This is a genomic window from Burkholderia sp. RF7-non_BP4 (assembly GCF_001521935.1).
GTDB lineage: Bacteria > Pseudomonadota > Gammaproteobacteria > Burkholderiales > Burkholderiaceae > Burkholderia > Burkholderia diffusa.
Genome location: NZ_LOTA01000025.1, coordinates 1 through 55612, shown reverse-complemented (window position 1 = coordinate 55612; position 55612 = coordinate 1). Strand labels below are relative to the sequence as shown.

Below are 55612 nucleotides of genomic sequence, written 5' to 3'. Positions count from 1 at the left end.
GATGGCAATAAACGTGGCGCTTCGTGCCATCCAAACGGACTAGCCGCGGGGACGCGGCGCGGTGGGGGAGAAGCGAATGGGCGAGTCTGCGCGTTGTCGCGCGTTCGGCGCCTTGACCGTTAGCCCGCAGTTTTCGGGCGAGGCGCTCACGAATCTGCTGCCCGTATTCGGAGAGACCGGGCTGTTGTGGATCGGCGGCTCGGGCTTCCTGCTCGGCTTCGTGATGATGCTGCGCCATGGGCGCGCGGCCGCGCTGTCGTAGACGGCTGCGCGCAGGTTGGCCCGATCCTGTCGGACGTTGTCCTGCGGGCCGCTGTCGCGCGGGGCCGCACGGCACGACACTGGCGCCTCGCGGTCACGGCAGGCCAGCCCACGCACGGTGGCGACCTGCCGCAAGGCTGCGTGCGGTGGCGCGGGCCTTGCCGGGCCGCCGTTTCGTTCGATGTGCCAACCTTGAGTAGAGAGCGACCCATGCAACATCCGACCATCCGTACCCTGGCCGGCGCGAGCGCGCCGACGTCGATCGATGCCGCCCGCACCGCGCTGCTGGTGATCGATTTCCAGAACGAATATTTCAGCGGCCGCCTGCCGATTCCGGAAGGGCCGCGCGCGCTGGGCAATGCGCGACGCGTGATCGCGTTCGCCGATCGCGCCGGCATCCCGGTATTCCACGTCCAGCACGTCGGCGCGGCCGGCGGCCCGCTCTTCGCCGACGGCAGCGACGGCTTCCGCTTTCATGCGGACCTGCAGCCGGCGCCGCATCACGCGGTCGTGAAGAAGACGTCGGTGAGCGTGTTTCCGACGACGGACCTCGACGCGCGCCTGAAGGCGGCCAGCATCGACACGCTGATCGTCACCGGGCTGATGACGCATGCGTGCGTTGCCGGTGCGGCCCGCGATGCCGTGCCGCTCGGCTACGCGGTGATCGTCGTCGACGACGCGTGCGCGACGCGCGACCTCGATGTCGCGGACGGCGGCACGGTGCCGCACCGCGACCTTCATCGCGCCACGCTGGCCGCGCTGTCGGACACGTTCGGCGACGTGCTGACGACAGGGCAGGTGCTCGCGCTCGACGTCGCCTGATGCGCGCGGGCGGGCTCGAGCCGTGCGCAGACGGACGACGGCCCTGGCGCGGTCGGGCGGGCGTGGCGGCGGAGTCCGATGTAGGGGCGTTCGTGCGTGCCGGGCAGCGCCGTGTCGCGAAGTCGGCCGCGCATCGGTGCACGGCCCGCCCGATCAGAACATCGTGTTCGCGTTCGCGGCCTTTTCGGGCACCGACTGGATCACGTCCCAGTGCTCGACGATCCTGCCGTCCTTCACGCGGAAGATGTCGACCACCGCGTCGCCGCGATCGCCCGGCCGCTCGGTCGCATGCACATGCAGATAGACGAGGTCGCCATCGGTCGAGCTGCGGACGATCTGCGCGCGTGATTCGGGGTTCTTCTGGAACGCGCCGACGAAGTACGACACGAACGGCTTCTTGCCGTCGGGCACGTGCGGGTTGTGCTGCTTGTAGTCGTCGGCGACGACGGCGGCAGCCTCGACCGCTTCGTGCTTGTTGAAGAAGCGGTCGTAGAACGTCAGCACGAGCTGGCGGTTGGCTTCCTCGGCGGCCAGGTCGCGCGTGACATGACCGGCGGCCGGCGCGGCGGTCGATGCGGCAAGCAGGACGAACGCGGCAACGGCGCGGACGGGGGAGCGGAGCGGTGACATGTGGCGGGTTCCTTGTCTGGGGATTCGTGGGTGGGCGCACGATGCGCGATCGCGGATGACGCCGATCGTCATCATCGGCGGGCGAAGGAGTGACTGTGCGCATCCGCATGCTTCGCAGAACTTGAAGATCCGTGCGGCCATCGAGTCGATCGAATGGTACAGTTGCCGCCAACCCGTCACAAGAAGTCACCGCGGTGTGAGCAGGTCACGCCGCGGTGACCGTGCATCGCCCGTGAAAGAGAATCCCGTCATGCCGTTTACGTCCGCCGACGAATCCGTCGAACTCGATCAGCCGTGCCCGATCCGCGATGTGCTTGATCGCATCGGCGACCAATGGAGCCTGCTCGTGCTCGAGGCGCTGTCCGGCGGCACGATGCGTTTCAATGAACTCGCCCGCGCGATCGGCGACGTATCGAAGCAGATGCTGTCGCGCACGCTCAAGCGGCTCGAGCAGGACGGCTTCGTCAGCCGCACGCTGTATGCCGAGGTGCCGCCGCGCGTCGAATATGCGCTGACGGACCTCGGGCGTTCGTTCCTGACGCCGATGGACGCGATGATCCGCTGGGCCGACGAACATCATCGTGCGATATGCGCCGCACGTCGTCGTGCGTGCGAGCTGGAGAGCAACGGGCGTTGAGCGGAGCGCGTCGTGCGGGCGTGTGGCGACCCGCGACTGTATGCGTGTGTTGCGGCATCATCGGATGATTTCGTTATCCGAATGTCTTGAGCGAATTGCTTGCGCATGCGTTGTGGCGGGGCGATCCGCCTCCGCTCGGTCGGTCGATTCGTTCGACAAGGCCGTGGAAGCAGCGGCACCGCGCCGGCCGATGGCCGGCGCGGGCGACTTATCGCCAGGTACCGTCGACGTAGACCCACACTCGCCCCTGGCGACGCCAGTATCCAGGCACCCACCTGCGCCCGGGGCGGCGAGCGACCCAGCGTCCGGGCACCCATATATAGCGGCCGCGCTGCCAGCGCCAGTAGCCGTCGGTCCAGATATAGCCATGCGGCCGCGGCGGCGGTGGCCGGCGATCATGTCGCAGTGCGGGCGGCGCGAAGCCCGGGCGATCGGAATAAGGCGGCCTGCCGGGGCCTGGAGGCGGTCCGGGAGGCCGATACCCGGGCGGTGCGGGTTGGGCCGAGGCGGTGCGCAGCCAACCGCCGGTGGCGGCGACGGCCGCGGTCAGTCCGATGGCGCGCAACAGCGAGCGTCGATTCATGGCGAGTCCTCTATCTAATATGTAATCGGGCTGCCTTACGTTAGCTGGCCGGTCGCGGGGCCGGGTTACGCGGGGCGTTAAGGCTGTTACCGCATGTCACGACACCTCCGGGCAGCCGGGGGCGCCCGCCACCGATCCCACTCTGCAGGCGCTGATGGTCCAACAGGGGCGGCAACGGCTGCACCGCCGTGTGTTTACAGTTTGGTCGCAGCGTTTTAGGCGGGCAGGCCCAATATTTGAGACTGATTCGGGTAAAAGTTACCGATTTTGCGTGGTTCCATCGATTCCGCTTGTTGTTTCTATGCAACCGTCAAGACGATGACACGAAAGAATGGTGCGATGAAAGCCTCCAAAAAGCATCCGTCAATAAGTCAAAAAAAGACGTTAAAACAAATACTTATAAGGTGCGCCCACTTTCATTATTTCTAGTTCTGGAAAAGCTTATTTCTTTATTTGCAGATCGCGGCCCTAGGGTACACCCCTAAACTCACGGTTCCCAAACGGGCAACTATCCGGGCGCGGCCAGAAGGACCGATGGCGTTCCCGGGCGGTTGCAGACCGTTTATGAACAAGGTCGCGAGACCTGCCTCTTTTTAGAAGGGAGCTCCACGAATGAACAAGACTCTGATCGTTGCAGCAGCTGCAGCATCGTTCGCTACCGTCGCTCACGCGCAAAGCAGCGTCACGCTGTACGGCGTGCTGGACGCAGGCATCACCTACCAAAGCAACGTCAACGGCAAGTCGCTGTGGTCGATGGGCTCGGGCATCGACCAGAGCCGTTTCGGCCTGCGTGGCTCGGAAGACCTCGGTGGCGGCCTGAAGGCAATCTTCACGTTGGAAAGCGGCTTCGGCATCGGTAACGGCAAGCTGGGCAACAACGGCGGCATGTTCAACCGCCAAGCATTCGTTGGCCTGTCGAGCCAGTACGGCACGGTCACGCTGGGCAAGCAGTACGACGCAACGCAAGACTACCTGGCGCCGCTGACGGCAACGGGCACGTGGGGCGGCACGTACTTCGCGCACCCGGGCAACAACGACCGCCTGAGCACGAACGGCGACGTCGCACTGAACAACTCGGTCAAGTTCACGAGCGCTAACTACGCTGGCCTGCAGTTCGGCGGCACGTACTCGTTCTCGAACAACCAGAACTTCGGCAACAACCGTGCTTACAGCGGCGGTCTGTCGTACCAGTTCCAAGGCCTGAAGCTGGGTGCAGCGTACTCGCAAGCCAACCTCGGTGACGGTACCAACGCCAACGGCGCGACGAACATCGCTTCGCAAGGCCGTATCCGTACGTACGGTGCTGGTGCTGGCTACGCATTCGGCCCGGCACAAGTCGGTGCTGCATGGACGCAATCGCGTATCGATAACGTCCCGGGCCTGACCGGCGCGTTCCGCACGGACAACTACGAAGTCAACGCAAAGTACAACCTGACGCCGGCTCTCGGCCTGGGCGCAGCTTACACGTACACGAACACGAAGGTCGACGGTGGCAGCTCGCACTGGAACCAGTTCGGCGTGCAAGCTGACTACTCGCTGTCGAAGCGCACGGACGTGTACGCACAAGCTGTGTACCAGCGTGGCGCGAAGGGCAACGCGATCGGCACGTCGATCTACAACGGCGACAACACGACGCCGGCAAGCTCGTCGATCAACCAAACCGCAGCAACGGTTGGTCTGCGTCACCGCTTCTAAGCGTGACGGCTGGGTAACCAGCTACGCAGCATCGAAAAAGGCGCCTTCGGGCGCCTTTTTTTCGTCTGTGGAGCGAGGTGTCGGCGATTCGCATCCTCCGGATGCAAAAAAGCGAGGCGTGTGCCTCGCTTTTCTCGTTGTGCGCAGTTGCGGGGCGATACCCGCCGCAGATGGCTCAGCGCGTGTATTCGCCGTTGGCTTCCGGCTGGAACACGATCGCTGCGACCTTCATCAGCTTTTCAGCGCCGCTCGGCTGCAGCACCTTCACCAGCTGACCGCGTTGCGTGCCCAGCAGCGCCATGCCGACCGGCGAGAACACGTTCAGGCGCCCGAGTTCGAGATTGGCGGCATCCGGATAAACAATCGTCCAGGTGGCTTGTTCCTGGGACGCTTCGTCGAGCAGTGTGATCTGCGAGTTCATCGTGACGACGTTCGACTTGATGGCGTCGGGCTGCACGATGTCCGCGCGCTCGAGCAGCGTGTCGAGCATCGTCTGGAAGCGCGGGTTGTGTTCGGCGTGCTTCTCGAGACGAGCGACGTCGAGTTCGGTCAACTGATAAAGGCGTTGTTTCATGGCAGTTCTCCAAATGATCGGCATGGGGCAGGCATGGCGTGCCTATGGGGATCGCCCGGAGCCTGTCTGACCTGGCTCCGGGAGGAGGCCGTGCTGTCAGATCAGGCGCCGGGCAGGGGCGAGCGGTGCCTGGGCCGTGCGTCGAAGGCAGGGGTGCGCCGGGTGGCCGGCGCGCGCGCGCACGCCGGACGGGCCGGACAGCGAAAGCGAAAGAGGCGTGGGCGCGTGCATGGTGAATGGGGTATCGACAGGCGAATAAAACCTTTCGATTCTACAACACAACCTTCCAGGTCGGTGATCAAGCTGTCGGCTTTTCGTCAGGCATTGTTGTGGAAATGATTGAAGTAATCGCGATCTTGCGCGACGACAGCCGTCTATTTTTTCCGAAAATGCAACGCTGTATGTTCAAACCAAGGGTTTCCCCTTGGTATCGCGAGCACTACACTTGATCCATCGCTTCAGACAGTCCCGCCGGAAGCGACGCCAAAAGAGAACATATTTCGGAGGTCCATCATGAAGTCGATCATCTACGCAGCGATCGCTGCATCCGTCCTTGCCGCCCCGATCGCATCGTTCGCGCAGTCCGAGCAGGGCTTGACCCGCGATCAGGTCCGGGCCGAACTCGTGCAACTCGAACAGAACGGCTACAAGCCGCTCGCGAGCGATGCGCAATATCCGCAGAACATCCAGGCCGCAGAACAACGGAGCCAGCCGAATCAGCCGATGCTCGCCCAAGCCGACACGAGCGGCTATGGTGCGGTGGCGACGGGCGCAGGCCAGTCGGGCCGCCGCATGACGCGTGAAGCCCCGAATCCCGTGAACTCCGTCTACTTCGGCAACTGAACATCCCCGGGTCTGCCCGCGCACAGCATGTGACCGACGGGACGCGCGCCACTCGCGCGCGTCCGCGTCAGCAGAGCAGAACCTCCGTCGCCGCATTCCGGCGGCTTTTCCGCCCAGACGCTCGCGCGTTTGGGCCTTTTTTGCTGGGATGGGTCAGGCGGACGTGACCGTCGGGGTGCCGTGGATGTAGTGTTCGAGCTGGCTGATCGTGAATTGCTGGTCGGCAATCACACTCTTCACGAGGTCGCCGATCGAGATCAGGCCGATGAGCTTGCCGTCCTGCAGGACGGGCAGGTGGCGCATCCGGTGTTCGGTCATCAGCGCCATGCACTCGTCGGTGGATTGCGACGGCTCGACGTAGCGCACCTTGGCCGTCATGATTTCCTCGACGCGGGTGGCCTTCGACGAACGGTCCTGCAGCACGACCTTGCGCGCGTAATCGCGCTCGGTGACGATGCCCGCGATGTCGTCGCCGTCCATGACCAGCAATGCGCCGATTCCCTTTTCCGCCATCAGCTTGATGGCGTCATAGACGAAATCGGCTTTCGTGACGGTGTAGATCGTGCGGCCGGAATCCGGCTTGGCTTTGAGAATTTGCGCGACAGTCGTGCTCATTTGCTTTCTCCGTGTGCGGGACGATGCAGGGAAGGCAGGGCGTGATGCGCGGCACCCGACGGGCCCAGTATAGCCGGGCCCGTTGCGGCAGTCGCGTGACGTTTCCAGATTAGCGGTAAACTCCGGTCACGCACCATCCACACAATTCCTACATTCCTGATCGTTTCGATTGAATTCATGATGTCTTCGCGTCCCCAATCGCCCACGCAGGGCAATGGCCAGGCCGACGAGTGCGTGACGCTCGTCGCCACGGCGTCGCTGCCCACGCGCTACGGTACGTTCACGTCGTACGCCTTCCGCGTATCGGGCAGCGATGCCGAACATCTCGCGCTCGTGATGGGTGACGTCACCGGCGAGCAGTCCGTGCTGGCGCGGCTTCATTCCGAATGCCTGACCGGCGACGTGTTCGGCTCCTACCGCTGCGATTGCGGCGAGCAACTCGACCTCGCGCTGCGTTACATCGCGGCGGAAGACCGCGGCGTGCTGCTGTATCTGCGCGGCCACGAAGGGCGCGGCATCGGCCTGAGCAACAAGATCCGTGCATACGCGTTGCAGGAGCAGGGGCGCGACACCGTCGAGGCGAATCTCGACCTCGGCTTGCCCGACGACGCCCGCGAATACGACTCGGCCGCAGCGATCCTCCGGATCCTCGGCGTGACGTCGGTGCGACTGATGAGCAACAACCCGAAGAAATTCGATACGCTCGTGAAGCACGGCATTCCCGTCTGCGAACGCGTGGCGCTCGCGGTACCCGTGCGTGAGGAAAACGAGCGTTACATCCGGACCAAGCAGGCGAAGTTTGGGCATTACTTCGAGGAAAACGAGTAATCGCATTCGACGCGCTGGCGCCTGAGCGCGGGCGTCGTGCGCTCATTCGGCGAACGACGGGCGGGACGACGCGTTGCGCTGCATTCAATTCCTGTCGCCGGTTCTTGCGGCCGTCGACGTTCCTTGCCGGCGCATCCCGTGCCTTCTGCATGTCCCGATCACGGTTGAACCCGCCAGTGAAGATTGAAACCGAACGTTTGACATTGCGTCGCTGGCGACCGGACGATGCCGGTGCGCTGGCTGCGATGCATGCGGATCCCGATGTGACCGCGTGGCTCGCGCGTGGCCCGATGTCCGTCGATGAGGCGGAGGCCACCATCGTGCGCTTCGAAGCGCATTTCGATGCGCACGGTTTCGGTGTGTGGGCGATCGAGCGTCGTGCGGATGGCGCGTTGATCGGGCTTTGCGGTTTGTCGCGCGAAGTTCGCGACGAGCACCCGATGGCGCCGTGTGTCGAGATCATATGGCGCCAGGCCCGCTCATCGTGGGGGCATGGCCATGTCGGCGAAGCGGCCGCCGCGGTATTGGCCGACGGATTCGGCCGGCTCGGGCTCGGCGAAATCTTCGCGTGGACGGCCGCCGCCAACCTGCGATCGCGGCACGTGGCGCAGCGGCTCGGGATGGCGCGACAGCCCTTGCGCGATTTCGATCATCCTGCGTTGCCGCGGGGACATGCCTTGCGGCGGCATGTGGTGTTCGTCAAGCACGCAACGTCCGTTCGTCTCGACGGCCACGTCAGCACGTAACGGCCCGGGCATCCGTGCCCGTCAACGCCATCCTGCGTTCAGCAGCACGGTCCGGTAGCCGTCCGCATCCTGGAACGTCTGTCCGGATGCATCCCAATACAGATTGAATGACGACACTCGCATGAAGCCGTGCGCGGCGGCGCGTGCGCATGCATCCAAGCATCTCGAACGCGTCGCGATACTTGCGTTTGATACTGGCGAAGTCGGCAACGGGACGGGCAATACACAGGTGGGCGTGCGTGACGACATCGGCTGTGTGTAAGCCGTTCGCCGATGGTAAGCCGCCGGGGCAGGCCCGCGCGTGCTGCGCGCGGATGGTAGGGCGCTTTGATGCGGCCCTCATAAATCGCGCAGGCAAGAAAAAGCCCGCTACTGGAGCGGGCTGAATCCATGTTTGGAGACATGGAGGAGACGGATGCAACTTTAAGGGAAAACCCGAGGGCTGGCAAGCCCTAGTTGTAATTGTGCAACGCAGCGCTGCCGGGCCTTCCCGACAAGGGTGGAGCGGCGCGCCATCCAGTCCTTGCGGGTGTCCCGCCGTGTCCTGCCGAAAAAACGGCGTCCCCCGGTGCGGCGGCCTTCGCGTAACCGCGAAGCCGCCGGCGCATTCACATTCCGCCCGCCCGCGCGTGCGCGGTAAACGCGCCGAACCGCTCCTGCGCGACCGGCACCGCGTACTTGTCGCGCATTTCCGTCTCGATCCACGCGCAGGCCTCTCGCGCGCAGTCGGTCAGCGCGTGCCGCGTCGCGTGTCCGTCGATGTCGTAGACGAAGCGCACGCCCACCTCATCGTCGGTGACTTGCCGCTGCAGCTGCTTGAGCTGCAATTGCGGCCCGTGCCGTTGCGACAGCGCGCGCAGCTCGTCGAAGTGATATTCGAGCCAGTCGGCGAAGAACAGCGCATCGCTGTGGCAGCGCAGACGGAACGCCGCACTGCGCGACGGATGCTGCGCGGCGCCGCCGACGGCCTGCGGCTCGCCGTTCGGCGCCAAGGCCGCATCGACGGGCGCAAGCGGCTGCCCGATCTGCCGGTATGGTTCGCGGTCGCGCAGCGCGTGCCACAGCAGTTCGTCGCCGGCGGCCCCGGACGGCTGCATCGTCAGGTCGTGCCGACCGTCGCCGACAGCGACGACGTCGCGGATCACGAGGCGCAGCGAGCAGAGCGGCTCGTCCGCAACCAGCAGCGTCGCCGCGCGCGGCAACCCGCACACGAGCGGTGCGACGCCGGCCGCCCGGAACACGAGCCCGTGGCGATCGAGCCGCACGAGCGGCAGCGGCCGCGGAAATGACGGGTAGGTGACTGCGATGCGGGCGCCGCCGGCACCCGTCAACCCGGGCATCATCGCGCGAAAGACCTGAGACTGGTCCACGGTGGTTCTCCTTCGTTACGATGCCGCCCGGCCGGACTACGCGCGTTCCGGCTCAGGCGGCGATGGCCTGCCGGGTGGCCCGTCCCGGCTCGATTCCAAGTGCGGCAAACGTTTGCGGATCGATATCGATCCAGCACGCGACAACCAGACGACCGTCCACCGGTTTCGGGGGGCCTGCCCGGTGCGCGTGCACGCCGATCCGGCGGAACAGCCTTTCCATGCTCGCGAACGTCACGCCGATCAGCTGCCGCGCGCCCAGTTGCGCCGCGCATTCGACGACCGCGGCGAGCATCGGGCGGACGGCCCACTCGGCATTGCCCGGACCGCCTTCGTCGCCGGTCGCCGCGAACCGCGACAGCTCCCAGACGGCTGCCGATTGCGGCAGCGCGACGTCGTCGGCGATCAGGTCGGCGAACAGCGACTTCAGCAGATACGGGCGCGTGGTCGGCAACAGGCGCGCACATCCGCACACTTCGCCGCCGGCGTTTCTCGCGAACACGTAGACGGTATCGTCGCGATCGAACTGGTCGCGCTCGAAACTTTCGTTCGCCGACGGGAGCGCCCACCCGAGCTGCTCGACGAACACACGGCGCCGATAGCGCCCGAGATCCGCTGCAAGTTCGTGTGGCAACCGCCCTTCCTCGTGAACGAAGGTCCGCATGGTGTCCTCGGATCTGTACTTTGGTATGCACGCATTACATCGCGCGTCCCGAGGGGGCGGTAACTGGTAACTCTTACAGGGTGAGGGGAGGCCGATACCATTCGACCGGTGGTATCGGTTTCTTGATCGGCGGGATTGAAATACGGGCGGCTTTTGCTTATAAAGAGCGCCAGTCTTGCGGAAATGTCAGAGGAAAGCGCGGCCGGTTGTCACTGGAGCGTGGGACCGGCATGATAGGCGTCGTTGCGACCGAGCAGCGACGACGCGACCGCGGCCGGCCAGTCGACGTGTACGAGCCGCGCGGCAAGCACGGCGGCGGTGCGGAACATGCCGAGGTCGGCGCCGGTGGCATCGACGGCCATGATGTTGCTGCGAACGTCGCCGCCCGCGATCACGAACGCGCCCGTCGCGCGCTCGAGATACCAGTCCCAGCCGACCGTCAGGTATGCGACGCCGGCACTGGCCGGGCGATGCCATTCGGTATAGCCGGCCAGGCGCGCGTCGATGGCGCTGTCGCGCAGTTCCGCGAGCAGCGATGCATCGAGGCCGCTTGCGACGTGGTCGAGTACGAGCGCGGCCAGTGCGCTTTCGGACAGGCGCACGTAGCCGTCCGGAGACGGGCCGCGGACCGGATGCAACAAAGGTGAAGTCATGCGCGGAATGTATCAGCCCCGAACCGGTGCTGGCACCTGACAGGTATGACAGCGTAACGTTGTCGGAGAAAGAATGGAACTGCGCTGGCAGGATGCCTACCAACAATTCAGCGCCGCGGAAGACGAGCAGCAGCTCTTCCAGCGGATCGCCGCTTATTCTAAACGCCTCGGATTCGAATATTGCTGTTACGGCATTCGCGTGCCGCTGCCGGTGTCGAAGCCGGCCGTCGCGATCTTCAATACTTATCCGGACGGCTGGATGGCGCACTATCAGGCGCAGAACTACATCGAGATCGATTCGACGGTTCGCGACGGCGCGCTCAGCACCAACATGATCGTGTGGCCGGACGTCGACCGGATCGATCCGTGCCCGCTGTGGCAGGATGCGCGCGATTACGGGCTGTCGGTGGGCGTCGCGCAGTCGAGCTGGGCGGCGCGCGGCGCGTTCGGGCTGTTGAGCATCGCGCGTCATGCGGACCGGCTCACGCCGGCCGAGATCAACATGCTGACGCTGCAGACCAACTGGCTCGCGAACCTGTCGCATTCGCTGATGAGCCGCTTCATGGTGCCGAAGCTGTCGCCCGAGTCGAGCGTCACGCTGACCGCGCGCGAGCGCGAGGTGCTGTGCTGGACGGCCGAAGGGAAGACCGCGTGCGAGATCGGCCAGATCCTCTGCATCTCGGAGCGCACGGTCAACTTCCACGTGAACAACATCCTCGAGAAACTCGGCGCGACCAACAAGGTCCAGGCGGTCGTCAAGGCGATCGCGGCCGGACTCATCGATACACCCTGACCCCGCGCTGGCGGCGGAGCGGTCGTACCGCGCGGCGGCCACCGCTCACTCCATCATCGGCTCCGCTTCCTTCGCGGTCCAGCTCACGCTGGAAATGCTCTTCTCCATGCTCATCCGGCTCGCGATCTGCTCGAGCTTCTGCTGATCCTTCGGGTGCAGCTTCAGCGTCGCGGTCACCTTCAGGCGGTCCGGCTGCTCGGGCACGTCCTCGCTCGTCAGGCTCTGGAACGACAGCGGCTTCGCATACATCGCGTTCGACAGCAGCGTGCGGATGTGCACTTCGTCGTCGGCCAGGCAGATCACGGTGATCTGGTATTCGCGCACGAGGTCGGCGTTCGACACGGGGGTTGCGTTGATCGCCTGGCTGACGCCGCGCAGCACCGTGTTGGTGAGCAGCACGACGCCCGTGCCGGCCAGCGCCGGCACGAAGTGACCGGAGCCGGCCAGCACGCCGACGGCGGCCGAGCACCACAGCGTCGCGGCCGTGTTGATGCCCTGGATCGAGCCCTTGTCGCGCATGATCACGCCGCCGCCGAGAAAGCCGACGCCCGACACGACGTAAGCGGCGATCTGCGTGACGCCGGCCACGCCGTTGCCGGTCAGCACGCCGAGCGTGACGAACAGGCAGGCGCCGCTCGCGACGAGCGTGATCGTGCGCAGGCCCGCCGTGCGTTGCCGCATCTGGCGTTCGAGGCCGATCGCGACGCCGCAGGCGAACGCAGTGAAAAGACGGAGTGCGAAATCGAGAGTCATGTTTGTCCTGCCGTGCCAAGTGCGCATGCCGGCCCGCGTCGCGGCGGCGCGAGGCCGAACGCGGCACGAAGGCCGTCATCGCGCGGTACTGTACCGCGCGAATGCGTCATTCAGTGTGAAACGGGGGGCGTGCGGGCTCGCGGAACGCGAGCCGCGGCAGGAGAACTGCGTCGGACAGGCGTTCAGGCGGCAAGCGGCGCACGCAACGGAGTGCTGCAACTGTCCACGATGGTTCCTGAAGGAAGAATGGGCGGCATTCTAGTGGGCCGCCCGCGCAGGCGTCAACCCGTCCGGCGGCCGGACGCGAACGGCCGGTGCGTCACGGCAACGGTCATTGCGACGCGCCGATCGTCCCCGTCGCGAGCGCGAGCGCGGCGGCAGCCGACAGCGCGCCGGCATAGCTGTCGACCTCCGCGTTGCGGGCCGCGAGCAGCTGGCTTTGCGCGATCGTCGCATCGGTGACCGAGCCGACGCCGTTGCGGTACGCGGTCAGCGCCGCGTCGTAGCTCGTCTGCGCGGCATCGACGAGCGCCTTGGCCGCGTCGTGCGATGCGAGGCTCGTCTGCACCGCGTTCTGCGCGGCGACGACCTGGCGGACGGCTTCCTCCTTGGTCCGCGTGAGGCGTGCGGACGCGCTTTGCGCATCGTTGCGCGCCTGCATCAGCACCGCCGAGCGCAGGCCGCCGTCGTACAGCGGGATCGTCACGCCGAGGAACACGCCGCCGCCGTAGCGGCTGCCGTTCAGGTTCACGGTCGGCGCCTGGTCGCCGATCGCGGGCAGCGCGGTGATCGCCGTGCCGCCGCTCGCATACGACGTCGACGCCGACAGGAAAATTTTCGGCATGAACGCGGCTTGCGCGGCCTTGATCTTCGCGCGGTTGGCCTGCTCGAGCGCATACGCGCCCTGCAGGTCGGGGCGGCGCGCGATCGCGTCCGACACGATCGCGTCGACCGACGAAGCGAGCGCGGGCGGCAGCGGACGCTTGGGCAGCGCGGCGATCGACGGCTTCGACAGCGGCGAGATGCCGAGCGCGGAAACCAGCGCGAGGTAGCCGTCGCTTGCCGCGCCGTTCGCCTGCACGAGCGCGAGATTCGCCTGCGCGCGATTCTGCGTCGCCTGCGCGAGTTCGACGACGGTGCCGACGCCTTGCCTGAGCCGCGCGCGCGACGCCGCGAGGATCGCGTCGGCGTTCGCCAGGCCCTGCTGCGCGCTGGCCGCGCGCGAGCGGGCGGCTTCGTAGCGGTAATACGCGACGGTCACGTCGTGAATCACCTGCTGGTGCACGGCCGTGAACGCGACGTTCGACGCGACCGACGCCTGCTCGGCCGCCTCGACGCGCGCCGCGCGCCCGCCGAAATCGAACAACAGCCATTGCAGCGACAGCGCCGAGATCGTGCCGTGCACGGTCGTGTTGCTCGACGCGTCGCCGAGGAGCGTCGACGTCGAGCCGTGGCTCGTCTGGTACGCACCCATCGCGGTCGCGGACAGGTTCGGCAGGTACGCGGCCTTCGCGATGCCGACCGCGAGCGCGGCGTTGCGCGCGTCGTTCCATGCGATGCGGGTCAGCGGGTTCGTCGATTCGGCGAGATCGATCAGCTCGGGCAGCGTGTACGGATGCGCGGTGTCGAGCGCGGCGGGCGGCGACACCGACGCGAGCGCGGGCGAGGCCGGCAGCGTGTAGTCGTGCGGCGCGCGTTGAGCGGACGCAAGCGGCGGCGCCGGCACGATGTCGCCGGCCGCCGACGTTTGCGGCTGCCACGGGCGGTCGGGCGCCTCCGGCGCCAGATCGACCGACGACGTGGCGCAACCGGTCAGCGCGATGGCCGTCGCGAGCACGGTGGCGGCGATCGGCGCGGCCGGCGGTTCAGGGACGCGCATGAGGGGCAGGCTCCTTCGGGGTGGCTGGACGCGCGGCGTCGGCGATGTGCGCGAGCCGCGTGTCGATCAGGTTGAGCAGCGCGTCGCGTGCAGGATCGGTGGAGGTGGCGGCCGGCGCGATTGCTGCGTCTGCCGTCGTCGACGGTGGCGCCGAAACGGCGTCGGCAACCGGGGCGCCGTCGCGCAGTTCGACCACGCGCGCGAGCCGCGCGCCGATCGCCGCATCGCCCGGCGTGCGTTCGGCGAGCAGGAACAGCGGGCCTTCGAGCGCGCCGAGTTCCGCAAGTGCGCGTCGCCGGGTCGCGAGCCACGCGGCGGCGGGGCGCACCCACGACGGTTCGTAATGGATCAACCCGAGCTCCTGCGCGATCGCGCCGTGGCGCGCGAAGGCTTCAGCGGCGAGCGTGCGGCGTTCGGCCGGCTGCACGACCTGCGCGATACGGCGCCACTGGTCGAGCAGCGCCGCGAACGCGACGTCGATCTGCTTGCCGATGCTGACGGGCCAGATGCGTGTGAACACGAGATACACGACGACGTTGCCGAGCAGGATGCCGATCGTGCGATCGCGCGCGAGCGTGAGGTCGAAGCCGGGGCCTGCGCCCTGGATCACGCACAGGAAGAACGCGAACGCGACCTGGAAGCCCGCGTACGCGATGCGCGGCGAACCGAAGGCGACCCACGCGGACAGCCACGCGCCGACGAACACGAGGGCCATCAGCTCGCCGATCGACGACAGCGCCGGCACGACGAACACGAGCGCCGCGGTCCCGATCAGCGCGCCGACGATGCAGCCGGCGATCCGCAGCGTGAGTTTCTCGACCGTTTCGGCCGTCGAGCCGAGCGACACCATGTAGCAGGTGATGAAGCAGGTGTGGATGCCCGGCCAGTCGAGCTGCGAATACAGCAGGTAGCAGAACATCGCCGCGACGGTCGTCTTCAGTGCGTAGCGGATGTGGTCGGGGTTGGTTCGGGCGTCCGGCAGGAAGAAGCCGCCGCGCGGCGCGGGCGGTGCGGCGGGCGCGTTCGTCGGCGAAGCGGATGCGGCGGTCGGTGCCGTGGCCGGTATCGCCGGTGCGGTCGGTTCGGCGAAATGCGTGATGGCCGCGTGCAGGTCGGTTGCGACGACGCACGCGAGCGGCGGCAGCGTATCGGCCGGCGGCAGAGCGAGCGTCACGTTGACCGGATAGCCGCCCTGTTCGAGGATGCCGGCCATTTCGTCGAGCGTCGCCGCGGCCGGTTCCGCGAATGCGGCGGGCAGCTTCGCGTCCGGTTCCCGGTCGGCGAGCGCGACCGCGACGAGCAGTGCGGTGCTCGATGCGATGGCCTGTCGTAGCGCCGGTGCATCCGCAGCTCGCGTCGAGCCTTCGAGCGTCGACAGCTTGAGCCACGTGAGCAATTGCTTGTCGCCTTCACGCAGGCTCGCGTCGAAGGCCGTGCGTGCGTCCTCGTCGCCGCGCAGCCGCCGCGCGGCGAGCCGCAGCCGTTTCGCGAGCTGCGCGAGCGCGAGCTTGCGCGGCGACGGCGCGATCAGCAGGTTGACGACGATCGCGACGCCGACCGGAATCGCGACCATCAGCCAAGCGTAGAGCAGCGCGCGCGTCGCGGCTTCGCCGACCGGCGCGAGGCCGAGCTCGTCGAGCCCGAAGCCGACGATCATCGCGAGGATCGCGCCGACGGGGCGCAGCTTGCTCGCCGACGTGAGATACAGCAGCCCGACCGACAGCACGGCCATGCACGCGACGCGCAGCACCGAGTATTCGATGCTGAAGATCGCGACGCCGATCACGAGCGCGATCACGACCGTGACGAGCAGCAGCATCGCGACCGCGAGCACGACGCTCGTCACGCGGTCGGCGCGATTCAGGAAGAACACGACGTAGGCGGAGATCGCGGCTTCCGGCGTGCCGTAGCCGCTCGTCACGAGCACGACGAGCGCGCAGATCAGCGTGACCCGCACGGCCATCGCGGCGCGCCCCGGAAACGGCGCGAGCAGTCGCAGGACTTCGCGCGGGCCGGGCGAGCGGACTTCAGCGGCAGGCTGAGCCATGCCGGACCTCGACGATCGCGCTCGCGCCGACACGCACGAGCTTGCCGTCGGGTTCGTCGAGCTTCACGCGCACCGGGAAGCGCTGCGCGACGTGCACCCAGTTCACCGAGCGCTGCACGATCGGCAGCGTGCGCGGCAGGTTGATGCGATCGCTGTCCGCGATGCCGGCGCCGATGCCGACGACCTTGCCCGTCAGCGGGCGGCTGCGGTCGATCATCGAATAGACCGTCGCGCAGTCGCCGACCGCGATGCGGTTCAACGACGTTTCGCGGAAATTGCCGACGGCGAACCATTCGCTCGCATCGATCAGCGTGAAGATCGACTGGTTCGGCGCGAGGGTTTCGCCGGCGAGCACGGTCAGGCCCGTCACGAGCCCGTCGTGCGGCGCGCGTACGACCGTATCGTCGAGCGCGTGCTGCGCGCGGGCGAGCGCGGCTTCGCGCGCATGGAGCGTGGCGATCGCGTCGGCGTCGTCGCCGATCGTCTGCGCGGACGAGCGCTGCTGTTCCTGCGCCTGCGCGAGCGACACGGCCGCGTCGCGCTGCCGGACCTTCGCCTGGTCGAACTGCTGCGCGCTGACGTAGCCCTGCGCGGCGAGCGGCGCGAGCCGGTTCACGTCGCGCGTCGCGAGATCGTGATTCTGCGTCGCGCGCTTGACCTGCTCGGCGGCCACGGCCGCGTTCGAGCGCTCGCCGATCAGCGACCGGCGGCGCGTGTCGAGCGACGCGCGCGCGAGCTCGAGATCGGCCTGCGCCTGCGCGACCGTCAGCCGGTACGGCACCGGATCGATTGCATACAGCAGGTCGCCTTTCGCGACGCGCTGGTTTTCGTGTACCGCGAGCTGCACGATGCGGCCGCCGACGGGCGACGCGACGTGCACGACGTCCGCGTCGATCGATGCGTCGTCGGTGGACGGGTAGGCCGTCGTGCGGTGATACGCGTACGCGAGCGCCGCGATGCCGAGCGCGACGATCGCCAGCGCGATCACGCGGCCTTTCGTGGACGGGCGGGCGATGCCGGCGGCCTTCATGCGAACGGCCCCGTGCCGGCGAGCCACACGATGACGGCGACCACGAGCCCGATCGCGGTGCAGACGGCGAGCTGGTAGGGCACGGTGGCGGCCCAGCCGGTCGCGACGAACACGCGGTGCGCGACGATCGCGCCGACGATGCCGACGATCGCGCTGACGAGCCAGAGCGGGAAATACGCGCCGAACAGGACGTACGACGGCGCACCGCGCGACGTGCAGCCCGCGAGCGGCAGGGCTGGCGCCAGGGCGGCGGCGCGCAGGGGCGCGCGCGGCGTTGTTTTTCTCATGGTGTGACGAGCTCGACGTTGGGGGTGAATGCCGGGCGCGGCGCAATGCGGTCCGTCGCCGCGACGACGATTCCGCGATACGGAGCCGATCATAAATCAGCGCGATGCGGTCCGCCAGCGATGCCCGGCGTACCTGCCGCACGCACGGGGCTGCCCGGTGGGCGCTTCGGTGCGATCGATGGCGGTTCGCGATTCTGCCAGCGCATGACCCGGCAGGGTTGCTGACGGACTGTAAACGATCGTCAGACGAAACCGGGCCGATGCCGTTTGTCTGCCGATGAAGCGGGAATCGGCGAGCCGAATGCGTAATTGACGCGCAGTCGCGGATGAATCCGCGTTCGGGCCGCGCGGTGCGTCCGCCGTGGCCGTGACCGGTCGTGCCGGCCGGTATCTGTGTACCATCGTGCGAAGAGCGCGACGCGTGACGTGTGACGAGGCCTGATGGCACGGTCCCGTCCGATGCGCGGCGCGGAAGCGGTACCGCAACGAGGAAGAGTGTTCCATGCGAAGTTTCTTTGTCCGGTTCATTGCGATCGGCGTGCTGTTCCACTTGTACGTCGGGCTGCGGATCATTCCCGACGCCTTCGCGTCGCCGCTCGCGCGCACGATCGCGGCGCTGGTGCTGGCGAGCTTCGTCGTGCTGATTCCGGTCGGCATGTTCTCGCGCCGCTTCGATGAAGGCTGGGCCGCGACGCTGGCCGGCTGGGCCGGTTCGATCGCGATGGGCTTCTTTTCGTCGCTGCTGGTGCTGACGTTCCTGCGCGAGCCGGTGCTGCTCGGCGTCGTCGCATGGCGGCATCTGGGGCATGACGGCGCCTGGAGCGGCGCGGCATCCGATACGGCGCTCGGCGTGCTGGCGGGCGCGGTGCTGATCAGCGCGATCGGATTCGTCGGCGCGCGCCGCACGGCCGCGGTCAAGCGCGTGTCGATTCCGGTCGACGGGCTGCCCGCTGCGCTCGACGGGCTGACGATCGTGCAACTGTCGGACATTCACGTCGGGCCGACGATCAAGCGGCCTTATATCGAGCGGATCGTGCGCGCGGTCAATGCGCTCGAGGCCGATCTCGTCGTCGTGACGGGCGACGTGGTCGACGGCTCGGTCAAGCGGCTGCGCGAGCACACGGCGCCGCTCGGCCGCATGCAGTCGCGGCACGGCAGCTTCCTCGTGACGGGCAACCACGAGTATTACGCCGGCGCGCATGCATGGATCGACGAGTTCAGGCGGATCGGTTTGACGGTGCTGCTCAACGAGCACGTGCTGATCGAGCACGACGGCGCGCGCGCGGTGCTCGCGGGCGTCACCGATTTCACGGCGGGCGGGTTCGATCCCGAACATCGCAGCGACCCCGAGCAGGCGCTCGCGGGCGCGCCGCACGACGTCGCCACGAAGATCCTGCTCGCGCACCAGCCGCGCAGCGCGGAAGCGGCGAGTCGCGCCGGGTTCACCGTGCAACTGTCCGGCCATACGCACGGCGGCCAGTTCCTGCCGTGGCCGCCGTTCGTGCGCCTGCAGCAGCCGGTGATCGGCGGGCTGAACCGGTTCGGCGCGATGTGGCTCTACACCAGCCGCGGCACCGGCTACTGGGGGCCGCCGAACCGTTTCGGTGTGCCGTCCGAAATCACGCTGATCCGGTTGGCGCGCGGCCGCTAGCGCGCGTCAGACGATGCGCGCGATATCGTCGAAATCGAAGCGCGGGCTGCGCGGGAACAGGCCCGCCGGGTCGCCGTAGCCGAGGTTCACGAGGAAGTTGGTGCGGATCGCGGTGCCCGCGAAGAATTCGGCATCGACCTTGGCGGCATCGAAGCCCGACATCGGGCCTGCGTCGAGGCCGAGCGCGCGCGCGGCGAGGATCAGGTACGCGCCCTGCAGCGACGCGTTGCGGAACGCCGTGGCTTCGATCAGCGCGTCGTTGCCGGCGAACCAGCTGCGCGCGTCGGCGTGCGGGAACAGGCGCGGCAGGTGCTCGTGGAACGCGAAGTCCATGCCGACGATCACGGTGACGGGCGCGGCCATCGTCTTCGCGAGATTGCCTTCGGACAGCGCCGGTTTCAGGCGCGCCTTCGCTTCGGCCGACTTGACGAACACGAAGCGCGCGGGGCTCGAGTTCGCCGACGTCGGGCCGAATTTCGTCAGGTCGATCAGCCGGTGCAGCAGCGCATCGTCGACGGGTTTGTCCTGCCATGCGTTGTGGGTGCGCGCGGTGCGGAACAACTGGTCGAGGGCGGAATCGGAGAGCGTCATGGCGGGTCCTGGAAGAAATCGGCCGGGTCGCGCCGGCCGGCATTGCGGAAGAACGCAGCGTCCTGGATAAGGACGCGCTGCGACACGGCGCGATGATAGCGTGGCACGCGAAAACGCACAGGCTTCGCGATCGGCGATTCGAGCGCTTGGGCGTGTGACGCGCCGGAATGACAGCGCATGGCGACGCGCGTCGCCGTTGGCTACCATGCAGGCATGGTTCGCCCGCATCGTTCACTCCTGCCTGATTCCGACATGTCGACGCCCGATCTTTTCGCCGATACGCCCGCGCCCGACGTGGACTGGTACCCGGACTGGCTCGCGCCGGCCGAGGCCGATCGCGTGCTGGCCGCGCTGATCGACGAGGTCGCGTGGCGGCAGGACACGATCCGCACGCCACGCGGACGCATTCCGCTGCCGCGGCTCACTGCGTGGCAGGGCGAGCCCGACGCCGTCTACGTGTATTCGGGAATCCGCAACGTGCCCGCGCCGTGGACGCCGGCCGTGATCGACCTGAAGCGTGCCGTCGAGGCGACCTGCGGCGCGCGTTTCAACAGCGTGCTGCTCAATCGTTATCGCAACGGGCAGGACAGCCTCGGCTGGCATGCGGACAACGAGCCGGAGCTCGGCGACGCGCCGGTGATCGCGTCGGTGAGCCTTGGCGCGATGCGCGTGTTCGACCTGCGTCATCGTGCGACCGGCGTCGTGCATGCGTACCGGCTGACGCACGGCAGCCTGCTGGTGATGCGCGGCCGCACGCAGGCCGAATGGCAGCATCGCGTGCCGAAGGCGCCGGCCGTGCTGGGCGAGCGGGTCAACCTGACGTTCCGGCGGGTGGTGACGGCCGAGGCGGGCCGGTAAGCGCGCCGATCGGATGATTTGCTACCCGGGGTCGCGACCCGTTTTTGAACTGATCTAATTGATCTGCGGTCCATGCGGCACGTTGCCGCACACGTCGCGTACGCGCGGCGGAAATAGGCCCGTGAGGCCCGTGCCATAAGGATTTCAGGTGGATTTCATCGACCGCCGGGTTCTGATAGGCAGGTGTAAGCCCTGATGGTGCGTCGCAACATTCCTTGACTAGACTGTCGAATGGCTGAAACGCGCCGCGAACCGGCGCATCTTTTCGACATGCCCGACGCGTGGCCGATGCGACGCGCAGGGCAGGAGCACAACCCTTGACCGTACTGGACTCATCCCTCGAACCCTCGCTGCACGTCTTCGAACAAGACGGCGGATGGCAATGGGCGCTGACGGTGAAGCGGGCATCCGGCGTCGGTGTGAAAGTCGTCGCATTCAGCACGGACGGCTTCCGTGGCGAAGCCGATGCCTATGCCGCCGGCCAGCTCGCGCGCGCCGAGTATGACGCAGCAGTGACGGCCTGAACGCCGTCGCGCCGACCCCGTGCACGGATCGGCGCGGTCATGCTTTGCCGGTCGCTTTTCCTCCCTTTTTCCAATTTTCCCGTTTCCCTCGCTTCGCCGGTGCACGTCACGCATCGCGTGGCGTGCCTGCGTGGCGCCCGTCGCGCAAGCCGCCGCCACGTTCGCCGGTCGCGGATGCACCCGGCGACGTTCCGATGGGCAGTCCTGTCTATCGCTGTTATTCTTTCGATCGCATCAGGCTATATGCCGCTCCGGCGGTCCGGTCGGGCGCATCGGGCCGTCGGCCGCGTGAGCCGGATCGTGTTGATCCGGTCCGGTCGAAAATCCATAATCAAGCATTGCGGGTCTTTCGTGAACGCTTCCATTCCGTCCATGTGCAGAGGGTCAATCCAACGATGAGCGGCGCATCGAAACCGCCGGCGAAGCCGGCAAGCGCGCCGCGCGCGACAGCGGGCGACGACGTCGACCACGACGCGCCGAAGCAGGGCGCGGGCGACGACGAATCGTCCGGCGGCGCGTCGTCGTATCTGGTCCCGGGCCTCGAACGCGGGCTGCGGATCCTCGCCGAATTCTCCGCGCGCGAGCCGGTGCTCGGCGCGCCCGAGCTGTCGAAGCGCATCGGCATCCCGCGCACGACCACCTTCCGCCTGCTGCAGACGCTCGAGGCGCTCGGCTTTCTCGAGCGCGTGAACGGCGACCGCTATTTCCGGCTCGGCGTCGGCGTGCTGCGGCTCGGCTTCGAATACCTGAATTCGCTGGAACTGACCGATCTCGGCACGCCCGTGCTCGAACGGCTGCGCGACGCGACAGGCCTGTCGACGCACCTGCTGATCCGCGATCAGCGCGATGTCGTGTTCGTCGCGAAGGCGCAGAGCAACACGTCGATGTTCGGTTCGGTGAAGGTGCACGTCGGCACGCGGCTGCCCGCGCACGCGACCGTGCACGGCCATGTGCTGATGGGCGACCTCACGCGCGACGCGTTGCGCCAGCTGTATCCGGAAAAACGGCTCGAACAGTTCACCGAGCGCACGCCTGGCACCGTCGACGAGTTGTACGAGCGCGTGCGTCACTACGCGCGGCTCGGCTATGCGGTCAGCGAGGCCGCGTTCGAGAGCGGCATCTCGGCCGTGACCGCGCCCGTGCGCGACCATTCGGGCGCGATCGTCGCGGCGATCACCGCGACGGTGCCGCGCTCGGAGATCGGCGAGGCCGGCGAGAAAGAGCGGCTCGTCGAAGCGGTGTGCGGTGCGGCGGTCGACCTGTCGCAGCGCCTGAACTACCGGCCGCTCGAAAGCGACCCGACGTTCGCGCATGCGCGCCACCGGGTCGCGATGTTCTGATCCGCCGTGCGGGCCGCGTCGTGCGGCCTTATCGATCCATCGCCAATGAAAAAGAGCAGCCCGCGGGCTGCTCTTTTCGTTTCCGGCCTCGGGCGCGTGCGCCCGTTGCCGCTCAGAACGAATGGTGGATGCCGGTCAGCACGATCACCTGGTTCGCGGTGCTCGACGCGCCGGCCGTGAAGAACGCGGCCTTCGCGCCGCCCGAACCGTGCTCGTACAGCACGTTCGCGTACAGCTGCGTGCGCTTGGACAGCGAATAGATGTCGCCGAGCTCGACCTGCGTCCAGCGGCGGCCGGCCAGCGTCGTGGTCGCCGCGCCGCCCGCGATCGTGTTGAACGCGCTGCTGCGGTAGTTCACACCGGCGTCGTAGCTCTGGAACGTGTCGGAAAACCCGTTCGACTGCATCTTCGTGCGCGTGTAGAGGCCGTGCACGAGGAAGTCGCCGAACTGGTAGGACGCGCCCGCGCCGATGTTCTCGACCTTGTTCGCGAGGTAGCCGTTCGCGGTGTTCTGCCCCTGGAACGACGTGATGCCCGTCTGGCCGATCAGGATCGAGCGGTCGTGCTCGTTCGAATACACGGCCGACGCCTTGAACGGCCCGTTCGCATAGTTCAGCGCGACACCGACCGACTTGCCGGTCGAGAAGTTCGTCGTGTTGCCGAGCGCCATCGTCGCCGCGGCCGAGAAGCCGGCGAAGCTCGGCGAACGGTACTTGACCGCGTTGTTGTACGGCACGTTGCCGGTCGCGGCGAGCCCGTCGATGTTGCCCGGGTGGAACGCATACCAGCTCATCGCGAGATACGCGGTGCTGAGCGGATCGAGGTAGTCGAACGACAGCGGCGTCTGCCGGCCGAGCGTCAGCGTGCCGTAGCGGTCGGAGCTGAGACCGACGAACGCCGCGCGGTTCCAGATCGTGTTCGCGGTCGCGAACTGGCCGTTGTTCGTATAGAAGCCGTTTTCCAGCTGGAAGATCGCCGACAGGCCGCCGCCGAGGTCTTCCTTGCCTTTCAGGCCCCACCGGTCGGGCTGCGTGTTGCCCTGAATCATGGCCCACTTCGCATGGCCGCCGACGTTGTTCACATAGGCGACGCCGGCATCCATGCTGCCGTACAGCACCACGCTGCTCTGTGCCCAGGCGCCCGAGACCGCGCCCATTCCGATGATTGCTGCTGCTACCGCATGCTTGACCATTTGATCTCCTGACTCTCCAAACCTGATGAGAAACGTGCCGTGGCGGCGGGCACGAGGACGGCCGGCCGTCGCGCGCTTTCTTCACCACCGGCGGGCATTTTTATGTTCCATATAAGGAACAATGTGCCTCTGATGGAATGGAGTATAGAGGTGTCACGCAAAGTATCAAAAATAAATTTATCGGGCCGGATGGGCTTGAAGACGATCCGCAACAGCAGTTCGAGAATCCTGGAAATCGAGCTTAAATCCCCGCAATAAAACAAAAAATCACAATTGGCGCGGGTGGCGGGGCAGACCGTCGACCGGGCGGTCGGTGTTTTCCCTAGGACGTGCAGCTTTTTGTTTTACTCGTGGAAAGTCGCTCCTATAATCACCATCCATAAACTGCTGTTCCGGATATGGAACAAATCCGGAGCGAACCGAGAGTCGATCAGAAGGAAGGGTGTGAGATGTCTGAACAATGGGTTTGCGCCGGGCACGCCGGCGCGCTGTCGGAAGACACGCCGATCGAGTTCAAGCGGACCGACGGCGTCGAAATCGGGATCTACCGCGTCGGCGACGAGGTGTATGCGCTCGAGAACGTGTGCCCGCATGCATACGCGCTGCTGACGCAGGGGTTCGTCGACGAAGGCACGGTCGAATGTCCGCTGCACGAGGCCGTGTTCGACATCAAGACGGGCGAATGCCTGAAGGGCCCGGGCGGGCGCGCGCTGAAGCAGTACGCGGTGCGGCTGGCCGGCGAGGAAATCCAGATCAAGGTGGAATGACATGAAAGAAGCGACCGTCAACTTCAATCCCTTCCTGAAGCCGTGGGTGGCGCCGCAGCCGAACAACGTCGCCGGCAAGGGGCAGATCGAGATCCCGGGCCAGGTCGAGAACCGCGTCTGGCAGAACCGCAAGGCCGAGCCGACCCAATATGAAAACGACCTCGGCGATGCGCTCGAACGCGTGTTCGAGAGCGGCGCGACCGAGCTGGACGATGTCGTCGCGGGCCTGAACCGCATCGGCTTCCGCGCGCCGGACGGCACGGCGTGGACGCCCGAGCGCTTCCGCGCCGAAATGGCCTCGCTGGCGGAATGAGCGCGCGCGCCGCGTGACCGCCGACCCGACGACAACCGCATCCGGAGCACACTGATGACGTCCCCCGCACAACACGAAACACAACACGACCCGGTCCGCGACTATCTCGACCGCGGCATCAAGAACTACTGGTATCCCGTCGCCCCGAGCTGGCAGGTGTCGAACGCGCCCGTCGGCCTCACGCGCCTGTCCGAGCAGATCGTGCTGTGGCGCGATCACGAGGGCAAGGTTCACGCGCTGGAAGATCGCTGCCCGCACCGCGGCGCGCGCCTGTCGCTGGGCTGGAACCTCGGCGGCAACATCGCCTGCTGGTATCACGGCATCGAAGTCGACGGCGGCGGCACCGTCAATCGCGTGCCGGCGGTCGCGAACTGTCCGCTCGAAGGCATGAAGTGCGTGAAGTCGTATCCGGTCGAGGAGAAGGCCGGGGCGATCTTCCTGTGGTTCGGCGACGAGGCGCATGGCGAGCCGGCGCCGCTGAACCTGCCGGAAGAACTGGTCGCCGACGAATACGGCCACTTCCTGTGCGTGTCGAACTGGAAGTGCAATTACCAGTACGCGATCGACAACGTGATGGACCCGATGCACGGCGCGTATCTCCACGCGACGTCGCACTCGATGGCCGAAGGCGACAAGCAGGCCGACATGCGCGTGCGCAAGACGGAAACGGGCCTGATGTTCGAGAAGATCGGCCAGCGCGACGTGAACTTCGACTGGGTCGAGCTCGGCGAAACGGGCTGCCTGTGGATGCGTCTCGCGATTCCGTACAAGCAGAAGTTCGGCCCGGGCGGCAACTTCGGGATCATCGGTTTCGCGACGCCGGTCGACGGCGACAACTGCCAGGTCTACTTCTGGCGCACCCGCAAGGTCAGCGGCTGGCAGCGCGACGTGTGGCGCTTCATGTACCGCAACCGCCTCGAGGGCCTGCACTGGGACGTGCTCGAGCAGGACCGCTACGTCCTCGAAAGCCTCGCACCGAACGCGCGCGATCACGAATACCTGTACCAGCACGACGTCGGCGTCACGCGCGTGCGCCGCATGCTGCGCCAGCGCGCGCAGGAGCACCTGTCCGCGCTCGACGCGCACCGTGCGGCGCAGGCCGCGGCGGAGCCCGCGAATGGCTGAGTTCGCACCGGTGGTGTCGCTGCCGGGGCGCCGCGTGCTCGTCACGGGCGGCGCGCGCGGTCTCGGCGCGGCGTTCGTGAAGGCGCTGGTCGCCGCGGGCGCGCGGGTCGCGTTCGGCGATGTGCTCGTCGAAGAGGGCCGTGCGCTGGCCGCGCAACTCACGCAAGCCGGCCACACCGCGCATTTCTTCGCGCTCGACCTGGCCGATCCGGCGAGCGTCGACGCATTCGTCGCGCAGGGCGCGGCGGCGCTCGGCGGCGTCGATGCGCTGATCAACAACGCGGCGATCACGAACTCGGGCGGCAAGCTGTCGACGGAACTCGACGTGTCGACCTGGGATGCCGTGATGAACGTGAACGTGCGCGGCGTGTGGCTCGTCAGCAATGCGGCGCTGCCGCACCTCGCGCAGTCGGGGCGCGGCGCGATCGTGAACCTCGCATCGGACACCGCGCTGTGGGGCGCGCCGAAGCTGCTCGCGTACGTCGCCAGCAAGGGCGCCGTGATCGCGATGACGCATGCGCAGGCACGCGAGTTCGGCGCGCACGGCGTGACGGTCAACGCGATCGCGCCGGGGCTCACCGAAGTCGAGGCGACGGCCTACGTGCCGGCCGAACGGCACGCGTTCTACATGCAGGGCCGCGCGCTGACGCGCGCGCAGGTGCCCGACGACGTGACGGGCCCCGTGCTGTTCCTGCTGTCGGACGGCGCGCGCTTCGTGACGGGTCAACTGCTGCCGGTGAACGGCGGCTTCGTAATGAATTGAATTGAAGTTTTCACTCTGAATGAAGGAGAGGACGATGGCGGACGCAGATCTCGAACGCAAGTCGTGGGACCAGCCGGACGGCGCAAGCTTCGGCGACTGGATGGAAGGGCGTGTCGCGCGCTACGCGACGCGGCGCTACGACTGGGACGCGCTGAAGTTCCAGGCCGACTACGACCCGAAGTATCGCCGTGCGCAGATGCGCTACGTCGGCACGGGCGGCACGGGCGTCGCGAAGGACGTCAACACGGTGCCGGCCGGCAACTTCACGTTTTCGACGATGGTCATTCCGGCCGGCAACATCGGCCCGAGCCACATCCACATCGACGTCGAGGAAATCTTCTTCGTGCTGCGCGGCAAGATGAAGGTGATCTGCGAGCGCGACGGCGAGACCTGGGAAGCGATCCTCGGCGAGCGCGACCTGATCTCGGTGCCGCCGGGCGTGTATCGCACGGAAATCAACATCGGCGAGGAAGACGCGCTGATGTGCGTGATGCTCGGTTCGCCGAAACCCATCACGCCGACGTATCCGCCGGATTCGCCGCTCGCGAAGATCAAGCGCTGAGACGGGGCGGAGCAAGCAATGAGTGTCATCGACAAACGTGAACGCGACCGCACCGCGGCGTTCGCCGCGCTGCTCGGGCAGTTTCCCGAACGGCGCTGCGCGGCCGGCGCGGCGGGCACGATCGGTTATCGCGAGGCCGGCGCGCAGCATGCGGGCCACGCGCTGCCCGTCGTGCTGCTGCACGGGATCGGCTCGGGCGCCGCATCGTGGGTGCGCCAGCTCGACACGCTCGGCGCGTCGCGGCGCGTGCTCGCGTGGGATGCGCCCGGCTACGGCGTGTCGACGCCCGTGCACGGCGCGTCGCCGACGGCCGCCGATTACGCGGCGTCGCTGAACGCGTGGCTCGAGGCACTCGGCATCGAACGCTGCGTGCTGGTCGGGCATTCGCTCGGCGCGATCGTCGCGGGCGGGTTGGCCCGCGAGATGCCCGCGCGGATCGCCGGCCTGCTGCTGATCTCGCCCGCGGGCGGTTACGGCAGCGCGCCCGCCGAGACGCGCGACACGCGCCGCGATGCACGCCTTGCCATGCTCGAGGAACTCGGCCCGGCCGGGCTCGCCGAGCAGCGCAGCGGCAACATGCTGTCGGGTTTCGCGAGCGAGGATGCGCGGGCGTGGGTGCGCTGGAACATGGCGCGCATCGTGCCGGCCGGCTATGCGCAGGCCACGCATCTGCTCGCGAACGCCGATCTCGCGTCCGATCTCGCCGGCTTTCGCGGCCGCGCCGCGGTGGCGGTCGGCGCGAACGACGCGATCACGCCGCCTGCCGCGTGCGAGCGCATCGCAGCGGCCGCGCACGTCGGATTGCAGGTGATTCCGCAGGCCGGTCATGCGGGTTACGTGGAAGCACCGGCGGTTTATTCGTCGCTGATCGACACGTTCTGCCGTCAATGCGATCGCCAACGGGGGCTGGAATGAGCGAACCGTTGCAACAACAGGATGCGGACGCCGCGAAGTCCGAGGCCAACTACGTGGTGCCGGGCCTCGAACGCGGTTTGCGAATCCTCGCCGAATTCTCGCCGCGCGAGCCGGTGCTCGGCGCGCCGGAGTTGTCCAAGCGGCTCGGCATTCCGCGCACGACGGTGTTCCGTCTGCTGCAGACGCTCGAATCGCTCGGCTTTCTCGAGCGCGCGGACAAGGATCGCAACTACAAGCTCGGCATCGCCGTGTTGCGGCTCGGCTTCGAATACCTGAGCTCGCTCGAGCTGACCGATCTCGGCCTGCCGGTGATCGAGAGCCTGCGCGACGCGACCGGCTTCACGACGCACATCGTGATCCGCGACGGCCGCGACGTGGTGTTCGTCGCGAAAGCGCAGAGCCAGTCGCCGGTGTTCAGCTCGATTCGCGTGAACGTCGGCACGCGGCTGCCCGCGCATGCGACGACTCACGGTCACGTGCTGATGGGCGACCTGTCGCTTCAGGCGCTGCGCGCGCTGTATCCGGAAACCACGCTGAACCGGATGACGAGCGCGACGCCGGAGACGGTCGATGCGCTGTACGAAGTGATCCGCGAGGATGCGCTGCGCGGCTACGGCGTCAGCAATTCGTCGTTCGAACGCGGCATTTCGGTGGTTACGGCGCCGGTGCGCAACGATACGCAGCGGATCGTCGCGTGCATCACGGTGACGGTGCCTCGGCCGGAGATCGACGCGACGCTGATCGCCGACGGCCTGATCGACAAGGTGCAGCGCGCGGCGGCGGAACTGTCGCGGCGGCTCAATTACCGCTCGGATGACGAGCACACGTTTATGAAGGCTTTAGGACTCCGATGATTGAGATCGATCTGACGGGGCAGGTGGCGGTGGTGACGGGCGGTTCGTCCGGCATCGGCCTCGCGACTGCCGAGCGGTTCCTGCAGGCCGGCGCGTCGGTCGCGATTTGCGGCCGTGACGGCGAACGCCTCGCGCGCGCGCAAGCGCTGCTCGGCGAGAAATATCCGGGCGCGCAACTGCTCGCCGTGCGCTGCAACGTGCTCGACGAAGCCGATGTGGCCGCGTTCGCGCAGGCCGTGTCCGACCGCTTCGGCCGCGCCGACATGCTGGTCAACAACGCGGGCCAGGGCCGCGTGTCGACCTTCGCCGACACGACCGACGACGCATGGCGCGAAGAGCTCGAACTGAAGTACTTCAGCATCATCCGCCCGACGCGCGCGTTCCTGCCGCTGCTGCGCGACGCACAGGCGCCGACGATCACCTGCGTGAATTCGCTGCTCGCGCTGCAGCCGGAGCCGCACATGGTCGCGACGTCGTCGGCGCGCGCGGGCGTGCTGAGCCTCGTGAAGTCGCTCGCGACCGAACTCGCGCCGCAGCGCATCCGCGTGAACTCGATCCTGATCGGCATCGTCGAGTCGGGTCAGTGGCGCCGCCGCTACGAAGCGCAGGCGCAGGCCGGTGAAAGCTGGGAGGACTGGACGGGCGCGCTCGCCCGCAAGAAGAACATTCCGCTGAACCGCTTCGGCAAGCCTGACGAGGCCGCCTGGGCACTTTTTTATCTCGCAACGCATCTGTCGTCCTATACGACGGGCAGCCATATCGACGTTTCTGGAGGCTTTGCACGCCATGTCTAAAAAAACCACGGTTGGCGAGCTGATTGCCGCCTTTCTCGAACAGTGCGACGTCAAGACCGCATTCGGTGTCATCTCGATCCACAACATGCCGATCCTCGACGCGATCAACTCGCGCGGCAACATCCGGTATGTCGGCGCGCGCGGTGAAGCCGGCGCGGTGAACATGGCCGACGGCCTGGCGCGCGTGTCGGGCGGCCTCGGCGTGGCGTTCACGAGCACGGGCACGGCGGCGGGCAACGCGGCCGGCGCGATGGTCGAGGCGCTGACGGCCGGCACGGCGCTGCTGCACATCACGGGGCAGATCGAGACGCCGTATCTCGATCAGGACCTGGCCTACATCCACGAAGCGCCGGACCAGCTCACGATGCTCGACGCGATCTCGAAGGCCGCGTTCCGCGTGCGCACGGTCGAGACCGTGCTGCCGACGATCCGCGAAGCGGTGCGCATCGCGCAGACCGCGCCGACGGGCCCCGTATCGGTCGAGATTCCGATCGACATCCAGGCCGCCGAAATCGAATGGCCGGAAGACCTCGCACCCGCGCACGTCGCGGTGCGCGAGCACGACGCAGCACGCGTCGCGAAACTCGCCGACGCGCTGGCGGCCAAGCGCCGTCCGCTGTTGTGGATCGGCGGCGGTGCGCGCCACGCCCGTGCGGAAGTCGAACGCCTGGTGAAGCTCGGCTTCGGCGTCGTGACGAGCGTGCAGGGCCGCGGCGTGCTGCCGGAAGATCATCCGGCGACGCTCGGCGCGTTCAACGTGCATGCGTCCGTCGAGGCGTTCTACAAGACCTGCGACGCGCTCGTCGTGGTCGGCTCGCGCCTGCGCGGCAACGAGACGCTGAAGTACAAGCTCGCGCTGCCGCAGCCGCTGTTCCGCATCGACGCCGACGCGCTCGCCGACAACCGCGGCTATCGCAACGAGCTGTTCGTCCACGGCGATTCGAAGCGCGTGCTGGCCGAGCTGGCCGATCGCCTCGAAGGCCGCCTGTCCGTCGATCCGCGGTTCGCGGCCGATCTCGCGGCGGCGCGCGAGCAGGCCGTCGCCAGCGTGTCGGAAGGCCTCGGGCCCTACAAGACGCTGGTCGATACGCTGCAGGGCGCGGTGGGCCGCGACTACAACTGGGTGCGCGACGTGACGATCTCGAACAGCACGTGGGGCAACCGCCTGCTGAAGATCTTCGAACCGCGCGCGGGCGTGCATGCGCTCGGCGGCGGCATCGGCCAGGGCATCCAGATGGGCATCGGCGCGGCGCTGGCCGGCGCGGCGGCGAAGACGGTCTGCCTGGTCGGCGACGGCGGCCTGATGGTCAACGTCGGCGAGCTCGTGACGGCCGTGCAGGAAAACGCGAACGTGATGATCGTGCTGATGAACGACCAGTGCTACGGCGTGATCCGCAACATCCAGGACGCGCACTACGGCGGCCGCCGCTGCTTCGTGCAACTGCACCAGCCGGATTTCGCGCAGTTCTGCGCAAGTTTCGGCCTCACGCACTACCGGATCTCGTCGCTCGACCAGGCTGAAGCGATCGTGCGCGAAGGAATCGCGAAGGAAGGGCCGGTGATGGTCGAGGTCGACATGCTGTCGGTCGGCTCGTTCGCATCGGCATTCGCGGGCCCGCCGGTGAAGAAGGAAGAAACGCCGTCGGAGCGGCAGTATGCGTAACGGCCACGCCCGCGGGCATGCGCCCGTCGACATCGCGATGATCGGCTTCGGCGCGATCGGTGCGGCCGTGTATCGCGCGGTCGAGCACGATGCCTCGTTGCGCGTCGCGCACGTGATCGTGCCCGAGCACCAGCGCGACGCGGTGCAGCGCGAGCTCGGCGGCGCGGTGGAGGTCGTGTCGTCGGTCGACGCACTGGCCCGCCGCCCCGAGTTCGCGCTCGAATGCGCGGGTCACAGCGCGCTCGTCGATCACGTCGTGCCGCTGCTGAAGGCCGGCACCGATTGCGCGGTGGCATCGATCGGCGCGCTGTCCGACCTCGCGCTGCTCGACGTGCTGTCGCGGGCCGCCGACGAAGGCGACGCGACGCTGACGCTGCTGTCCGGCGCGATCGGCGGAATCGACGCGCTGGCGTCGGCGAAGCAGGGCGGGCTCGACGAGGTGCTGTACGTCGGCCGCAAGCCGCCGCTCGGCTGGCTCGGCACACCCGCCGAGGCGTTGTGCGACTTGCGCGCGATGACCGAAGAGAAGGTCATCTTCGAAGGCACCGCACGCGACGCCGCGCGGCTGTATCCGAAGAACGCGAACGTCGCGGCGACGGTCGCGCTCGCGGGCCTCGGCCTCGACGCGACGCGCGTGCGCCTGATCGCCGATCCGGCCGTCGCGCGCAACGTGCACCGCATCACCGCACGCGGCGCGTTCGGCGAGATGTCGCTCGAAATGAGCGGCAAGCCGTTGCCCGACAACCCGAAGACGTCCGCGTTGACCGCGTACAGCGCGATCCGCGCGCTGCGCAACCGCGCGGCCCGCTGCGTGATCTGAGCGGGCGACGCAGCCATTCGGGCCATTGAACGGCCGCCGGCGCCACGGCGCGGGCGGCTGCGCAGAGACAGATTTGTGGGACTTGTGACATGACTCCATTCGATACGAGCCTCGTACCCAACGGCGACATCCTGATCGGCGGCGAGTGGCGGCGCGGTCGCGGCGCGCCTTACGCGAGCATTTATCCGGCCGACCAGTCGCTGAACATGGAAGTATCGACGGCGAACGCGGAAGACGCGGCCGACGCCGTCGTGGCCGCCGACGCCGCGTGGCGCCGCGCGGACTGGTCCGGCCTCAAGCCGCACCAGCGCGCGCTGGTGCTGTACCGGATCGCCGACCTGATCATGCAGCGTCACGAGGCGCTCGCGAACCTGCAGCGCCGCGACAACGGCAAGCCGATCGGCGAGACGCGCGTGCTGGTGGCGAGCGCGGCCAACACGTTCCGCTATTTCGCGGCGTGCCTGGAGACGCTCGACGAAGAACTGACGCCGTCGCGCGGCGACTACCTGACGATGAGCGTGCACGAGCCGATCGGCGTGATCGCGGCGATTACGCCGTGGAACTCGCCGATCGCATCCGACGCGCAGAAGCTCGCACCGGCGCTCGCCGGCGGCAACGCGGTGGTGCTCAAGCCGGCCGAAGTCACGCCGCTCGTGTCGCTCGCGCTGGCCCGCATCTGCGAGGAGGCCGGCGTGCCGAAGGGCGTGCTGAGCGTGCTGCCCGGCAAGGGCTCGGTGATCGGCGACGTGCTGGTGCGCCATCCGCTCGTGAAGAAGGTGTCGTTTACCGGCGGTACCGAAGTGGGTCGCGGCATCGCGCGCATCGCGGCGGAAAAGCTGATGCCCGTGTCGCTGGAGCTCGGCGGCAAGTCGCCGACGATCGTGTGCGACGACGCGGATCTCGATCACGCGGTCAACGGCGTGCTGTACGGCATCTTCAGTTCGTCGGGCGAGGCGTGCATCGCGGGTTCGCGGCTGTTCGTGCAGCGCTCGGTGTACGACGAATTCATGAAGCGGCTGGTGGCCGGCGCGCGCAAGCTGCGCGTGGGCGACCCGACGCGGCCCGACACGCAGATGGGCCCGCTGATCACCGCGAAGCATCGCGAATCGGTGGAGCGTTACGTCGCGCTCGGGCTGGAGGAAGGCGGCCGTCTGCTGTGCGGCGGCGAGCGTCCGTCGGGCGACGGGCGCGAGGACGGCTTCTTCTACCAGCCGACGATTCTCGAAGGCTTGCCGAACAGCGCGCGCATCTGCCAGGAGGAAATCTTCGGACCGGTGCTGGTCGCGATGCCGTTCGACGACGAAGCGTCGCTGATCGCGCAGGCGAACGACAGCGTGTTCGGCCTCGCCGCTGGCATCTGGACGCGCGACTACAAGCGCGCATGGCGCATCGCGCGCGCGCTCGAGACGGGCACCGTCTGGATCAACACGTACAAGCTGTTTTCGATTTCCACGCCGTTCTCGGGCTGGAAGGAGAGCGGGATGGGCCGCGAGAAGGGCCGTCTCGGCATCCGCGAGTACATGCAGCAGAAGAGCCTCTACTGGGGCTTGAACGACGCGCCGCTGCCGTGGGCGAACTGAGCGAAGGGGAATGACGCAATGAGCATCTTGGGTATCGAGCAGATCACGTACGGTGTCGACGACCTCGCGACGTGCCGGCGCTTTTTCGCCGACTGGGGGCTGAAGGAAGTCGCGCACGACGACACGCGCGCACGCTTCGAAACGCTGAACGACTGCACCGTGCTGGTCGTCAAGGCCGACGATCCGTCGCTGCCGCCCGCGTTCGAGGCGGGCCCGACGCTGCGCGAAGTCACGTGGGGCGTCGCGACGCAGCAGGAAGTCGACGCGCTGCGCGCGAAGCTGGCCGGCCAGCCCGGCTATTACGCGCAGGACGATGCGGTCGGTTGCATCGACCCGAACGGCATGGCGATCCGCATCGAGGTGACGCGCAAGCGCGCGCTCGACATCACCGGCTCGCCGTCGAACGTGTGGGGCCGGACGGCGCGGGTCGACCAGCCGAGCCCGATCTATGCGCGCGCCGAGCCGGTCGAGGTCGGCCACGTCGTGTTCTTCACGAACTGCCTCGACGCGCAGGAAAAGTTCTATCACGAGCTGCTCGGCTTCGAGACGTCGGATCGCTATCCGGGCCGCGGCGCGTTCATGCGCTGCGCGCCTCACGGTGGCCACCACGACCTGTTCCTGCTCGCGTTGCCGAACGGAAAGCGCGGCCTGAACCACGTCGCGTTCACCGTGCGCGATATCCACGAAGTGTTCGGCGGCGGCATGCACATCGACCGCTGCGGCTGGGAAACGCAACTCGGCCCGGGGCGTCATCCGGTGTCGTCCGCGTACTTCTGGTACTTCCAGAATCCGGCCGGCGCATTGATCGAGTACTACGCGGACGAGGACGTGCTGACGCCCGAATGGCAGCCGCGCGAATTCGAGCCGGGCCCGACCGTGTTCGCCGAATGGGCCGTCGACGGCGGCCTCGACGGCAATACGCGCCGGCAAAAGAACGCGAAGGCGCCGGAAGGCAAGTTCATGACGGAGCGCAAATCATGACCGAAGCGCACACGCAAGCGCCGGCCGTGCCGGGCACGGTCGTCGTGGTCGGCGGCGGCCAGGCCGCCGGCTGGGTGCTGAAGACGCTGCGCGCGGAAGGGTTCGCGGGCCGCCTCGTGATGATCGCCGACGAGCCGCACCTGCCGTACGAGCGCCCGCCGCTGTCGAAAGCCGTGCTGGCGGGCGATGCCGACATCGAAACGGTGCGCGTCGTGCGCCCGGACGAATTCGACGCGCTGAACGTCGAGGCGTGGCAGCCGGAACGCGCGGCGTCGATCGACCGTGCGCGCCGCGTGGTGAAGACCGAAAGCGGCCTCGTGATCGAATACGACCGCCTCGTGATCGCGACCGGCGGTACGTCGCGTCGCTTGCCCGACGCAATCATCAGGACGCCGAATCTGCACTACCTGCGCACGCTCGACGAAGCGGCCGCGCTCGGCGAGAAGCTGCGTGCGAGCCGGCGCGTGCTCGTGATCGGCGGCGGCTGGATCGGCCTCGAAGTCGCCGCGACCGCACGCAAGCTCGGTGTCGAAGCGGTCGTCGTCGAAGGCGCGCCGCGTCTGTGCGGGCGTTCGGTGCCGCAGATCGTGTCGGACTTCCTGCTCGACCTGCATCGCGCGAATGGTGTCGACGTGCGCCTCGGCGCGGCGCTCGCGTCGCTCGACGCGCAACCGGACGACGCGTCGAAGGTGCGCGCGACGCTCGCCGACGGCACGACGATCGATGCGGATTTCGCGGTGGCCGGCATCGGCCTCGCGCTGAACGCGACGCTGGCGAGCGACGCGGGCCTGGCGATCGACGACGGTATCGTCGTCGACGAATTCGGTGCGACCAGCGACCCGGCGATCTTCGCGTGCGGCGACGTTGCGAACCATCACAACGGCTGGCTGAAGCGGCGCGTGCGGCTCGAATCGTGGGCGAACGCGCAGAACCAGGCGATCGCGGCCGCGAAGGCCGTGCTCGGCGTGCGCGCGCCGTACGCGGAGATTCCGTGGTTCTGGTCCGATCAGTACGACGTGAACCTGCAGATCCTCGGCGATCTGCCGGCCGACGCGCAGCTCGTCGTGCGCGGCGATATCGCCGCGCGACGCGCGACGCTGTTTTTCGTAGGCGATGGGCATGTGAGAGGTGTCATCGCCATCAACAACGCACGCGAGCTCAAGCTCGCACGCAAGTGGATGAACCAGGGCCGGGCAGTGGATACGGAAGCCCTGGCGGACACGACCAAAGCGCTTGCCTGACCGGCGAACGATCCAGGAGACACCCCGCATGAGCACTTTCGACAACGTCGTGGCCGGCAGGGCCACGATGGAAGCTGCCGCCTCCACGCCCGGCGCGATCATCGCGCGGCTCGAGCGGCTTCCGGCCAACGCGATGCAGATTCGCGCGCGCGTGCTGATCGGCACCGCCACGTTCTTCGACGGCTTCGACGTGATCACGATCGCGGCGACGCTGCCGCTGCTGATTCACAAGTGGGGGCTGTCGCCGACGCAGATCGGCATGCTGATCGCGTCCGGCGCGATCGGGCAGCTGATCGGCGCGTTCCTGTTTCCCGCGCTCGCCGAGAAGCATGGCCGTGTAAAGGCGATCGCGTGGAGTTCTGCCGTGATCGGCATCACGAGCATCGCGTGCGGTTTCGCGCCGACGTTCGAGGTGTTCGTGCTGCTGCGGATTTTGCAGGGGCTCGGTCTCGGCGGCGAATTGCCGGTCGCGGCCACGTACATCAACGAAATCACGCGTGCGCACGGCCGCGGCCGCTTCGTGCTGTTGTATGAAATCGTGTTTCCGATCGGTCTGCTGGTATCGATGGCGCTGGGCGCATGGCTCGTGCCGCGGTTCGGCTGGGAGATCATGTACTTCGTCGGCGGGCTGCCGTTGATCCTCGCGCTGGTGCTCACGCATCTCGTGCCGGAATCGCCGCGCTGGCTTGCCTCGCGCGGGCGCCTCCCGGAAGCCGGGCGCGCGGTCGGCGTGTTCGAATCGTCGGTGCGCGGCGAACTGCCGCCGGTCACGCAGGTGGCCGCGTACGACGAGATGGTCCGCCAGCACCCGAAGCGCCGGATGACCGATCTGTTCAGCGCCGCGTATCGCAAGCGCACGCTCGCGGTGGCGACGCTGTGGGCGACGTGCGGGTTCATCCAGTACGGGCTGTCCACGTGGCTGCCGACGATCTACAAGAACTTCTATCACGCGCCGCTGCAGCTCGCGCTGAATCTCGCGGTGATCGGCTCGGTGATGGGCGTGCTCGGTTCGCTCGCGTCCGCGCTGCTGGTCGACAAGCTCGGCCGCAAGCCGGTGATCGTGTGGTCGTTCGTGCTGTGCGCGGCGTCGCTGGCGTTCGCGGGCTTCTATCACGCAGCGTCGGTGTATGTCGTCGCGACCTTCTGCTCGCTGTCGTTGGGGCTGATGGCATCGGGCTTCATCACCGCATACGTCTATACGCCGGAGCAGTATCCGACGAGCATTCGTGCGTCGGGCTGCGGGCTCGGCAGCGCGTGGCTGAAGATCGCGTCGTTCGCGGCGCCGATGATCGTGCCGCACGCGATCATCGGCGGCAACCTCGCGCCGGCGTTCTACCTGATCGGCATCGTGCCGCTGATCGCGGCCGTGACCGTTCATTTCGTCGGGATCGAGACGAAGGGGAAAGTGCTCGAAGCGCTGGAAGCGTAAGCGCGGCCGGTCGCAACGGCTGACGTGGGAGGCCCGGACATCGTCCGGGCCTTTCTGTTTTCCGGCGCTCGGGTTCGCGCCTGTTCGCGGACAGCTTGCGGCCGCGCTGGTTCGTCGCGGGCGGCACGGGGCTCGCGCCGGTCTTGTCGATGCTCAGGCGCATGGTCGGGTATCAGGAGAGGGGTGACGCGCGGGAAATTGCCGTCGCGGCCGGCGTGCCGGACGCGCAATTCGCGAGCGAGCGATTCACCGTGTGATGCGCGTGCCGCCCGTTGCGGTGACGCAGGTGCGGCGCGTCATCCGGCGGACGACTTGCCGAATGGTCGGGTCGAACGTACTCTTTGTCGACACATCGGCCCACCCGCAGGTTATCCACCATGCAAGCCCATCCTTTGCGTCTTTCCCCCGGCGACGATCTGCGCGCATCGATCGAGCAGGCGTTGCGTCGGCTCGACGCACACGCGGCATTCGTGATCCAGGGGATCGGCAGCCTGAATGTCGCGCAGCTTCGCTTTGCCGGTGTCGACGCGCCGACCGAACTGCGCGGCGACCTCGAAATCCTGACGCTGGCCGGTTCGGTCTCGCCGGACGGCGCGCACCTTCATATGTCGGTGTCCGACGCGAACGGCCGCGTATCGGGCGGACATGTCGCGCGCGGCTGCGTGGTGCGGACGACCGCCGAGATCCTGCTCGTGCTGTTGCCCGCACATCGTTTCTCCCGTGAACCCGATGCAGGGACCGGGTTCGACGAGCTGGTGATTCGTCCGGAGCCAGGCTGATCGTGCGCACGGTCGGGCGCATGTGACCGATGTGGCTTACCCCGGCACGAACACTCCCATTGCCGCGATCGCCATCGCGAGCGTCGCGGCCCAGCCGCCCCATGCCAGCGCGCCCGTCACGGCAAACTTGCCCATGATGCGCCGGCTGCCGGCCATCAGCATCATCACGACCATGATCGGAACGGCGGTCACGCCGTTGATGACCGCACTCCAGTAGAGCGCGCGGATCGGGTCGAAATGCATGAACGTGATGGCGACGCCGCCGACGATCGCCAACGCGATCACCGCATAGAATTCGGGCGCGACGCCGAGCCGCAGCGCGAGGCTGTTGCGCCAGCGGAAGCTGCCTGCGGCCGCATAGGCGGCCGAGCCGGCGAGCACCGGCAAGGCCAGCAGGCCGGTGCCGACGATCCCGAGCGCAAACAGCGTGTACGCGAAGTGTCCGGCAATGGGCTCGAGGGCGCGCGCGGCGTCGGCGGACGTCTTCACTTCGATGTGGTGCATGTAGAGCGTGGCCGCTGCCGTCAGCGTGATGAAGAACGCAATGACGTTCGATACGCCCATGCCGACCCAGGTATCGAAGTTGATTCGTCGCAACTGCGCGGGCGCCTGATGCGGTGCGCGCCGTAACGCATGCTGGCTCGGCTCCGCATGCAGTTCCTCGACCTCCTGCGACGCCTGCCAGAAAAACAGATACGGGCTGATCGTGGTGCCGAGCACGGCGATGACCGTGGTCAGATAGGCGGCGGTGAACTGGACATGCGGCCGCACGATCGCGCGGCCGACCTCGCCCCAGTGGACGGGCACGATGAGCGCCACCGCGACATACGCGAGCAGGACCAGCGCGATCCATTTGAGCAGACGCGCATAGCGGTCGTACGGCACGAAAATCTGCAGCACGACCGACACGCCGCCCAGGCAGACGACATAGAGTTCCTGCGGGCCATGCAGCAGAAGATTGACCGCCGCGCCCATCGCCGACAGGTCGGCCGCGATGTTGATCACGTTCGCGATCAACAGCAATGCCACGGCGCTGTAGAGCAACCATGGCGGGTAGTGCGCGCGCATGTTCGACGCGAGGCCCTTGCCCGTCACGCGGCCGATGCGCGCGCTGACCAGCTGGATCGCCGTCATCAGCGGATAGGTCAGCAGCAGCGACCAGAGCAGTTCGAGTCCGAACTGCGCGCCCGCCTGCGAGTACGTTCCGATGCCTGAGGGATCGTCGTCGGCGGCACCGGTGACGAGGCCCGGCCCGAGGCGCCGGAGCCACGTTGCCGCGCGCGGACGAGGCTGCGCGGTACCGAGGGACTCGTTGTCGTTCATGGCGGCGACCCGTGGGGAGGGGCAGTCGAGTCGCAATCGGCGTGCCCGGGCCGTGGGGCGGGCGGTGCCGGTCGGTCAATGCGTTCCGAATACCGAACGCGGCGCGGCAGAAGACCGGCTTGGCCGACGTTGGGGAAGCCGGGGGATGCGGGAGAAAACGGACTGCGCTCGTGAAAGCGTGCGGCCGGGCGGCAGCGAGAGCGACGCAGCAGGGGCGATACGCGTCGGCGTCAGCGAGCCGCCATCGCAACGTTCCGATCGGCGCGCCCGGTCACCAGGCAGCCGGACATGAACGCCTCGCGCTGGCTGTCGGCGGCCGCGTTGCCGAAGCCGCGGCTGAGCGCGTCGTATTTCACCTGCTCGGCGCCCTGCGAGCACGCCATCGGGCTGGCGTCGCGGCCTTGCGCGTGCAGCAGTGCCCGATCGCCGATCAGGTAGGCCAGCAGCGCGAAAAAGGCGATGTGCACCACTCGTCTCATGATTCGTCTCCTTGTTACGCAAGCGTAACGCGGACACGTTTCGGGAGGCACTTGGGGCTTCCCCCGGTAAACGTCTGCGGAAATGGCGGCAGGCCGGGGCGCTCGCATACCGCTTTCTGCCGCGCGAACGAGGAAAGGAGCGGTGGCCCGCCGCACCGACGCGCGATTGACGCGAGTTTGACGAATGTCAGGTTAGGGGCAGGGCGAGACGGTCGCGCCGGCAGTCAAAGCGATAGCATGAATGCATGTTTCAACGGAACGCGATGCGCGGCAAGCGATGCGCGCAGCGGCTCCAGAACGCAGCAGGTACGTGCCGAACATCGCTATCGAAATAGTGAGGAATCCAAATGCTTAACGTCTCTTCCGTCCTGATCAGTCTCGCGCCGCTGTGGGCCATTCTGCTGATTGCATCTTCCGCCGCGACCTACCTCGTGTTCTGGCGCAAGGTCATCAAGTAAGCGCCGCACCGTTCATCGCACTGCCGTCACCGGCACATTCGAGATCCGCACGAGCCGGTCCATCACGCTGCGACGGAACATCGAGAGCATCGCGTGAAACGGATCCTGCCGCGGCGCGACGACGACGATTTCGTCGCAGCCGGTCTCGGCCGCGACGGCCGCGATCGTGTCGGCCACCGGCCCGACCTTCTTCACGATGCTGTACCGGACACCGGCTTCCCGCAGCACCCGCTCCGCCATCGCCAGATCGTCGCACGCGAACTTGTCCTCGATCGACTGTAGCCGCGACAGCGGGTGAAACGCCTCGAGCCGCGTCGACTCGAGCGGCGCCTGCACGTTGATCAGCACGATTTCGGATGCACAGCGTTCGCGATACAGGAAGGTCGCGTGGCGGACCGCCTGCAGCGAGCGGGGTGAGTGTCCGACCGGAACCAGCAGTTTGAGCATGGAAAATGCTCCGTAGTCGAGATGTTCCCAGCGTAGTGCGCCGCCGGATCGCGCGACCTAAATAGATTGGGCGGGCGCGTAAAAATGTCGTCAACGTCCGTCGCCTCGTGTTGCGCCTATTAGAAATATAAGAAATTTTGGTTTATGCGCATAAACGTTTACACCAATCGGCCGGGCAGCAGCCCGACGCTGGCGGTCGAGCGGCGCACCCCCCGCCGATTTAGTCGAATCCTCAATGAATCGCGGCGGAAAATATCGGAGGTCGAGCATCCGGCGTCGCGTAGAGTAGAGCATCGACCGCGGCCCGCCTTGGCCTCTTCCCGGCGCCTTCCCGGCCGTTCGCGACGGACCGCCGCCACCATGCGGCCCGCCATTCCATACCGATTCCAGGAGACCTCGCATGCCGCACGGCGCCCCGCAGCTTCTCGCTCCCGCTTCCATCACCGTCGACCCGATCGTGCGCCTGTCGGCCGGCGAGCTCGCGTCGGCCATTCGCGGCAAGGCGGTTTCGTGCGTCGAGACGATGCGTGCATATCTCGATCACATCGAGCGCGTGAACGGCGCGGTGAACGCGCTGGTCTCGCTGCGCGAGCGCGCCGTGCTGCTCGCCGAAGCCGCGGAAAAGGACGCCGCGCTGGCCCGCGGCGAGTATCACGGCTGGCTGCACGGGATGCCGCAGGCGCCGAAGGATCTCGCGATGACCAAAGGGCTGCGGACGACCTACGGCTCGCCGATCTTCCGCGATAACGTGCCGCAGGCCGACTCGGTCGGCGTCGGTCGAATGCGCGCGGCGGGCGCGATCTTCATCGGCAAGACCAACACGCCGGAATTCGGCCTCGGCTCGCATACGTTCAACGAAATCCACGGCGCGACACGCAATCCATACGACCTGACGAAGAGCGCGGGCGGCAGCAGCGGCGGCACGGCGGCGGCGCTCGCCGCGCGCATGCTGCCGGTCGCGGACGGCAGCGACTTCGGCGGCTCGCTGCGCAATCCGGCCGCGTTCTGCAACATCTACGGGTTCCGGCCGTCGCAGGGCCGCGTGCCGCGCTGGCCGGGCGTCGACGTGTTCATGCAGCAGCTCGGCATCGAAGGGCCGATGGGCCGCACGGTCGGCGACGTCGCGCAGCTGCTCGCGATTCAGGCCGGCTACGACCCGAACGATCCGCTGTCGCTCGCGGAAGATCCGGCCGTGTTCGCGAAGCCCCTCGACAAGGACCTGCGCGGCGAGCGCATCGCTTGGGTCGGCGACTGGAACGGTTATCTCGCGACCGAGCCGGGTGTGCTCGCGCAGTGCGAAAAGGGCCTCGCGACGCTGCGCGAGATCGGCTGCGACGTCGATGCGGCGCTGCCGGCGTTCGCGCCCGAGCGCATCTGGCGCCTGTGGCTCGCGCATCGGCATCTGCTGTCCGGTGGCGGGCTGCTCGCGCACTATCGCGATCCGGCACGGCGCGCGCTGCTGAAGCCCGAGGCGATCTACGAGGTCGAAGGGCTGCTCGCGATGCAGGGTGCCGAGGTGTTCGACGCGAGCATCGAGCGCACCGCGTGGCACCAGGCGGTGCTGAGCTTCTTCGACCGCTACGACTTCATCGCGGCACCGACCGCGCAGGTGTTCCCGTTCGAAGTCGAGCAGCGCTGGCCGAAGGAAATCGCGGGCCGCGCGATGGACACTTACCACCGCTGGATGGAAACGGTCGTGCCGTGGACCCTGGCCGGCTGCCCCGTGATCAGCGTGCCGGTCGGCTTCAACGACGCGGGGCTGCCGATGGGGATGCAACTGATCGGCCGGCCGCGCGCGGACCTCGCGGTGCTGCAGCTCGCGCGCGGCTACGAGCAGGCGGCCGACTGGGTCGGCCAGCGTCTGCCGGCGTGGATGGCTGCGTGATGCGCGCCGTGGCGTCGATCGCGGACTCCCGAAACAAGCGCGATTGATGCGGAAAAGGAACGAATCCGGACGCGTGCCCGGCATCGCGCGGCAAACGCGGACGAATGTGCGCGGCGAGTCGGGACGGCCGCGGAATTGCAAGCGGCCGCGGCGCGCGATTTCGTTTCGATGTGTTTCAGTCGTTGCGGCGGCGCGCGACGCGCTTCGACAATATCGGCCTCAATCACTCGGGCACGAGGCAAACAGATGAAGCATATTCGCGTGACGGGCAAGCAGCTGGCATCGGCGGGCATCGCACTCGGCATCCTGCTGGGCGCCAACGGCGCCGCGCATGCGCAGCTCGACCTGCAATCGATCGGCTCGGCGCTGCTCGGCGGCGGCGGGCAGCAACAGGCCGCGCCCGCGCAGGGCGGCGTCGCGCAGCTGATGCAGGCATACGTCGGCGCGAATCAGCAGGTGCTGGCCGGCCAGTCGTCGCTCGCGTCGGCGATGGGGCTCACCGGCGCGGCCGGGCAGGCGCAGCAGGCCGCCAGCCTGCTCGGTGGCGGCAACGCGTTGACGCCGGCCGCGCTGTCGCAGATGGGCGGCGCGCAGCAGTCGGTGTCGCAGGCGCTCGGCCAGGCGTTCGCGAGCGGCGGCGCGACGCACGGCCCGGTCGACAAGCAGGCGTTCAGCAACGGTCTCGCATCGCTCGGCCAGGGCCTCACGCAGTATTCGCAACTGCAATCGGGGCTCGGCAATCTCGGTTCGACCAGCGCCGCATCGCTGCTCCAGTCGGGCCTGAATCCGCAGAACATGCAGGCCGCGTCGTATATCGCGCAGAGCGCACCGGGCCAGTTGCAGTCGCTCGCGTCGACGCTCAGCCAGGCCGTGCAGTTCGCGACGAGCCAGGGCATTTCGGTGCCGGCGGTCGCGTCGTCCGCGCTGAAGCTGCTGCCGTAACGTTGCCACGAACCGCGCGCCGCGGTGCCGGCGGCGCGCGCGGATTCGGGATGGCCCTGCGCAACATGGGGATATCGCGCGATGCTATCGTTGCGTGTTCCCCGTTCCCGGTGCCGGTTCATGACTGACTCGTTCGACCTCCCGCGCTACTTCGCCCGCATTGGCTACGACGGCCCGGCCGAGCCGACGCTCGACGTGCTGCGCCGGCTGCATTTGCTGCACCCGCAGGCGATTCCGTTCGAAAACCTCAATCCGCTGACCGGCGCGCGTGTCGCGCTTGACCTGCCGGCGATCGTCGACAAGGTGATCGGGCGCCGCCGCGGCGGCTACTGCTTCGAACTCAACAAGCTCTTCTACACCGCGCTCACGACGATCGGTTTTCGCGTGACGCCGCTGATCGCGCGCGTGCGCTGGATGCGGCCGCCGGAGATCGTCACCGCGCAGACGCACATGCTGCTGCGCATCGATCTCGACGGCGCGGCGTGGCTCGCGGACATCGGCTTCGGCAGCGCGACGCTGACCGCGCCGCTGCGCTTCGTGCCGGGTGAGCGGCAGATGACGCCGCACGGCGCGTTTCGCGTCGTCGGCGCGCCGGTCGACGGCGAATTCGACATGCAGTTCGAGATCCCCGACGGCTGGCAGACGACTTACCGCTTCTCGCTGAAACCGGCCGAGTGGATCGATTACGACGCCGCGAACTGGTTCACGTCGACCTATCCCGAATCGATCTTCGTGAACGACCTGATTGCCTGCCGCGTGTTGCCGGCCGGCCGCGCGGCGCTGTTCAACACCGTGCTGACGCTGCGCGACGCGGCGGGCGCGGGGCGCACCGTCACCTTCGACGACGCGGCTGCGTGGGGCGAGTGCCTGCGCGACACGATCGGCATCGATACGACCGGCTTCGATCTCGACGCGCTGTTCGTGCGGGTGGCGGCGCGGTGAACCCGACATAAGGGCGTTGCGAGCGGCGAGGGGCTAGCGTGGGCGGGCGTGACGTCCGCCGCGCCGCCGGCTCCGGTGTCCCGATTGACATTTGCTGGATTGCTAGCATGCTAGCGCGCATGACCGACGAAGAAGTGAAGCAATTCAACGTGCATCTGCCGCTGGGCCTGATCCGGCGGGTCAAGCATCGCGCCATCGAAACGCAGCAGTCGCTGTCCGCGCTGGTGGCCGACGCATTGCGCGCGTATCTGACGGCACCGCAGCCGGGGGCCGGGCTGTCCACCACGGAGGAATGACATGTCATCCGAGCGAATCGAAGCCGTGTACCTGACGACGAACAACTGGGGCAACTCCGCGAAGTTCTTCCCGGCGCCGGGCAAGCCGGGCGCGTGAGGCCGCGACGATGACCGACCTCCATCACGACGCCCCCGACAGCACCGCCGCACGCGTCGCGCTGTGGCGCGCGCTGCACGTCGAACTCGATGCGCCGCCACACGTGCTCGCCGACGAAGTCGGCCTGCGCCTGCTCGCGCCGGCGCCCGGCTGGCAGCAGCGCGGCGACATGGATCCGCGGTTCACGCGGCCGTTTCGCGCATCGATCGTCGCGCGGGCGCGCTTCATCGAGGATCTCGTCGTCGAGCAGGCCGCGCGGGGCGTGAGCCAGTACGTGATCCTCGGCGCGGGCCTCGACAGCTTCGTGCAGCGCCGGCCCGAGATGGCGTCGCGCCTGACCGTCTTCGAGGTCGATCCGCCCGCGCCGCAGGCGTGGAAACGCCGCCGGCTGACCGAGCTCGGCTTCGGCGTGCCGGACTGGCTGCGGTTCGTGCCGGTCGATTTCGAGGCGAAGCAGTCGTGGCGCGACGCGCTCGTGCGCGCGGGCTTCGATCCGGGCAAGCCGGCGGTCGTCGTGTCCACGGGCGTCAGCATGTATCTGACGCGCGACGCGAACGCGGCGGCATTGCGCGAAGCCGCGTCGCTCGCGCCGGGTTCGACGTTCGCGATGACGTTCCTGCTGCCGCTGGAGCTTGCCGATCCGGACGTGCGTCCGGGGCTCGAGATGGCCGCGAAAGGCGCACGCGCGAGCGGCACGCCGTTCATCAGCTTCTTCCTGCCGGCGGAGATCCGCGCGCTCGCGACGGAGGCCGGCTTCGCGCGGGCCGGGCACGTGTCGGCCGCGGAACTTGCACGTCGCTACTTCGCCGATCGCACAGACGGCCTGCGCCCACCGGACAACGCGGAAGAGTTGCTCGTCGCGACGGTGTGATCCCGGCGCGACCCGGGGTCAACCGTCACGCGCGTTCGAGCACGGCCATCTCGCGCACGACCACCAGCAGCACCGCGAGGCTCGCGCCGCCCGACGCGCGCAGGTCGGCGAGCAGGTGCTCGTAGCGCTGCAGCGCGGCTTCGCGGCGTTCGCGCCATGCATGGACGATCGTCTCGGGCGCCGTCGAGTCGGCCGATTCCGCGAGCGCGCTGGTGGCGAGCGTGCGCTTGAGCCGCGCGATTTCCGCGAGCGCGGCCGCGCGCGCCAGCATGTCCCAGTGCGTCGGGGTCGGCAGCGTGGCCGCGCGTTCGCCGATCCACCCGTAGTTCAGCAGCGTGCCGAGCGAGAAGTAGACGCCCGCGACCAGTTCGAGGCTGCGGTCGCAGGTCGCGGCCACTTCGGCGATGTCGAGCAGCGCGGCGGAGATGTCGCCGCTCGCGACGCGCACCGCGAGCGCGCTGTCGACGCCGGCATCGACCAGCACGCGCTGCCGCTCGGACAGCGCTTCCAGATCGTCGGCCGGCAGCAGCGACGGCAATTGCGGCGCGATGCGCTGCACCGCGTCGCGGCAGCGCGCGATCAGTCCGGCGACGCCGCCGTCGGCCACCGCGCCCGACTGCAGCTGCCGCAGGAACCACAGCGCCGCGCGCTCCAGCAGCCGCGCGACGTCGACGAACATGCGCGCCTGCACGTCGTCGGCGACGCGGTTGTCGAGTGCGTCGATGTCGCGCCATACCGCATCGAGATCGAACACGTCGCGCGCCATGATGCAGGCGCGCACGATGTCGCCCGGCTTCGCGTCGGTTTCCTCCATCAGCCGGTGCACGAACGCGCAGCCGACCCGGTTGACGAGCGCGTTGGTCAGGTGCGTCGCGAGGATCTCGCGGCGCAGCGGGTGGCGATGCATCGGTTCGCTGAAGCGCTGCTGCAGCGGCTTCGGGAAATAGTCGACGAGCATCGCGGCGACGAGCGGATCCTCGGGCACGTCGGATTCGAGCAGCGCGTCGTACAGCCACATCTTGCTGTAGGCGAGGAGCACCGCGCGCTCCGGCGACGTGAGGCCCTGCTTCGCGGCCTGCCGCTCGGCGATCTCGTCGTCGGTCGGCAGGAACTCGATCACGCGGTTCAGGCGGCCCGCGCGTTCGAGCCAGCGCATCAGGCGCGCCTCTGCGTCGAGCAGCTCGACGCCGTAGCGGCCCGCGATCGACAGCGCCTGCGTCTGGTAGTAGTTGTCGCGCAGCACGAGCAGCCCGACTTCGTCGGTCATTTCCGCGAGCAGGGCGTTGCGCTGCTTCTCGGTCATCTCGCCGTCGGTGACGACGAGCCCGAGCAGGATCTTGATGTTGACTTCGTGATCCGAACAATCGACGCCGGCCGAGTTGTCGATCGCGTCGGTGTTGATGCGGCCGCCGCGCTGCGCGAACTCGATGCGGCCGAACTGCGTGCAGCCGAGGTTGCCGCCTTCGCCGACGACCTTGCAGCGCAGGTCCGCGCCATTTACGCGTACCGCGTCGTTCGCGCGATCGCCGACCTGCTGGTGGGTTTCGCGCGCGGCTTTCACGTAGGTGCCGATGCCGCCGTTGTACAGCAGGTCGACCGGCGCCTGCAGGATCGCGCGGATCAGCTCGGTCGGCGGCAGCGCGTGCGCATCGATGCCGAGCGCGGCCTGCACGGCCGGCGACAGCGGGATCGTCTTCGCGGTGCGCGGATAGACGCCGCCGCCCGCCGAGATCACGGACGTGTCGTAGTCGGCCCAGCTCGAGCGTTCGAGCGCGAACATCCGCTGGCGCTCCGCGAAGCTCGTCGCCGGATCGGGGTTCGGGTCGAGGAACACGTGCCGGTGATCGAACGCCGCGACGAGCCGGATATGCGGCGACAGCAGCATCCCGTTGCCGAACACGTCGCCCGACATGTCGCCGACACCGACCACGGTGAAGTCGGTCGTCTGCGTGTCGATGCCCATCTCGCGGAAGTGCCGCTTCACCGATTCCCAGGCGCCGCGCGCGGTGATCGCCATCTTCTTGTGGTCGTAGCCGACCGAGCCGCCGGATGCGAATGCATCGTCGAGCCAGAAGCCGTATTCGTGCGAGATCGCGTTCGCGTAGTCGGAGAACGTGGCCGTGCCCTTGTCGGCCGCGACGACGAGATACGGATCGTCGGGGTCGTGCCGCACCACGTCGGGCGGCGGCACGATTGCGTTGCCGGCGAGATTGTCGGTCAGGTCGAGCAGGCCGCGCAGGAACGTCTGATAGCACGCGACGCCCTCGCGCATCCACGCTTCGCGATCGCTCGGCGGCGGCGGGTTCTTCACGACGAAGCCGCCTTTCGACCCGACCGGCACGATCACGACGTTCTTCACCATCTGCGCCTTCATCAGCCCGAGCACCTCGGTGCGGAAGTCCTCGCGACGGTCGGACCAGCGCAGCCCGCCGCGCGCGACGCGCCCGCCGCGCAGGTGCACGCCCTCGACGCGCGGCGAGTACACCCAGATCTCGAACATCGGCTTCGGTTCGGGCAGGCCGGGCACCTTCGCCGGATTGAACTTGAACGACAGATACGGCTTCGATTCGCCGTTCGCGTCGTGCAGGAAATAGTTGGTGCGCACGGTCGCGTTGATCACGCCGAGGAACTGGCGCAGGATCCGGTCCTCGTCGAGGTTGGGGACCTGGTCGAGCGCCGTCTCGATCGCCTTCAGCACGCGTTCGACCTGCACGTCGCGCGTGCCGCCGGTGGCCGGGTCGAAGCGCAGCAGGAACAGCTCGACGAGCTGCCGTGCGATCGCCGGGTTGCCGGTCAGCGCGCGCTCGATGTACGCGTCGCTGAAGGTCGAGCCGACCTGCCGCAGGTATTTCGCATACGCGCGCAGGATCGTGACCTCGCGTGCGCTCAGGTGCGCGCGCAACACGAGACGGTTGAAGTCGTCGTTCTCGATCCGGCCGCTCCAGATGCGATCGAACGCGTCCTCGAACAAGTCCTTCACGCGCTCGATGTCGAATTCGGTATCGTCCGCGAGTTCAAGGCCGAAGTCGTGCACCCACGCGGGCGCGGCATCCTGCGTCTGGATCCGGTACGGCCGTTCCTCGTCGACGCGCACGCCGAGATGCTCGAGCATCGGCAGGCTGCGCGACAGCGCGATCGGGTCGCCTGCGCGATACACCTTGAAGCGGAACGCGCGGGCCTCTGCCTCGATCGGGCGATACAGGTTCATCGCGAGCTGGCCCGACTCCTTCACGCGCTCGATCAGTTCGATGTCGCGCACGGCCGTGCGCGCCGGGTAGTCGTCGCGATAGCCGGCCGGGAACGAGTCCGCATAGCGCTGCAGCAGGCGGTTGCCTTGTTCTTCTCCGAAGGCGTCGAGCAGCGCGTCGGCGAGATCGTCCTGCCAGCGGCGCGTGACTTGCACGAGCCGCGTTTCGAGTTCGCGCGTGTCGACGTCGGGCATCGTGCCCGGTTCGGCATGGACAACGAAATGAATTCGCGCGATCGCCGATTCCGACAGCAGCGGCGTGAATTCGACGTTCACGCCGTTGTACGCGTCGACGAGCAGCTTCGCGATGCGGCGGCGCAGGTCGGTGTTGTACTTGTCGCGCGGCACGAACGCGAGGCACGACACGAAGCGGTCGAAGCGGTCGCGCCGCACGAACAGCCGCGTGCGCTGGTGTTCCTGCAGGCGCAGGATGCCGAGCGCGATGTCGTAGAGCTGGTCTTCGTCGGCCTGGAACAGTTCGTCGCGCGGATAGGTTTCGAGCACCGTCACCAGCGACTTGCCGAGATGTCCCTTCGGCAGGAAGCCCGCACGCTTCACGATGTTCGCGCATTTGCGGCGCACGATCGGAATATCGGTGTACGAACCGAAATAGGACGTCGACGTATACAGCCCGATGAAGCGGCGTTCGCCGCTCACCTTGCCGTCGGCGCCGACGAGTTTGACGCCGACGTAGTCGAGATAGCCGGGCCGGTGCACGGTCGCGCGCGAGTTCGCCTTGGTCAGGAAGATGGGCCAGGGGCCGGTGATGATCTCGGCGGCGGCCGGCGGCAGCGGCGTCACGTCGGGCGCGCCGGGTGCGCGCAGCGATTCGCGCAACAGGCCGAAGCCGGAGCCTTCGATGCCGCGCAGCCCGAAGCCCGTGCCGTCCGACACGAGCGCGTAGTCGCGCTGGCCGAGGAACGTGAAGTGATCGGCGGCCATCCATTCGAGGAACGCGCGCGCCTCGATGTCTTCCGCGGTGGATTCGCGGGCCTTCATGTCCTTGATCGTCGCGCGCGCGATGTCGACGATCTTCGGCCAGTCCTCGACCGACGCGCGCACGTCGCCGAGCACGCGCGCGATGTCGTCGCGCAGCGTGTCGAGCAGCGCGGCGTCGCCGCAGCGGTCGACTTCGAAATGGATGAACGATGCGAGTTGCGACTGGCCGTCGCCGGGCGTCGCGCCACCGGCGTCGACGCGCTCGATTCCGCCGTTGCCGCCGCGCCAGATGCGGAACACCGGGTGCAGCGCGGAATGCAGCGCGAGCCCGAGGCGATTGACGGCCATCGTCACCGAGTCGACCAGGAACGGCATGTCGTCGTTGACGATCTCGATCACCGTGTGGTCCGAGTGCCAGCCGTGCTGTTCGAGGATCGGGTTGTAGACGCGCAGCCGCTCGCTGCCGGGCACGAATTTCTGGGCGGTCTGCCAGTGCGCCATCGCGGCGCCGTAGAGGTCGGCGATGCTGCGATTCTGCAGATCGTCGGCGTCGACGAAATCGTAGTAATGACGCAGGAACGGTTCGACGATCCGGAACGTGGCTTCGGGCAGGCGCCCGCGCGCGAATTCGACGACATCGGAGAGCAGGTGTGCGACGACTTCCTCGTTCTTCGCTTCCATGGCGGTCTCCCGGGTGGCCATTGGCTGCTGCGTGTGTTCGGCATTATGCGCCGATTGATGTGCCGGTTGCGTGACGAAGCGATGTGCGGACGCACAACGCGGAGCAGGGAAGGGCGGCCGCATGCGACGCCGGCGGCTTCAGATCGGGGTGCCGCGCGGAGAGCGGATTCATGATGTCGGGCAGCATCGTGGGCCGTAGCGGCGATACGAATTCGCGGCAGGCGCCGGATTCGTGTCGCGGGCGGGCCTCGTCGACCTGCCGAAGCGATCGATCCGGTTGCGCGCCCATCGAAAGGATCGTGTCGTTCAGTGCGGCGGCGATACGCAGCGCGGCGAGCATGCGGTAGCCCGAGCGCGCCGCATCGTGCGGCGCGTGCGTCCGGATGTCACCGCGATGTCACCACAATTCGAACGCACGTCGCAGGGCAGGTTCCACCGGCGCCGAACTTGCCGGTATCAGCGCTCGTCGCTCCACAGCTTGCCGGCCGTCGCCCAGTTTTCCTTCTTCACGTCGGCGAGGATGATGTCGACCGAGCCCGGGTCGCAACCGAGCGTCTCGCACGTGACGCGCGTGATCGCTTCGACGAACGCGCGCTTCTGCTCGACCGTGCGGCCTTCGAACAACTGGATATTGAAAGTCGGCATGACTGAATGCTCCGATGGTTGGGGGTGAACGATTCGTCGGGAGAGTGGCGATGGCGCCGTCAGTCGCGGTACGACGGATCGATCCGGTCGAGGCGGCGCAGCAGCGCCGGCCATTCCAGTTCGCCCTCGATCGCGCCGCCGTCGCGCAACTGCCCGGCCGTGCGGTCCGCGACGGCCGGCTCGGGCAGCACGAGCGGCCCGCCACCTGCCTGCGCGCGTATCTGGATGTCGCAGGCCTTGATCAGCGTATCCATCAACACATACGCCTCGGCAACGGTCCGGCCGACCGTCAGCGTGCCGTGGTTGCGCAGCAGCATCGCGGATTTCGCGCCGAGGCTGGCGGTCAGTCGCGCGCCTTCGGCCGGCGAGAACGCGAGCGCCTCGTAGTCGTGATACCCGAGATCGCCGTGAAACCGCAGCGCGTGCTGCGACGCGGGCAGCAGCCCGTCGCGCTGGATCGACACGGCGATGCCGGCCGTATTGTGCAGGTGCATCACGCAGACGGCGTCCGGCCGCGCGGCATGCACGGCCGCGTGCAGCGCGAAGCCGGTCACGTTGACCGCGTGTTCGCCGTCGCCGATCCGGTTGCCGGCCAGGTCGATCTTCACGAGATTCGATGCGCGGACCTCGTCGAACGTGAGGCCGAACGGGTTGATCAGGAAATGCCCGGGCTCGCCCGGCACCGTCGCGGACAGATGCGTGTAGATCAGGTCGTCCCAGCCGTTCAGCGCGACGAGGCGATACGCGGCGGCGAGATCGACGCGCAGCCGGCGCTCGGCGTCCGAGATCGGGCCGCCGGGCTTCACGGTGTCAGGACGGTGTGCGAATGACGACATCGGGTTCTCCGAGGGTGAAGCGGCGCGTGACGAGCACCGTGATCCATGACGCGAGCGCGAACGGGGCCGTGAACGCGGGGAGGCCCGCGCGCGTCGCGAGCCACTGGAGCAGCGCCGCGAGTGCGGCGGCCGCGAAAGCCGCGCGCGGGCCGCGCGGCATCAGCGCAAGCGCGGCGAGCGCGCCGTTGAAGCCGAGCAGGCCGTCGGCGAACGACGTGCCGTTCGCGCCGGACGCGACCAGCAGCACGGTCGACACGATCGCGCCGCCGAGCGCGAAGGCGGCCGCGCGGCGCGACGCGACGGCGAGGCCCGCGACGATCAGCATGCCTGCCCACGGGCCTTGCGCGAAGGCGGTCTGTGCGATGCCCGAAAACAGCGCGTCGGCGATGGAAGGCAGCGTAAGGGGCGCACCTGCCGTCGCGTCGGTCGCATGCTGCGATGCGACAAACGGTAGCCACAGCGCGGTGATGACGAGGCATGGGCTCGAATACGGGCATTGGCGCCAGCGGGCGAGCGGCACGCGCATCGCGCGCTGCACGAGCGCCGCGCCGATCGAGACCGCCGGCACCAGCGCGATGGCGGCGAGCGAAGACGGGGCGAACTGCACGGCGATCAGCGCGGCGAGCGCGCCGTTGAAGCCGTGAAGCCCCTGTTCGACGTCGCGGCGCTCCGTGCCCGTAAGCACGGCGGTCATGCTGGCGGCGGCCGAGCCGACCAGCGCCGCGGACGCAAGCCGCAAGTCGGTCAGCGCCAGCGCGGCGAGCAGCAGCGCGCCGGTGACTGCATTCGCCTGCAGGACGATCTGCCCGATGCCGCGCAGCAGGGTGCGCAGGTCGATCGACGGCGAGACAGGGCGGGCGGTAGGCATGGCGGCGGTGGAGCAGGACGAGCCGCGAGCATAGGACACAATCCCGTGCACCGGAATAGGGAATTCTGGATAGTCAGGATTTGTGGCGGATGCCCCGAATTGGGGAATAACGATGCTCGGGGGGCTGCCGCATTGGCGTTTTCGGGTGAATTGCGGTTTCAGAAGTGAATTCGGGCAATGGCCGGTTCTTTTGGCCCAGGTGCGCGTCGGGGTTCACGTCTTCGATCGGGATTCGTGCGACGATCCCCTGCATCGGACCAACCGGGAGGCGAAGGAATGCGCGAGGTGCGTTGGGCGTCGCTCGAGGGCGACGGAGTCGAACATCTGACGTTCGACCGGAGTGGCGGCGGCATCGTCGTCGAAAGCGCGGTGGTCGGCCAGCGGTACGGCCGCGCATACGGGCTCGCGTATCGTGTCGAGTGCGATCCGCACTGGCGCGTGACGTACGCGGTGCTCAAGGTGATGGGCGGCGGCACGCTGGAACTGCACGGCGACGGCGCCGGGCACTGGCGCGACGGGTCAGGCCGTGCGCTGCCGGAACTGGAAGGCTGCGTCGACATCGACATCGCGGCGACGCCGTTCACGAACTCGCTGCCGATCGGCCGCCTCGGTCTTGCACGCGGCGAGCGGCGGCCGATCGACGTCGCATACGTGTCGACGCCGGACCTGAAGGTGACGCCGGTCAAGCAGGCGTATGCGTGCATCGAGCCTGGCCGGCGCTACCGCTACGAAGGCATTTTCCGGAACTTCACGGCGGAAATGGACATCGACGCCGATGGGCTCGTGATCGATTACGAAACGCTGTTCAAGCGCCTGCCGGCGCTGACGGGGCGCTGAATGGTGGCGTTCGTTACCGCCGAACCAGCGACGGCACATGCCGGTTGACGTGCGCGACTAAAGCCGCAGAAGCAGCGCAGATAGCGCAGTACCAGCCACGATTGGGGGCGCGACATCTGGCGATAATGAAGCCGACCTAACACCGAGGCGCCCCATGTACAACGCACGTGGGTGCTGGCCGCCGGCACAAATCCGATGTCTCGAGGTGTTGGATTATGGCTCGCATTTATTTGACGGTGCGTATTCCTGTTTCGTGCAAGTCGGTGATCATCCGACAGATGATCGGCCATTCCACATAGCTTGCCGCCTGCCGGCAGTCAGTTCCCACGACGATCTTCTCGATTCAGGCTCACCGCCCGACGCAAACGCCTGATATAGGCTGATTTGTCGTTGGACGGTGCATCGTTTCGCATGGCAATCAATTTTCAGATTCGTCCCATAGACGTGAGTATCGCAGTGGCTGACCATCGCTACTGGACGTCTATCGCGCACTGCTATGCGCCATCAACGGCTCTCGAAGGACGGCTCGCGTTGCTCGCTGAAGGCGAGACAAACTGGTGGATCAGCTCTGCCGAATGCGCCCATGTGGAACAGCGTGACCAATGATCTGCAAGTCGATGAACTCAGATCACACGGCAAAAGAAGCGTGTTTCGATGTCGCTGATACGAGCAGTTGTTCCGCAGAGAACGGTAGGAAATCCATGGATCTCCGCAGCGGTGGGCCGGGTTGGCGAAAGTTCCGAGCTGGTTTGTGCGGCGGACTTCACTCGCCACCGCCTATCCGTCGACCTATGACGAGATAGGCTTGTCTTGCAGGGAGCTTAACTATGCCCACGCAATCCGACCTGCGCTTTACCTTTACCGCCGGCGACGAGTCGTTCGAAGTGGTGGAGTTCACTTTGCACGAAGGCTTGTCCGAGACCTTCCGCTTGCAGGTGGAACTGGCCAGCACCAACCCTGCCATCGACTTTGGTCAGGTGCTGGACCGTAATGGCTTGCTCACCATATGGCAGGGTGGGTTGCCGGTGCGCTATGTGCACGGCGCCATCTCATCGCTCGCCCAAGGCGAAACGGGATTTCGACGGACCCGCTATTCCGCGGTGGTCGAGCCGCGCTTGGCGCGCCTGAAGCTGTCCTCCGACTGGCGCATCTTCCAGACCCTGAGCGTGCCCGAGATTGCGACGGCCGTGCTCAAGGCACACAACCAAACGCTGGACTACGAACAGCGCGTTACCGCCGAGCATTTGGCGCGCGAGTACTGCGTGCAGGCCGGCGACACCGACTACGACTTTATCGAGCGCATCCTGCGCGAGGAAGGCTTTTTCTATGCCTTCCAGCACAAGGCTGATAGTCACCGCCTGATTCACTGT

Annotated in this window: 57 protein-coding genes and 1 pseudogene; 35 read left to right on the top strand and 23 right to left on the bottom strand. The window is 67.5% G+C overall.

What is annotated here, in order from left to right; translation table 11 throughout:
* Positions 1-76 precede the first annotated feature (76 nt).
* Positions 77-262, top strand: coding sequence for a hypothetical protein (locus tag WS49_RS34905; protein ID WP_059596247.1), 186 nt, complete (start codon positions 77-79; stop codon positions 260-262).
* Between the two features lie 209 nt (positions 263-471).
* On the top strand, positions 472-1083 hold the full coding sequence (locus tag WS49_RS08570; protein WP_059526526.1) for a cysteine hydrolase family protein: 612 nt from the start codon (positions 472-474) through the stop codon (positions 1081-1083).
* Positions 1084-1236: 153 nt separating this feature from the next.
* Here WS49_RS08570 and WS49_RS08565 read toward each other — a convergent pair whose 3' ends face one another.
* Entirely contained in the window at positions 1237-1713 is a 477-nt protein-coding gene (locus WS49_RS08565; RefSeq protein ID WP_059526523.1) for a nuclear transport factor 2 family protein, read from the bottom strand.
* A 250-nt stretch (positions 1714-1963) separates the two neighbouring features.
* Between WS49_RS08565 and WS49_RS08560 the strand changes: the two genes are divergently transcribed.
* Positions 1964-2350, top strand: coding sequence for a winged helix-turn-helix transcriptional regulator (locus tag WS49_RS08560; protein WP_059526520.1), 387 nt, complete (start codon positions 1964-1966; stop codon positions 2348-2350).
* Positions 2351-2558: 208 nt separating this feature from the next.
* Here the strand turns inward: WS49_RS08560 and WS49_RS33300 are convergent, their stop codons facing one another.
* Positions 2559-2933, bottom strand: a complete 375-nt coding sequence (locus tag WS49_RS33300) for a YXWGXW repeat-containing protein (protein WP_082725381.1) — start codon at positions 2931-2933, stop codon at positions 2559-2561.
* A gap of 612 nt (positions 2934-3545) precedes the next feature.
* Between WS49_RS33300 and WS49_RS08555 the strand changes: the two genes are divergently transcribed.
* The gene (locus WS49_RS08555; RefSeq protein ID WP_059526518.1) at positions 3546-4628 is read left to right on the top strand and encodes a porin; all 1083 of its coding nucleotides are present in this window, start codon (positions 3546-3548) and stop codon (positions 4626-4628) included.
* Between the two features lie 175 nt (positions 4629-4803).
* Here WS49_RS08555 and WS49_RS08550 read toward each other — a convergent pair whose 3' ends face one another.
* Entirely contained in the window at positions 4804-5202 is a 399-nt protein-coding gene (locus tag WS49_RS08550; RefSeq protein ID WP_059526516.1) for a GreA/GreB family elongation factor, read from the bottom strand.
* Positions 5203-5715: 513 nt separating this feature from the next.
* Between WS49_RS08550 and WS49_RS08545 the strand changes: the two genes are divergently transcribed.
* Positions 5716-6045 carry a DUF4148 domain-containing protein gene (locus WS49_RS08545; RefSeq protein WP_059526514.1) on the top strand — a complete coding sequence of 110 codons (330 nt, stop codon included), beginning with the start codon at positions 5716-5718 and terminating at the stop codon, positions 6043-6045.
* Positions 6046-6198: 153 nt separating this feature from the next.
* Here WS49_RS08545 and WS49_RS08540 read toward each other — a convergent pair whose 3' ends face one another.
* Positions 6199-6660, bottom strand: coding sequence for a CBS domain-containing protein (locus WS49_RS08540; RefSeq protein WP_059468448.1), 462 nt, complete (start codon positions 6658-6660; stop codon positions 6199-6201).
* Positions 6661-6837: 177 nt separating this feature from the next.
* Between WS49_RS08540 and ribA the strand changes: the two genes are divergently transcribed.
* Both ribA and WS49_RS08530 read left to right on the top strand, forming a co-directional pair.
* A complete protein-coding gene (gene ribA / locus WS49_RS08535; RefSeq protein ID WP_059526513.1) occupies positions 6838-7488 on the top strand; it encodes a GTP cyclohydrolase II in 651 nt (216 codons plus the stop codon).
* A gap of 176 nt (positions 7489-7664) precedes the next feature.
* Positions 7665-8234: a GNAT family N-acetyltransferase gene (locus tag WS49_RS08530; protein ID WP_373557187.1), complete on the top strand. Its 570-nt coding sequence runs from the start codon at positions 7665-7667 to the stop codon at positions 8232-8234.
* A 21-nt stretch (positions 8235-8255) separates the two neighbouring features.
* Here the strand turns inward: WS49_RS08530 and WS49_RS36485 are convergent, their stop codons facing one another.
* From WS49_RS36485 to WS49_RS08515, 4 genes are all read right to left on the bottom strand, one after another.
* Positions 8256-8483 carry a hypothetical protein gene (locus WS49_RS36485; protein WP_373557186.1) on the bottom strand — a complete coding sequence of 76 codons (228 nt, stop codon included), beginning with the start codon at positions 8481-8483 and terminating at the stop codon, positions 8256-8258.
* 359 nt (positions 8484-8842) lie between these two features.
* Positions 8843-9604 carry a hypothetical protein gene (locus WS49_RS08525; protein WP_179949256.1) on the bottom strand — a complete coding sequence of 254 codons (762 nt, stop codon included), beginning with the start codon at positions 9602-9604 and terminating at the stop codon, positions 8843-8845.
* Between the two features lie 52 nt (positions 9605-9656).
* The gene (locus WS49_RS08520; protein WP_059526508.1) at positions 9657-10265 is read right to left on the bottom strand and encodes an acyl-homoserine-lactone synthase; all 609 of its coding nucleotides are present in this window, start codon (positions 10263-10265) and stop codon (positions 9657-9659) included.
* A gap of 209 nt (positions 10266-10474) precedes the next feature.
* Positions 10475-10918, bottom strand: a complete 444-nt coding sequence (locus WS49_RS08515; RefSeq protein WP_059526506.1) for a DUF4902 domain-containing protein — start codon at positions 10916-10918, stop codon at positions 10475-10477.
* Between the two features lie 73 nt (positions 10919-10991).
* Here WS49_RS08515 and WS49_RS08510 point away from each other — a divergent pair, with 73 nt between their 5' ends.
* Positions 10992-11711: an autoinducer binding domain-containing protein gene (locus tag WS49_RS08510; RefSeq protein ID WP_059526503.1), complete on the top strand. Its 720-nt coding sequence runs from the start codon at positions 10992-10994 to the stop codon at positions 11709-11711.
* Between the two features lie 45 nt (positions 11712-11756).
* On the opposite strand, the gene WS49_RS08505 is transcribed toward WS49_RS08510, so the two are convergent.
* The 5 genes from WS49_RS08505 to WS49_RS08485 form a co-directional block, all read right to left on the bottom strand.
* Complete coding sequence (locus WS49_RS08505; RefSeq protein WP_059526501.1) at positions 11757-12464, bottom strand: MgtC/SapB family protein; 708 nt, start codon at positions 12462-12464, stop codon at positions 11757-11759.
* A gap of 331 nt (positions 12465-12795) precedes the next feature.
* Complete coding sequence (locus WS49_RS08500) at positions 12796-14343, bottom strand: TolC family protein (RefSeq protein WP_059526492.1); 1548 nt, start codon at positions 14341-14343, stop codon at positions 12796-12798.
* Positions 14330-16390: an FUSC family protein gene (locus WS49_RS08495; RefSeq protein WP_059526489.1), complete on the bottom strand. Its 2061-nt coding sequence runs from the start codon at positions 16388-16390 to the stop codon at positions 14330-14332. Before WS49_RS08495 ends, WS49_RS08500 begins: the two co-directional genes overlap by 14 nt.
* On the bottom strand, positions 16371-17420 hold the full coding sequence (gene mdtN, locus WS49_RS08490; RefSeq protein WP_059526486.1) for a multidrug transporter subunit MdtN: 1050 nt from the start codon (positions 17418-17420) through the stop codon (positions 16371-16373). The genes WS49_RS08495 and mdtN overlap by 20 nt, the downstream gene beginning before the upstream one ends.
* Positions 17417-17707 carry a hypothetical protein gene (locus tag WS49_RS08485; RefSeq protein WP_059526483.1) on the bottom strand — a complete coding sequence of 97 codons (291 nt, stop codon included), beginning with the start codon at positions 17705-17707 and terminating at the stop codon, positions 17417-17419. The genes mdtN and WS49_RS08485 overlap by 4 nt, the downstream gene beginning before the upstream one ends.
* 502 nt (positions 17708-18209) lie before the next feature.
* On the opposite strand from WS49_RS08485, the gene WS49_RS08480 reads away from it, so the two are divergent.
* Positions 18210-19358 (top strand): metallophosphoesterase, encoded by a 1149-nt coding sequence (locus tag WS49_RS08480; RefSeq protein ID WP_059526480.1) that lies wholly within the window; start codon positions 18210-18212, stop codon positions 19356-19358.
* A 6-nt stretch (positions 19359-19364) separates the two neighbouring features.
* Here WS49_RS08480 and WS49_RS08475 read toward each other — a convergent pair whose 3' ends face one another.
* Positions 19365-19949: a malonic semialdehyde reductase gene (locus WS49_RS08475; protein ID WP_059526477.1), complete on the bottom strand. Its 585-nt coding sequence runs from the start codon at positions 19947-19949 to the stop codon at positions 19365-19367.
* 252 nt (positions 19950-20201) lie between these two features.
* Here WS49_RS08475 and WS49_RS08465 point away from each other — a divergent pair, with 252 nt between their 5' ends.
* The 3 genes from WS49_RS08465 (at position 20202) to WS49_RS08455 (ending at position 22671) form a co-directional block, all read left to right on the top strand.
* A complete protein-coding gene (locus WS49_RS08465) occupies positions 20202-20807 on the top strand; it encodes an alpha-ketoglutarate-dependent dioxygenase AlkB family protein (protein WP_059526471.1) in 606 nt (201 codons plus the stop codon).
* 317 nt (positions 20808-21124) lie between these two features.
* A complete protein-coding gene (locus WS49_RS08460) occupies positions 21125-21331 on the top strand; it encodes a hypothetical protein (RefSeq protein ID WP_044843168.1) in 207 nt (68 codons plus the stop codon).
* A gap of 395 nt (positions 21332-21726) precedes the next feature.
* Positions 21727-22671, top strand: coding sequence for an IclR family transcriptional regulator (locus WS49_RS08455; RefSeq protein WP_059526468.1), 945 nt, complete (start codon positions 21727-21729; stop codon positions 22669-22671).
* A 112-nt stretch (positions 22672-22783) separates the two neighbouring features.
* Here WS49_RS08455 and WS49_RS08450 read toward each other — a convergent pair whose 3' ends face one another.
* Positions 22784-23863: a porin gene (locus WS49_RS08450; protein WP_059526465.1), complete on the bottom strand. Its 1080-nt coding sequence runs from the start codon at positions 23861-23863 to the stop codon at positions 22784-22786.
* A gap of 449 nt (positions 23864-24312) precedes the next feature.
* On the opposite strand from WS49_RS08450, the gene WS49_RS08445 reads away from it, so the two are divergent.
* The 16 genes and pseudogenes from WS49_RS08445 to WS49_RS08375 all read left to right on the top strand — a co-directional run bounded on the left by WS49_RS08445 (position 24313) and on the right by WS49_RS08375 (position 38449).
* Entirely contained in the window at positions 24313-24630 is a 318-nt protein-coding gene (locus WS49_RS08445) for a non-heme iron oxygenase ferredoxin subunit (protein ID WP_006758060.1), read from the top strand.
* Position 24631: 1 nt separating this feature from the next.
* Positions 24632-24943, top strand: coding sequence for a recombinase-like helix-turn-helix domain-containing protein (locus WS49_RS08440; protein ID WP_059526461.1), 312 nt, complete (start codon positions 24632-24634; stop codon positions 24941-24943).
* Between the two features lie 54 nt (positions 24944-24997).
* Positions 24998-26068, top strand: a complete 1071-nt coding sequence (locus WS49_RS08435; protein ID WP_059526458.1) for an aromatic ring-hydroxylating dioxygenase subunit alpha — start codon at positions 24998-25000, stop codon at positions 26066-26068.
* Entirely contained in the window at positions 26061-26831 is a 771-nt protein-coding gene (locus WS49_RS08430; RefSeq protein WP_059526455.1) for an SDR family oxidoreductase, read from the top strand. Before WS49_RS08435 ends, WS49_RS08430 begins: the two co-directional genes overlap by 8 nt.
* Positions 26832-26865: 34 nt before the next feature.
* On the top strand, positions 26866-27393 hold the full coding sequence (locus WS49_RS08425; RefSeq protein ID WP_059526452.1) for a cupin domain-containing protein: 528 nt from the start codon (positions 26866-26868) through the stop codon (positions 27391-27393).
* A gap of 18 nt (positions 27394-27411) precedes the next feature.
* Complete coding sequence (locus WS49_RS08420; RefSeq protein ID WP_059526449.1) at positions 27412-28308, top strand: alpha/beta fold hydrolase; 897 nt, start codon at positions 27412-27414, stop codon at positions 28306-28308.
* Positions 28305-29162, top strand: a complete 858-nt coding sequence (locus WS49_RS08415) for an IclR family transcriptional regulator (protein WP_059526447.1) — start codon at positions 28305-28307, stop codon at positions 29160-29162. The genes WS49_RS08420 and WS49_RS08415 overlap by 4 nt, the downstream gene beginning before the upstream one ends.
* The gene (locus WS49_RS08410; RefSeq protein WP_059526445.1) at positions 29159-29956 is read left to right on the top strand and encodes an SDR family oxidoreductase; all 798 of its coding nucleotides are present in this window, start codon (positions 29159-29161) and stop codon (positions 29954-29956) included. The genes WS49_RS08415 and WS49_RS08410 overlap by 4 nt, the downstream gene beginning before the upstream one ends.
* Positions 29949-31619 carry a thiamine pyrophosphate-binding protein gene (locus tag WS49_RS08405; protein WP_059526441.1) on the top strand — a complete coding sequence of 557 codons (1671 nt, stop codon included), beginning with the start codon at positions 29949-29951 and terminating at the stop codon, positions 31617-31619. The genes WS49_RS08410 and WS49_RS08405 overlap by 8 nt, the downstream gene beginning before the upstream one ends.
* Complete coding sequence (locus WS49_RS08400; protein WP_059526438.1) at positions 31612-32439, top strand: aspartate dehydrogenase; 828 nt, start codon at positions 31612-31614, stop codon at positions 32437-32439. The genes WS49_RS08405 and WS49_RS08400 overlap by 8 nt, the downstream gene beginning before the upstream one ends.
* 89 nt (positions 32440-32528) lie before the next feature.
* Positions 32529-34019 carry an aldehyde dehydrogenase gene (locus WS49_RS08395; protein WP_059526435.1) on the top strand — a complete coding sequence of 497 codons (1491 nt, stop codon included), beginning with the start codon at positions 32529-32531 and terminating at the stop codon, positions 34017-34019.
* 18 nt (positions 34020-34037) lie between these two features.
* Entirely contained in the window at positions 34038-35000 is a 963-nt protein-coding gene (locus WS49_RS08390; RefSeq protein ID WP_059526432.1) for a VOC family protein, read from the top strand.
* Positions 34997-36241, top strand: coding sequence for an NAD(P)/FAD-dependent oxidoreductase (locus WS49_RS08385; RefSeq protein ID WP_059526429.1), 1245 nt, complete (start codon positions 34997-34999; stop codon positions 36239-36241). The genes WS49_RS08390 and WS49_RS08385 overlap by 4 nt, the downstream gene beginning before the upstream one ends.
* Positions 36242-36269: 28 nt before the next feature.
* Positions 36270-37670 (top strand): MFS transporter, encoded by a 1401-nt coding sequence (locus WS49_RS08380; protein ID WP_059526426.1) that lies wholly within the window; start codon positions 36270-36272, stop codon positions 37668-37670.
* A gap of 23 nt (positions 37671-37693) precedes the next feature.
* Positions 37694-37927, top strand: a pseudogene (locus WS49_RS34900) (hypothetical protein); the annotation flags it as partial.
* A gap of 120 nt (positions 37928-38047) precedes the next feature.
* The gene (locus WS49_RS08375) at positions 38048-38449 is read left to right on the top strand and encodes a PPC domain-containing DNA-binding protein (RefSeq protein WP_059526423.1); all 402 of its coding nucleotides are present in this window, start codon (positions 38048-38050) and stop codon (positions 38447-38449) included.
* A 36-nt stretch (positions 38450-38485) separates the two neighbouring features.
* Here WS49_RS08375 and WS49_RS08370 read toward each other — a convergent pair whose 3' ends face one another.
* The 3 genes from WS49_RS08370 to WS49_RS08360 form a co-directional block, all read right to left on the bottom strand.
* Positions 38486-39772: an Nramp family divalent metal transporter gene (locus tag WS49_RS08370; RefSeq protein WP_059526420.1), complete on the bottom strand. Its 1287-nt coding sequence runs from the start codon at positions 39770-39772 to the stop codon at positions 38486-38488.
* 230 nt (positions 39773-40002) lie between these two features.
* Positions 40003-40251 (bottom strand): hypothetical protein, encoded by a 249-nt coding sequence (locus WS49_RS08365; protein WP_059526416.1) that lies wholly within the window; start codon positions 40249-40251, stop codon positions 40003-40005.
* Between the two features lie 470 nt (positions 40252-40721).
* Complete coding sequence (locus tag WS49_RS08360) at positions 40722-41156, bottom strand: universal stress protein (RefSeq protein WP_059526413.1); 435 nt, start codon at positions 41154-41156, stop codon at positions 40722-40724.
* A gap of 400 nt (positions 41157-41556) precedes the next feature.
* Between WS49_RS08360 and WS49_RS08355 the strand changes: the two genes are divergently transcribed.
* From WS49_RS08355 to WS49_RS08335, 5 genes are all read left to right on the top strand, one after another.
* Entirely contained in the window at positions 41557-43041 is a 1485-nt protein-coding gene (locus WS49_RS08355; protein WP_059526407.1) for an amidase, read from the top strand.
* 246 nt (positions 43042-43287) lie between these two features.
* Positions 43288-43983: a hypothetical protein gene (locus WS49_RS08350; protein WP_059526404.1), complete on the top strand. Its 696-nt coding sequence runs from the start codon at positions 43288-43290 to the stop codon at positions 43981-43983.
* 120 nt (positions 43984-44103) lie between these two features.
* Positions 44104-44925, top strand: a complete 822-nt coding sequence (locus tag WS49_RS08345; protein WP_059526401.1) for an arylamine N-acetyltransferase family protein — start codon at positions 44104-44106, stop codon at positions 44923-44925.
* 119 nt (positions 44926-45044) lie between these two features.
* Positions 45045-45221 (top strand): ribbon-helix-helix domain-containing protein, encoded by a 177-nt coding sequence (locus tag WS49_RS08340; protein WP_059526398.1) that lies wholly within the window; start codon positions 45045-45047, stop codon positions 45219-45221.
* A gap of 107 nt (positions 45222-45328) precedes the next feature.
* A complete protein-coding gene (locus tag WS49_RS08335; protein WP_059526395.1) occupies positions 45329-46189 on the top strand; it encodes a class I SAM-dependent methyltransferase in 861 nt (286 codons plus the stop codon).
* A 25-nt stretch (positions 46190-46214) separates the two neighbouring features.
* On the opposite strand, the gene WS49_RS08330 is transcribed toward WS49_RS08335, so the two are convergent.
* From WS49_RS08330 to WS49_RS08310, 5 genes are all read right to left on the bottom strand, one after another.
* On the bottom strand, positions 46215-51056 hold the full coding sequence (locus tag WS49_RS08330; RefSeq protein ID WP_059526393.1) for an NAD-glutamate dehydrogenase: 4842 nt from the start codon (positions 51054-51056) through the stop codon (positions 46215-46217).
* Between the two features lie 43 nt (positions 51057-51099).
* Complete coding sequence (locus tag WS49_RS08325; protein ID WP_063888582.1) at positions 51100-51396, bottom strand: hypothetical protein; 297 nt, start codon at positions 51394-51396, stop codon at positions 51100-51102.
* Between the two features lie 116 nt (positions 51397-51512).
* A complete protein-coding gene (locus WS49_RS08320) occupies positions 51513-51701 on the bottom strand; it encodes a 4-oxalocrotonate tautomerase (protein ID WP_014898956.1) in 189 nt (62 codons plus the stop codon).
* A 59-nt stretch (positions 51702-51760) separates the two neighbouring features.
* The gene (locus tag WS49_RS08315; protein ID WP_059526390.1) at positions 51761-52537 is read right to left on the bottom strand and encodes a class II aldolase/adducin family protein; all 777 of its coding nucleotides are present in this window, start codon (positions 52535-52537) and stop codon (positions 51761-51763) included.
* The gene (locus WS49_RS08310) at positions 52512-53405 is read right to left on the bottom strand and encodes an urea transporter (protein ID WP_059526387.1); all 894 of its coding nucleotides are present in this window, start codon (positions 53403-53405) and stop codon (positions 52512-52514) included. Before WS49_RS08310 ends, WS49_RS08315 begins: the two co-directional genes overlap by 26 nt.
* A 276-nt stretch (positions 53406-53681) precedes the next feature.
* Here WS49_RS08310 and WS49_RS08305 point away from each other — a divergent pair, with 276 nt between their 5' ends.
* Both WS49_RS08305 and vgrG read left to right on the top strand, forming a co-directional pair.
* The gene (locus WS49_RS08305) at positions 53682-54242 is read left to right on the top strand and encodes a putative glycolipid-binding domain-containing protein (protein WP_059526385.1); all 561 of its coding nucleotides are present in this window, start codon (positions 53682-53684) and stop codon (positions 54240-54242) included.
* An 827-nt stretch (positions 54243-55069) separates the two neighbouring features.
* A partial coding sequence (gene vgrG / locus WS49_RS08300; protein WP_156441364.1) for a type VI secretion system tip protein VgrG occupies positions 55070-55612 on the top strand: 543 nt, incomplete at its 3' end.

Coding starts and splice junctions, on each gene's coding strand:
- WS49_RS08555 (WP_059526518.1), top strand. CDS start 3,546: ATGAACAAGACTCTGATCGTTGCAGCAGCTGCAGCATCGTTCGCTACC.
- WS49_RS08360 (WP_059526413.1), bottom strand. CDS start 41,156: ATGCTCAAACTGCTGGTTCCGGTCGGACACTCACCCCGCTCGCTGCAG.
- WS49_RS08390 (WP_059526432.1), top strand. CDS start 34,038: ATGAGCATCTTGGGTATCGAGCAGATCACGTACGGTGTCGACGACCTC.
- WS49_RS08380 (WP_059526426.1), top strand. CDS start 36,270: ATGAGCACTTTCGACAACGTCGTGGCCGGCAGGGCCACGATGGAAGCT.
- WS49_RS08440 (WP_059526461.1), top strand. CDS start 24,632: ATGAAAGAAGCGACCGTCAACTTCAATCCCTTCCTGAAGCCGTGGGTG.
- WS49_RS08520 (WP_059526508.1), bottom strand. CDS start 10,265: ATGCGGACCTTCGTTCACGAGGAAGGGCGGTTGCCACACGAACTTGCA.
- WS49_RS08475 (WP_059526477.1), bottom strand. CDS start 19,949: ATGACGCTCTCCGATTCCGCCCTCGACCAGTTGTTCCGCACCGCGCGC.
- WS49_RS08545 (WP_059526514.1), top strand. CDS start 5,716: ATGAAGTCGATCATCTACGCAGCGATCGCTGCATCCGTCCTTGCCGCC.
- WS49_RS08510 (WP_059526503.1), top strand. CDS start 10,992: ATGGAACTGCGCTGGCAGGATGCCTACCAACAATTCAGCGCCGCGGAA.
- mdtN (WP_059526486.1), bottom strand. CDS start 17,420: ATGAAGGCCGCCGGCATCGCCCGCCCGTCCACGAAAGGCCGCGTGATC.
- WS49_RS08415 (WP_059526447.1), top strand. CDS start 28,305: ATGAGCGAACCGTTGCAACAACAGGATGCGGACGCCGCGAAGTCCGAG.
- WS49_RS36485 (WP_373557186.1), bottom strand. CDS start 8,483: ATGTCGTCACGCACGCCCACCTGTGTATTGCCCGTCCCGTTGCCGACT.
- WS49_RS08465 (WP_059526471.1), top strand. CDS start 20,202: ATGTCGACGCCCGATCTTTTCGCCGATACGCCCGCGCCCGACGTGGAC.
- WS49_RS08375 (WP_059526423.1), top strand. CDS start 38,048: ATGCAAGCCCATCCTTTGCGTCTTTCCCCCGGCGACGATCTGCGCGCA.
- WS49_RS08400 (WP_059526438.1), top strand. CDS start 31,612: ATGCGTAACGGCCACGCCCGCGGGCATGCGCCCGTCGACATCGCGATG.
- WS49_RS08495 (WP_059526489.1), bottom strand. CDS start 16,390: ATGGCTCAGCCTGCCGCTGAAGTCCGCTCGCCCGGCCCGCGCGAAGTC.
- WS49_RS08560 (WP_059526520.1), top strand. CDS start 1,964: ATGCCGTTTACGTCCGCCGACGAATCCGTCGAACTCGATCAGCCGTGC.
- WS49_RS08565 (WP_059526523.1), bottom strand. CDS start 1,713: ATGTCACCGCTCCGCTCCCCCGTCCGCGCCGTTGCCGCGTTCGTCCTG.
- WS49_RS08350 (WP_059526404.1), top strand. CDS start 43,288: ATGAAGCATATTCGCGTGACGGGCAAGCAGCTGGCATCGGCGGGCATC.
- WS49_RS08455 (WP_059526468.1), top strand. CDS start 21,727: ATGAGCGGCGCATCGAAACCGCCGGCGAAGCCGGCAAGCGCGCCGCGC.
- WS49_RS08410 (WP_059526445.1), top strand. CDS start 29,159: ATGATTGAGATCGATCTGACGGGGCAGGTGGCGGTGGTGACGGGCGGT.
- WS49_RS08330 (WP_059526393.1), bottom strand. CDS start 51,056: ATGGAAGCGAAGAACGAGGAAGTCGTCGCACACCTGCTCTCCGATGTC.
- WS49_RS08445 (WP_006758060.1), top strand. CDS start 24,313: ATGTCTGAACAATGGGTTTGCGCCGGGCACGCCGGCGCGCTGTCGGAA.
- WS49_RS08370 (WP_059526420.1), bottom strand. CDS start 39,772: ATGAACGACAACGAGTCCCTCGGTACCGCGCAGCCTCGTCCGCGCGCG.
- WS49_RS08480 (WP_059526480.1), top strand. CDS start 18,210: ATGCGAAGTTTCTTTGTCCGGTTCATTGCGATCGGCGTGCTGTTCCAC.
- WS49_RS08335 (WP_059526395.1), top strand. CDS start 45,329: ATGACCGACCTCCATCACGACGCCCCCGACAGCACCGCCGCACGCGTC.
- WS49_RS08355 (WP_059526407.1), top strand. CDS start 41,557: ATGCCGCACGGCGCCCCGCAGCTTCTCGCTCCCGCTTCCATCACCGTC.
- WS49_RS08395 (WP_059526435.1), top strand. CDS start 32,529: ATGACTCCATTCGATACGAGCCTCGTACCCAACGGCGACATCCTGATC.
- WS49_RS08540 (WP_059468448.1), bottom strand. CDS start 6,660: ATGAGCACGACTGTCGCGCAAATTCTCAAAGCCAAGCCGGATTCCGGC.
- WS49_RS08320 (WP_014898956.1), bottom strand. CDS start 51,701: ATGCCGACTTTCAATATCCAGTTGTTCGAAGGCCGCACGGTCGAGCAG.
- WS49_RS08485 (WP_059526483.1), bottom strand. CDS start 17,707: ATGAGAAAAACAACGCCGCGCGCGCCCCTGCGCGCCGCCGCCCTGGCG.
- WS49_RS08305 (WP_059526385.1), top strand. CDS start 53,682: ATGCGCGAGGTGCGTTGGGCGTCGCTCGAGGGCGACGGAGTCGAACAT.
- WS49_RS08430 (WP_059526455.1), top strand. CDS start 26,061: ATGGCTGAGTTCGCACCGGTGGTGTCGCTGCCGGGGCGCCGCGTGCTC.
- WS49_RS08550 (WP_059526516.1), bottom strand. CDS start 5,202: ATGAAACAACGCCTTTATCAGTTGACCGAACTCGACGTCGCTCGTCTC.
- WS49_RS08315 (WP_059526390.1), bottom strand. CDS start 52,537: ATGTCGTCATTCGCACACCGTCCTGACACCGTGAAGCCCGGCGGCCCG.
- WS49_RS08310 (WP_059526387.1), bottom strand. CDS start 53,405: ATGCCTACCGCCCGCCCTGTCTCGCCGTCGATCGACCTGCGCACCCTG.
- WS49_RS08340 (WP_059526398.1), top strand. CDS start 45,045: ATGACCGACGAAGAAGTGAAGCAATTCAACGTGCATCTGCCGCTGGGC.
- WS49_RS33300 (WP_082725381.1), bottom strand. CDS start 2,933: ATGAATCGACGCTCGCTGTTGCGCGCCATCGGACTGACCGCGGCCGTC.
- WS49_RS08425 (WP_059526452.1), top strand. CDS start 26,866: ATGGCGGACGCAGATCTCGAACGCAAGTCGTGGGACCAGCCGGACGGC.
- WS49_RS08420 (WP_059526449.1), top strand. CDS start 27,412: ATGAGTGTCATCGACAAACGTGAACGCGACCGCACCGCGGCGTTCGCC.
- WS49_RS08450 (WP_059526465.1), bottom strand. CDS start 23,863: ATGGTCAAGCATGCGGTAGCAGCAGCAATCATCGGAATGGGCGCGGTC.
- ribA (WP_059526513.1), top strand. CDS start 6,838: ATGATGTCTTCGCGTCCCCAATCGCCCACGCAGGGCAATGGCCAGGCC.
- WS49_RS08405 (WP_059526441.1), top strand. CDS start 29,949: ATGTCTAAAAAAACCACGGTTGGCGAGCTGATTGCCGCCTTTCTCGAA.
- WS49_RS08385 (WP_059526429.1), top strand. CDS start 34,997: ATGACCGAAGCGCACACGCAAGCGCCGGCCGTGCCGGGCACGGTCGTC.
- WS49_RS08365 (WP_059526416.1), bottom strand. CDS start 40,251: ATGAGACGAGTGGTGCACATCGCCTTTTTCGCGCTGCTGGCCTACCTG.
- WS49_RS08345 (WP_059526401.1), top strand. CDS start 44,104: ATGACTGACTCGTTCGACCTCCCGCGCTACTTCGCCCGCATTGGCTAC.
- WS49_RS08435 (WP_059526458.1), top strand. CDS start 24,998: ATGACGTCCCCCGCACAACACGAAACACAACACGACCCGGTCCGCGAC.
- WS49_RS34905 (WP_059596247.1), top strand. CDS start 77: ATGGGCGAGTCTGCGCGTTGTCGCGCGTTCGGCGCCTTGACCGTTAGC.
- WS49_RS08505 (WP_059526501.1), bottom strand. CDS start 12,464: ATGACTCTCGATTTCGCACTCCGTCTTTTCACTGCGTTCGCCTGCGGC.
- WS49_RS08570 (WP_059526526.1), top strand. CDS start 472: ATGCAACATCCGACCATCCGTACCCTGGCCGGCGCGAGCGCGCCGACG.
- WS49_RS08325 (WP_063888582.1), bottom strand. CDS start 51,396: ATGCTCGCCGCGCTGCGTATCGCCGCCGCACTGAACGACACGATCCTT.
- WS49_RS08515 (WP_059526506.1), bottom strand. CDS start 10,918: ATGACTTCACCTTTGTTGCATCCGGTCCGCGGCCCGTCTCCGGACGGC.
- WS49_RS08500 (WP_059526492.1), bottom strand. CDS start 14,343: ATGCGCGTCCCTGAACCGCCGGCCGCGCCGATCGCCGCCACCGTGCTC.